Source organism: Paenarthrobacter sp. AT5, from assembly GCF_032764245.1.
GTDB lineage: Bacteria > Actinomycetota > Actinomycetes > Actinomycetales > Micrococcaceae > Arthrobacter > Arthrobacter ureafaciens.
The window spans coordinates 858,864-915,595 of the sequence record NZ_CP136441.1; the positions used below are offsets into that span (position 1 = coordinate 858,864).

Below are 56,732 nucleotides of genomic sequence, written 5' to 3' on the forward strand. Positions count from 1 at the left end.
GTTGTAGCAGGGGCGTGCTACAAATTCGAGATTCTGACCCGGTCCGGGCACTGGGTGGAGAAGGCAGACCCCCTTGCTTTCGGAACCGAGGTCCCGCCGCTGACTGCGTCCCGCGTGGTCGATTCCAGCTACCGCTTCAAAGATTCGGAGTGGATGGCTGCGCGTGCCGCCAAGGATCCGCATAACTCCCCGATGAGCGTCTACGAGGTACACCTTGGGTCGTGGCGTTTGGGCCTTGGCTACAAGGAACTGGCCAAGGAGCTGGTGGACTACGTCAAGTGGCTCGGGTTCACCCACGTGGAGTTCATGCCGGTAGCCGAACACCCCTTCGGTGGTTCATGGGGCTACCAGGTCACGTCCTACTTTGCCCCCACCTCGCGGTTCGGCCATCCCGATGAATTCCGCTTCCTGGTGGACTCCCTCCACCAAGCCGGGATCGGCGTGCTGCTGGACTGGGTTCCCGCGCACTTCCCGAAGGACTCGTGGGCACTTGCCCAGTTCGACGGCCAACCGCTCTACGAACATTCGGATCCTGCGCTGGGGGAGCACCCGGACTGGGGAACGCTGATCTTCGACTTCGGCCGGCGCGAGGTCCGCAACTTCCTGGTGGCCAACGCCCTCTACTGGCTGGACGAATTCCACATTGACGGTCTCCGCGTCGATGCGGTCGCCTCCATGATCTACCTGGACTACTCACGGGAAGAGGGGCAGTGGCGGCCCAACAAGTTTGGCGGCCGCGAGAACCTCGAAGCGATTTCCTTCATGCAGGAAGTCAACGCCACGGTGTACAAGACCCATCCGGGAGCCGTGACAATCGCCGAAGAATCCACTGCCTTCCCCGGCGTGACGGCACCGACCAACCACGGCGGCCTCGGCTTCGGGCTCAAATGGAACATGGGCTGGATGCACGACTCGCTCAAGTACATCGCCGAGGATCCGATCAACCGCCAATGGCATCACGGCACCATCACGTTCTCCTTGGTGTACGCCTTCTCGGAGAACTTCCTGTTGCCCATCAGCCATGACGAGGTAGTGCACGGGAAGGGTTCCATGCTGCGCAAGATGCCGGGCGACCGGTGGCAGCAGCTGGCCAACCTGCGTGCCTTCTTTGCGTACCAGTGGGCACACCCGGGCAAGCAGCTCATCTTCATGGGCACGGAATTCGGCCAGGAAGCCGAGTGGTCGGAACAGTACGGCCTGGATTGGTTCCTTGCCGACATCCCCGCGCACCGTGGGCTGCAGTTGCTGATCAAGGACCTCAACGAGCTGTACGCGGCTACCCCGGCACTGCATGTGCAGGACAATGACCCTGCCGGATTCCAGTGGATCAACGGCGGGGATGCCCAACACAACGTCCTCTCCTTCATCCGGTACGACCGTGAAGGCAAAGCCGTCGTCTGTGCAGTCAACTTCTCCGGCGCCCCGCACCAGGACTACGTTCTTGGGGTGCCGTCCGCCGGTGAGTGGACCGAAGTGGTGAACACCGATGCCGAAAGCTACGGCGGTTCGGGAGTCGTGAACAACGGCGTCCTGGAAGCGACCACTCCGGGTGCGGATGGTCAACCAGCTGCACTGAAGGTTACGCTCCCGCCGCTGGGCGCTTCGTGGTTCATGGTGGCTGAGTAGGACAGTCGCGCTTGTCCCGTTCATCGCGACCCAGGTCCGCGGTGACTGGACGTACTGCGTGATGGAGAAGGACCCTCATCCGATGGATGCGGGTCCTTTTCCTTGAGTTTGCAGGGATTTCCGCCGGAGCGGGACCGGTGCCCGCGGACGCTTTGCGTTCTGGGTGAAGCGGGGGTATAGTTAATTCCCGCGCTGGTCCCCGAGCGGAGATCGCGATCTGACAAGTTACCGCAAGGAAAACATCAAGTAGCCGCAAGGTGAAAAATGACGTCAGGATCGCCGATTTGACTCGGAGGAGTTCAGCGGGTAAGTTTGAAAAGTTGCTCCGGAGCGATCTGCTGGCCGTTGTGGTTGGTGGTGGTACTGCTTTGGATTAGTGACCTGTTGTTTGAGAACTCAATAGTGTGCCAAGTTTGTTGATACCGATTGTTTTTTGATTGGTTGAATTTTTGCCGGGCCATTGCGCACCCCCGTGTGTGGTGGTTTGGTTTTCAGCTGGTTTCAGATTTGCAGCTGCTTCTTGCCGTGATTTCCGGTGGGGGTGGTTGTGTTTCGTTTTTTGTTTTTGAACGGAGAGTTTGATCCTGGCTCAGGATGAACGCTGGCGGCGTGCTTAACACATGCAAGTCGAACGATGATCCGGTGCTTGCGCCGGGGATTAGTGGCGAACGGGTGAGTAACACGTGAGTAACCTGCCCTTGACTCTGGGATAAGCCTGGGAAACTGGGTCTAATACCGGATATGACTCCTCATCGCATGGTGGGGGGTGGAAAGCTTTTTGTGGTTTTGGATGGACTCGCGGCCTATCAGCTTGTTGGTGGGGTAATGGCCTACCAAGGCGACGACGGGTAGCCGGCCTGAGAGGGTGACCGGCCACACTGGGACTGAGACACGGCCCAGACTCCTACGGGAGGCAGCAGTGGGGAATATTGCACAATGGGCGAAAGCCTGATGCAGCGACGCCGCGTGAGGGATGACGGCCTTCGGGTTGTAAACCTCTTTCAGTAGGGAAGAAGCCCTCTTTGGGGGTGACGGTACTTGCAGAAGAAGCGCCGGCTAACTACGTGCCAGCAGCCGCGGTAATACGTAGGGCGCAAGCGTTATCCGGAATTATTGGGCGTAAAGAGCTCGTAGGCGGTTTGTCGCGTCTGCTGTGAAAGACCGGGGCTCAACTCCGGTTCTGCAGTGGGTACGGGCAGACTAGAGTGCAGTAGGGGAGACTGGAATTCCTGGTGTAGCGGTGAAATGCGCAGATATCAGGAGGAACACCGATGGCGAAGGCAGGTCTCTGGGCTGTAACTGACGCTGAGGAGCGAAAGCATGGGGAGCGAACAGGATTAGATACCCTGGTAGTCCATGCCGTAAACGTTGGGCACTAGGTGTGGGGGACATTCCACGTTTTCCGCGCCGTAGCTAACGCATTAAGTGCCCCGCCTGGGGAGTACGGCCGCAAGGCTAAAACTCAAAGGAATTGACGGGGGCCCGCACAAGCGGCGGAGCATGCGGATTAATTCGATGCAACGCGAAGAACCTTACCAAGGCTTGACATGGACCGGAAAGACCTGGAAACAGGTGCCCCGCTTGCGGCCGGTTTACAGGTGGTGCATGGTTGTCGTCAGCTCGTGTCGTGAGATGTTGGGTTAAGTCCCGCAACGAGCGCAACCCTCGTTCTATGTTGCCAGCGGTTCGGCCGGGGACTCATAGGAGACTGCCGGGGTCAACTCGGAGGAAGGTGGGGACGACGTCAAATCATCATGCCCCTTATGTCTTGGGCTTCACGCATGCTACAATGGCCGGTACAAAGGGTTGCGATACTGTGAGGTGGAGCTAATCCCAAAAAGCCGGTCTCAGTTCGGATTGGGGTCTGCAACTCGACCCCATGAAGTCGGAGTCGCTAGTAATCGCAGATCAGCAACGCTGCGGTGAATACGTTCCCGGGCCTTGTACACACCGCCCGTCAAGTCACGAAAGTTGGTAACACCCGAAGCCGGTGGCCTAACCCTTGTGGGGGGAGCCGTCGAAGGTGGGACCGGCGATTGGGACTAAGTCGTAACAAGGTAGCCGTACCGGAAGGTGCGGCTGGATCACCTCCTTTCTAAGGAGCTGCTAACGGCGTCCGGGTCTGCCTGCATGGGCGGGTTCCGGGGTTGTCAGTGTTGCCCATTGCGCAGGCGTCTGTTCTGCGGTGGGTGCTCATGGGTGGAATATCAGCAAATCAAGTTTTTTGGCATGGCCTGTTGGTGGTGGTGTCCTGGCGTGAGTACGGCGGCCCTCTTTTCGCACTTTTGTGTGTGGGGGGTTGTTGGGAAAGCGGTCCGGGGTGTTGGTTGCCGGGTTGTGTTTGGCGCACTGTTGGGTCCTGAGGCAACAGGGCCTTTTTGCAGCAATGCAGGGAATCCTTGGTGTTTCTTGTTGTTCCTGCGGCCGGCACCCCCTCGTGTTTGTGTGGGGTGGGTGTGGTTGACGGGGTTGTTGTTTGAGAACTACATAGTGGACGCGAGCATCTGGACACATGGTCCTGCACTCTTTTGGGGGTGTGGGTTGTGTGTTCTAGCAATTTCTTTGATGAATGAACCTGGCCCTTTTGTGGTCGTGGTTCTCTCGAATTGATTGAGTGCATCAGCCGCAGCCTGTTTGGGTTGTGGTTTTGTGTGGTCAAGTTTTTAAGGGCGCACGGTGGATGCCTTGGCATTAGGAGCCGAAGAAGGACGTAGGAATCTGCGATAAGCCTGGGGGAGTTGATAACCGAGCGGTGATCCCAGGATGTCCGAATGGGGAAACCCCGCACAACGCTGCAAGGTGATTGTGTGACCCGTGCCTGAATTCATAGGGTGCGTGGGGGGAACGCGGGGAAGTGAAACATCTCAGTACCCGCAGGAAGAGAAAACAAGAGTGATTCCGTTAGTAGTGGCGAGCGAACGCGGATGAGGCTAAACCGTTCCATGTGTGATAGCCGGCGGGCGTTGCGTGGGCGGGGTTGTGGGACTTTCCGTGCTGGTTCTGCCGGACCGGTGGGGTGTGGGTGTGCGTATAGGTGAACGGTCTTGAAAGGCCGGCCAGAGAGGGTGTGAGTCCCGTAACCGTAATGTGTGGCACCGCCTTTGGAGAGGATCCCAAGTAGCACGGGGCCCGAGAAATCCCGTGTGAATCTGTCAGGACCACCTGATAAGCCTAAATACTTCCTAATGACCGATAGCGGACCAGTACCGTGAGGGAAAGGTGAAAAGTACCCCGGGAGGGGAGTGAAACAGTACCTGAAACCGTGTGCTTACAATCCGTCAGAGCATCTGCAGCCCTTCGGGGTTGTATGGGTGTGATGGCGTGCCTTTTGAAGAATGAGCCTGCGAGTTAGTGTTACGTCGCGAGGTTAACCCGTGTGGGGAAGCCGTAGCGAAAGCGAGTCTGAACAGGGCGTGTTCAGTGGCGTGATCTAGACCCGAAGCGGAGTGATCTACCCATGGCCAGGTTGAAGCGACGGTAAGACGTCGTGGAGGACCGAACCCACTTCAGTTGAAAATGGAGGGGATGAGCTGTGGGTAGGGGTGAAAGGCCAATCAAACTCCGTGATAGCTGGTTCTCCCCGAAATGCATTTAGGTGCAGCGTTGCGTGTTTCTTGCCGGAGGTAGAGCTACTGGATGGCCGATGGGCCCTACAAGGTTACTGACGTCAGCCAAACTCCGAATGCCGGTAAGTCAGAGCGCAGCAGTGAGACTGTGGGGGATAAGCTTCATAGTCGAGAGGGAAACAGCCCAGACCACCAACTAAGGCCCCTAAGCGTGTGCTAAGTGGGAAAGGATGTGGAGTTGCTTAGACAACCAGGAGGTTGGCTTAGAAGCAGCCATCCTTGAAAGAGTGCGTAATAGCTCACTGGTCAAGTGATTCCGCGCCGACAATGTAGCGGGGCTCAAGTACACCGCCGAAGTTGTGGCATTCACGCATTACCCTAGCCTTCGTGGTTCAGGGGTGTGGATGGGTAGGGGAGCGTCGTGTGGGCGGTGAAGTCGCGGTGTAAACCAGCGGTGGAGCCTACACGAGTGAGAATGCAGGCATGAGTAGCGAAAGACGGGTGAGAAACCCGTCCGCCGAATGATCAAGGGTTCCAGGGTCAAGCTAATCTGCCCTGGGTAAGTCGGGACCTAAGGCGAGGCCGACAGGCGTAGTCGATGGACAACGGGTTGATATTCCCGTACCGGCGAAAAACCGCCCATGTTGAACGGGGGATACTAACCACCGCCGGTCTTTCTTGTTGCGCCACTTGTGGTGTGATGGTTGGGCTGGTGCTGGGACCTGATCCCGGGAGGCAAGCGTATTAACAGGTGTGACGCAGGAAGGTAGCCGGGCCGGGCGATGGTAGCCCCGGTCCAAGGATGTAGGGTCAGGGATAGGCAAATCCGTTCCTGTGTGTTTCGAGCACGATCCTGAGATCTGATGGGACCCCCGCATGGGGGGATCCGGTGATCCTATGCTGCCTAGAAAAGCATCGACGCGAGGTTTTAGCCGCCCGTACCCCAAACCGACACAGGTGATCAGGTAGAGAATACCAAGGCGATCGAGAGAATTATGGTTAAGGAACTCGGCAAAATGCCCCCGTAACTTCGGGAGAAGGGGGGCCTGCCCCGTGATACAGACTTGCTTTGTGGAGCGGGTGTGGGCCGCAGAGACCAGGGGGAAGCGACTGTTTACTAAAAACACAGGTCCGTGCGAAGTCGCAAGACGATGTATACGGACTGACTCCTGCCCGGTGCTGGAAGGTTAAGAGGACCGGTTAGCCCCTTGCGGGCGAAGCTGGGAATTTAAGCCCCAGTAAACGGCGGTGGTAACTATAACCATCCTAAGGTAGCGAAATTCCTTGTCGGGTAAGTTCCGACCTGCACGAATGGAGTAACGACTTCCCCGCTGTCTCAACCATAAACTCGGCGAAATTGCAGTACGAGTAAAGATGCTCGTTACGCGCAGCAGGACGGAAAGACCCCGAGACCTTTACTATAGTTTGGTATTGGTGTTCGGAGTGGCTTGTGTAGGATAGGTGGGAGACGTTGAAACCCGGACGCCAGTTCGGGTGGAGTCATCGTTGAAATACCACTCTGGTCACTTTGGACATCTAACTTCGGCCCGTGATCCGGGTCAGGGACAGTGCCTGATGGGTAGTTTAACTGGGGCGGTTGCCTCCTAAAAAGTAACGGAGGCGCCCAAAGGTTCCCTCAGCCTGGTTGGCAATCAGGTGTCGAGTGTAAGTGCACAAGGGAGCTTGACTGTGAGAGAGACATCTCAAGCAGGGACGAAAGTCGGGACTAGTGATCCGGCGGTACATTGTGGAATGGCCGTCGCTCAACGGATAAAAGGTACCTCGGGGATAACAGGCTGATCTTGCCCAAGAGTCCATATCGACGGCATGGTTTGGCACCTCGATGTCGGCTCGTCGCATCCTGGGGCTGGAGTAGGTCCCAAGGGTTGGGCTGTTCGCCCATTAAAGCGGTACGCGAGCTGGGTTTAGAACGTCGTGAGACAGTTCGGTCCCTATCCGCTGCGCGCGCAGGAAATTTGAGAAGGGCTGTCCTTAGTACGAGAGGACCGGGACGGACGAACCTCTGGTGTGTCAGTTGTACTGCCAAGTGCACCGCTGATTAGCTACGTTCGGATGGGATAACCGCTGAAAGCATCTAAGCGGGAAGCTCGCTTCAAGATGAGATTTCCAAACACATTATGTGTGAGAGGCCCCCAGCCAGACCACTGGGTTGATAGGCCGGATGTGGAAGCGAGGACTAAAGACTCGTGAAGCTGACCGGTACTAATAGGCCAACAACTTACACCACACACAACACACTGCACGCGTCCACTATGTGGTTCCCAACCAACAACCCGGGAACAACAACACAACAACACAACTAAACAAGCACCACAGTTGTAACCACACACACTTCCCACCCCCACACAGGGGGACGGGTAACAAGGTTACGGCGGTCATAGCGTGGGGGAAACGCCCGGTCCCATTCCGAACCCGGAAGCTAAGACCCACAGCGCCGATGGTACTGCACCCGGGAGGGTGTGGGAGAGTAGGACACCGCCGGACATAAATTACACAGTGAGCCCCGACCACGACGGTCGGGGCTCACTGCATTTAAAACCCACCCCCGAAAACCACGGGTAGAGTTGGTGGTCATGGAAAGTCTTTTCAGCCACCCCACCCCTGACTCCACACCGGCCAACGCAGGTGGGGAGGACCTGGAGCCGTTGGTATTCACTACCGTGGTGCCCACCACCATTCAGCACGCATTCATGGGATTCACGGACCACCCGCACCTGTGGTGGCCCATGGCCGAACACAGCGTCTACGGGGCCGGCTCGCATGTGGAATTTGAGGAGAACATGATCCTCGAGACAGCCGAGGACGGCCGCACGTCGGTCTGGGGCACCATCGACGACTGGCAGCCCCCAATGTCCTTCCACACCAGTTGGTACCCTGCCAGCACCCCGCTCTGGTCTACTGAGATTCTGGTAGCCTTCAGGGCCGTTGACGGGGGAACCGAAGTGCGCCTTGTGCACGATGGTTGGGAGGGCGCTGAAGACCCCAAAGCTACGCGCGAATCCTACGCTGAAGGATGGCCGGGCGTCCTGGCGAACTACTCACGGTTCATGGGCGGAGCCGTTGCCTAGCGCGGGTGCATCCACGGCCGGGATCAGACGGCTCACTGCCGGCGACTGGCAGCAATTGAAAGCCGTGCGGTTGGAAATGCTGGCCGATACTCCCATGGCGTATATCGAGAGCCTGGATGCGGCGCGGCGGCAAACCGATGCGCAGTGGCAGGAACGGGCCAAGGCGATGTCGGGAGACGGAAGCGTCACCTTGATCGCGGAGGAAAACAACCCCGCCCGCCGGATCAGCGGCCTCATGCGCGTAGCCCTGACGCATCCGCAAAAGGTGGGGAATTCACTGCACGCAGTGTTGATCAGCGTCTACGTGGCACCGGAATACCGGGGGCTGGGCTTGGCTGACGAGCTGCTGGTGGCGTGCTGCGATGCAGCTGCCCATGACTTGGGGGCCCACGTGCTGGAGCTCGGCGTCCACGAGGACAATGCCCGCGCGCTGTCTTTCTATCAACGCCATGGTTTCTCACTGACGGGGGAGTCCAAGCCCTTCCCCCAGGACAAGACCAAACGTGAGCTGATCATGGAGCGTCGGCTGACCATGAGCGAAAGGAACACCGACCTTGGCGGATGAAACGGCTATTTCCGGAACCACGGAGGAAAGCATTAGAGGCCGCGCAGCCGTGGACAAAGCTTCGGCGGTACGGGCGCCGGAGGATCGGGATTTCGTGGAACAGCTGGGATCCGGCCTGGCACCATCCCAGCTGGCCGAGGACGAGGCAACACTGACGGTCTACTCCGCAGACCAAGGCCCGCTGCTCGAACGTCACTTGCCACTCGCCGTCGTATGGGCTGAATCGGTGCAGGACGTCCAGCACATTGTCCGTACGTGCTCCGCGCACAGGGTTCCAATCGTTGCACGCGGTGCCGGTACCGGCGTATCGGGCGGAGCCCACGCCACGCGGGGTTGCATCGTCCTCAGCTTGGAACGGATGAAGCGGATCCTTGACCTGAACCCGGATGACGAGACCGCCGTCGTCGAACCCGGCGTCATTAACGCGGAGCTGAACGCTGCTGCCGCTGCGCACGGGCTCATGTATGCGCCGGACCCGGCGAGTTACAAGATGTCCACGATTGGCGGCAACGTGGCGACGAACGCCGGCGGCCTGAGGTGTGCAAAGTATGGCGTGACGCGTGATTCTGTTCTTGCCCTGGACGTCGTCATGGCAGACGGCTCCCTCCTGCATACCGGGCACCAGACGTTCAAAGGCGTGGCAGGCTATGACCTCACGGCGCTGATGGTGGGCTCTGAAGGCACATTGGGGATAGTGGTGGGCGTGACGGTCCGCCTCAAGTACTTGCCCCACGAGGTCCACACCATTGCGGCTTTCTACCAGGATTTCCGCAGCGCAGCTGCCGGGGTGCTGGCGGTCGGCAAAGCGCGGGTGCAGCCGGCCATCATGGAGTTGCTGGATAACGGAACCTTGGAGCAACTGGACGCACTGCACGGCTCGGACCTGCAGAAGCGCGGGAAGTCGTTGTTGCTGATTCAGACCGACGGCTTTGGGGCGGCCGCTGAGGCGGCTGTGGTCCGGCAGGTCCTTGCCGATGGCGGCGCTACAGTCACCATGGAAGCCAGCGCGGAAGCGGAAATGTTGGTAGAGCTGCGCCGCAACAGCCGCGGCGTGGAGGTCGACGACGAGTTCCGCGTGGGCGAGGACATTGCCGTTCCGCGCTCGAAGCTGGTGGAGTTCGTCGCATCGCTCGAGGCCATGGCCGTCCGCCACCGGGTCCGGCTCAAGGTGGTAGCCCACGCCGGCGACGGCAACCTGCATCCGACGTTCTGGATGGACCGCGTGGACGACGCTACAGACGCCGACGCCTTGGTGCGGCTCAACGCGGCCCTGGATGAGTCCATCCGGGTAGGCCTGGAGATGGGTGGGACCATCACCGGGGAACACGGAGTAGGCCAATACAAGCTCCGTTGGCTGGGGCTGGAGCAGCCTGAACCTGTGCGTGAACTGCAGCGCAGGATCAAGGAGCTGTTCGACCCCGCAGGGATCCTGAACCCCGGAAAGGCCATTTAGCCATCTAGGCTTTTGGTATTCCAATAATCTCGATCTGCGTTTTCGGTCATGTTTCGCCGCGCTTTATCAGCGGTTTACTTTGACGTCTTGGCGTCCTATTCTATTTTGGTATACCAAAATACCGAAGAGGGGATGGATGTGGGAGAAAAGCGCCGAGCCGTACAGGGAAGAAGTCCAAGACTGAAGACGGTCATGGTGCTGCTGGCCCTGGTGCTGGTGTCCATCAACCTCCGGCCAGCTATCACCACAATCGCCGGAGTGATGAACCAGCTCGAGGATGCCTTCCAGCTGGGTCCGCAATGGCTGCCCCTCCTGGGCACGCTCCCGGTCCTTGCCTTCGGCGTATCAGGGCCCATCGGGCCTTGGCTGGCCCGGCGTCTCGGCGCTGGGCGCGCCGTGGCAGTCGCCCTGCTGGTACTGGCTGCGGCGCTCATTGTGCGGGCCACTGTCCCGGCGCTCCTTTTGCCCGGAACCTTCCTGTGCGGCATGGCGATTATGACGGCCAGCGTGTTGGTTCCCCAGATCGTCAAGACCAACCGCGGCACGGGCTGGTGGACGGGCCTCTGCGCCCTGGGGTTTGGACTCGGTGCAGCCTTGGGCGCCGGACTCGTCCGGCCCTTGGAACATGCCTTGGGCGGCAGCCTCGGTGGGGCACTCGCCGTATGGGCCGTGCCCGCTCTGTTGGGCGCCTTCCTGATACAGCGCTCGGGAGGAGGCCCGACGTCGGCACCGGCCGCAGCGGGCAATGTCACCTCGGCGGGGAATGCCGCCTCGGCTGGCAATGCCACCTCAGCGGGCAATGCCACCTCAGCGGCCGGGGAAGCTGCGGCGCTGACGCCGGATTCGCCGTCGTCGGCTGTCGCGCCCAGTGCTGTGGTGCCCAATGCTGTTGTTCCACTGCGTAAGCAGCGCACGGCCTGGGCCGTGACAGCGTTCTTCGGGTTGCAGGCAATGCTCTACTTCGCCATCACGTCCTGGCTGGCCGTTTTCCTTGTCTCCGAGGGACTCTCCTCCGTGGATGCCGCAGCGTTGCTGGCGTGGTTCAGCCTGGCCGGCCTTCCGGCGAGCCTGCTGGCTCCTGTCCTGGCCGGAAAGCCCAAGGTCCTTCGGGTTCTGGGACCAGGTTTGGGCCTTTCCGTCGCAGTGGCGCTCATTGGTGTCCTGGTAGCTCCGTCCGGGGCCCAGTTCTTCATGGTCGGCGTGCTGGGCGTGGTCCAGAGTGCCGGCTTCGGGCTGGCCATGGCCTTGGTGGTCATACGTTCAGCGGGACCGTTGACAGCCGGCCGGCTTTCCGCGATGAGCCAGGGCTTCGGCTTTGCCCTGGCCTCCCTGGGCCCTCTTGCTGCGGGGCTGCTGCACACCTGGTCGGGCGGTTGGGAGGCTCCCTTCCTGGCCATGGCGGGTGAAGCGCTGGTCTTGGCGGCAGCCGGATACCTGGCGATTCGCGGGCCGCTGGTGAGCATTGAAACCCCCAAAGCAACCGCGAAGGACAACCCGGGCCAAAGCTCCACACCTGAGCTTGTTCCGTAAAGCTGCTGGTCGCGGCCGGGTGCCCAGCGTATTCTCGGCGTATGAACACACCTGGGACCAACAAACCGAACTCCGCGACCGAAATCCTTGAAGTGAACGAATGCTGGGAACTCCTGCGGGGAGTTTCCGTTGGCCGGTTGGCCGTGTGGGTGGACGACCACCCGGACATCTTCCCCGTCAACTACAAAGTTGACCACGGAAGCCTGGTGTTCCGTACAGGGGAAGGCACCAAGCTCCACGCCGCACTCAGCGATACTCCGGTGGCCATTGAGGCGGACGGAGTCAACCCTGACACCGGCGTCGCCTGGAGCGTGGTGGCCAAAGGAAGGGCGTCCGCAGTGAAATTGACGCAGGACGTCCTGGATACCATCGGACTCCTGCTGTTCCCATGGGAAGCAGGCCAGAAGGACCAGTTCATCAGGATTACGCCCAACAGCGTGACCGGGCGGCGTTTCAAAGTGACCCCTCCTGCGACGTGGTGGACTCCCTTGGACGATGCTCCCACCGCCAGCGCCGAGTAGCTGTTTCCACCCGTGTATGCTCGGTTGGAGCGCTGACCGGTGCCGTCCGGCGAACTCGGTTGGGCGCCGGCATGAAGGGGAGTTCCACAGTGGCAGAGGCTGGTCCGGAAAACGGCAACGTCCGCGATGACGAGGCCCGCGCGGAGTACGTATACCAACTGGTGCTCGAAGGCATCGTGTCAGGGTCCTTCGCCCAGGGTTCCCGGCTGCGGGAACGTGAACTCTCGGACATGTACAGCGTCTCGCGCATCCCCGTCCGGGAAGCCATCCAGCGGCTGGAACAGGACGGGTTCGTGGCCACCTTCCCGCGACGCGGCGCGGTGGTACGCCAACTCACCCTGACGGACGTCAATGAGCTCTTCGACGTCCGCCTGTGCCTGGAAACCTTCGCCGCCAGGGAAGCGGCCGCCCGCGTTGCCGAGGGTGGCGACGGCGGCCGCCTCGGGGAACTCATGGAAGCATCCAAAGCTGCCATCGACGAGGACCGTACCGACGACGTCGTCCTCATCAGCGCGGAACTGCACGCGGAGATCGTCCGCCTTTCAGGCAACCGCCTCCTGATGGAGTCCGTGAAGCCCTTGTTTGGACGCATGCGCTGGATCTTCGGCCTGGCGCACAACCGCAGCAACGAACTCCAACGGGAAGAACACACCCAGCTGTGCAACGCGATCCTCAACGGCCGTCCCGAGCTCGCTTACTCGCTGGCCTACTCCCACATAGAGCTGGGCCGCGAGCCCGTGTTGGCCGGGCTCGCGGAAACCCTGGAACCATAAGGTGCCGGAGGGCGCCGTGCGTTCCCTCCAGGACCTCAGTCGTCGGCGTCGGGGTATTCTTCCACCTCGTCGTACCGGCCGGACTCTTCAACTTCCACTTCGAGGATCTTCAACATCTCGGTGTCCGGGTTCAGCATGATGGCGGCCTCGTCACGGCGGTGCCGCAGGACGGTGTCGATGTAGGACTGCACCGTCTCCGCGAGGGGGATGTGGCGGTCCTGCTTCTGGCTCATGTACCAACGGTGTTCGAGGACCTCGTGGACCACCTCGGCGGGTTCGAGTTTTCCTGCCAGGTGCCGGGGGATGGACCGCACGATCGGTTCGAAGATCTGGCTGACCCAGGCATGGGCGCTGATTTCCTCGTCCAGTTCGGGGTTGTTGTCGGCACGGAACTGGTCCATGTCATTCAGCAACCTGCGGGCCTGGTTCTCCTGGGCGTCCAGGCCGGTCAAGCGCAGCAACCGGCGCTGGTGGTGCCCGGCGTCCACCACCTTGGGCTGCAGCTGGATCGTGGAACCGTCCGCCGTGGTCTTGATGGCATATTCCTCGACGTCGAAGCCGAGCTCGTTGAGCCTGCGGATACGCGCCGCCACCCGCCAGCGTTCGCCGAGTTCGAAGGACTCCTTCTCCGTCAGCTCGGCCCAGAGGCGCCGGTAGCTGTCCATGATCAGTTCACTGGTAGCTACGGGGTCCACTTTCTCCTCGATGAGGCCGCCGTCCAGGAGATCCATGAGCTCGCCCGCAATATTCACCCGGGCAATCTCCAGATCGTACTCGCGTTGGCCCATGGAGAGGTCCGGGTACAGCTCACCGGTTTCAGCGTCCACGAGGTAGGCGGCAAATGCACCGGCGTCGCGGCGGAAGAGGGTGTTGGAGAGCGACACGTCGCCCCAGTAGAAACCGATGAGGTGAAGGCGGACCAGAAGCAGCGCCTGTGCATCGATGAGGCGGGTCAGCGTGTCCTTGCGGAGCATCTGGGAGAACAGTGCGCGGTACGGCATGGAGAACTTCAGATGCCGGGTGACCAGCACGGGGTTCAGCGGTTTGCCGTCCGCCGTCGTCCGGCCGGTGATGACCGCCACCGGCTCAACGCAGGGGACGTCCAGCCGGGCCAGCTTCCGGAGCATGTGGTATTCGTGCCGGGCCACGTGCTCAGAGGTTTCCTTGATGGCTATGACGGAGCCGCCAAGGTGCGCGAACCGGACAATGTGGCGGGAAATACCGCGGGGGAGTGCTGCCAGGAATTCAGCCGGCCAGTCCTCCAAGGCGATGTGCCAGGGAAGGTCCAGCAGTTCAGGATCGGCCGCTGCTGCGGTGATGTTGAGCGAACCTATAACGCTCGCCGGCGGGGTTGAGTCCTGCGCGCTCGCAGCTTCCTTCCGTGGGAGCTTGCCGATCTGCCCGTAGTCGGTAGGTTCGTCGTGCCACTGGGCTCCGTTTTGCTCGCTCATGCCTCAATTGTTCCGTATTCGGTGGTGTTGTTCGGTTCAGTGAAGGGATCGGCCGGTGTGGCGGACCATTCGACGTCGGCAGCCGGCTGGAAGGTGACCCCCTGGTTGGCGAGCCGCTCGCCGAAGCCGCCCAGCCGACGTCGGAAGTCACCAAGGCTTCGGGCCTCCTGTGGCGACCACGCCACTTCCGCGAGGGAAACCGCACGCGGGTACAGCAGCCAGTAGGCCTGGCGGTTGCCGCGGACGGTTTCGGTCCATAGGGGACCTTCGACGCCGAGGATGTGCTGGTCTTCAAGGCCGCCTTGGGCGGGGTTCCACTGGTAGTACTCGGACCAGGTGAAGGGGCCGCCGTCAACCCAGGACAGTCCGATGGGGCTGGTGGAATCGTACTTTTGGTCCAGGTACGTCCGGTCGGCAGGAGACATGATGACCTTGGCAGTACCTTGTTCGGCCTTGTTCAGTACTTGCCCGAAGTCTCCGAACCAGTACTGCACCACGCTTCCATCCGGCAGATCCGCTTCGGCCGCCTCGTTCCAGCCCACCACGGTCTTGCCGGTGGCGGCGCCGATCCTTGCGAACTCCCGGACCATGGCGAGGTAGTTTTCGTGGCCGGTCACGTGGGCCTCGTCCCCGCCGATGTGCAGATATGGGCCGTCCGTGATGGCGGCAACCTGCCCCAATACCTCGCTGACGAACTCGTAGGTGGCGGGAATGTCTGCGTCCAGCGTGGAGTACCCCACCTCACCCGTGGCGTTCATGGGTTTGGCCATGCCATCAGGGTTGAGCCGGGGCACGGCTGCCAATGCTGCATTGACGTGGCCCGGGAGGTCGATCTCGGGAACCACCGTGATGTTGCGGGCGGCTGCGTAGGCCTGGATGTCCCGGTAGTCCTGTTGGGTGTAGAAACCCGTCCGACCGGGCGTGAGGCCAACGCCAGGGTGGTTCACGGCCCCGCCCACTGCCGTGAGGTTGGCGTACTCCAGCCCGGAGGGGTTGTTCTCCGGTTCATGGATCTCGATGCGCCATGCTTGGTCGTCCGTCAGGTGCAGGTGCAAGGCGTTGAACTTGAGCTGCGCCATGACGTCGATTTGTTCCTTAACCTCGGCAACGGTGAAGAAACTGCGCGCAACGTCAAGCATCAAACCGCGGTACCGGAAGCGGGGAGCATCTTTGATTTCGACGGCGGGGACCGTCCAGTCGCGTTGCCTGTCCGTGTTTCCCGCGGGCCCGTCCGGCGGGGCTTCGATGGCGGGGTCGAACAACTGGCGGAGGGTCTGGATGCCGTTGAACAGCCCGGCCGGTGTGTCAGCCCGGACCCGTGCGCCTGCGTCGGTGACAGTCAGGGCGTAAGCCTCAGCGCCGCCGTCGAACGTTCTGGTCAGCTCCAGTGCCACGTCACCGGGCCGGAAATCGCTGACCAGCGGAAGTTCGTGGCCGATAGCGCGACGCAGGAATGACGCGAGGTGCCCGGCAACGGGCACGGCGGCGCCGGTTGCGGAGATCCGGGTGGCGCCGCCCAAGGTGAAAGCCCGGCCATCCAGGACGGCGACGTGCACAGGCTTGGGGATGAGGAGTTCCGTGACGTTCATGCCGTTCTCCTTCTGGTCCGATGCCGCTACGGGGCGGGTTAAAGCGGTAACGGCCCGACGCGGGGGTCGGGCCGTTATCGCTACTTCAGGGGGTCGGTTGGTGGGCCCACGCCGACAGGGTTCCCTGGCCGAAGCGAAGCGAGGCTAGGGGGTCGGTGGGTGGGCCCACGCCGACAGGGTTCCCTGGCCGAAGCGAAGCGAGGCTAGGGGGTCGGTGGGGATTAGTCGCCCAGGCGGAGGCCGGTCTTGGTGTCGAACAGGTGCACGTGGCCGGACTGCGGACGGACGAAGATGGACTCGCCCTTCATCGGAGGACGGCGGCCGTCAACACGGGCCACGATGTCGTGGCTCTTGCCGTCGAGGGTGGTGTGGCCGTAGACGTAAGCGTCGGCTCCGAGCTCTTCCACGACGTCCACCTCAACCTGGAGGCCTTCGCCCTGAGGAGCGGTCTCGAGGTCCTCCGGACGGGTACCGACGGTGACCGTCTTGCCCGAAGCGTCATCGAGGACATCGTGCGGAACGGGGTAGACCGTGCCGCCGAACTGGACGCCGCCGTCAACAACCGGCAGTTCCAGCAGGTTCATGGCGGGGGAGCCGATGAAGCCTGCAACGAAGACGTTCTGCGGGCGGTCGTACAGGTTGCGCGGGGTGTCGACCTGCTGGAGGAGGCCGTCCTTCAGCACTGCGACGCGGTCGCCCATGGTCATTGCCTCGACCTGGTCGTGCGTCACGTAGACGGTGGTGACACCGAGGCGGCGGGTCAGGGACGCGATCTGGGTACGGGTCTGGACACGGAGCTTGGCGTCCAGGTTGGACAGCGGTTCATCCATGAGGAAGACCTGCGGGTTACGGACGATTGCGCGGCCCATGGCGACACGCTGGCGCTGACCACCGGAGAGGGCCTTCGGCTTGCGGTCCAAGTACTGCTCAAGGTCAAGAAGCTTTGCGGCTTCACGGACACGCTCTGCGCGCTCTTCCTTGGAGACGCCGGCGATCTTCAGGGCGAAGCCCATGTTGTCGGCAACAGTCATGTGCGGGTACAACGCGTAGTTCTGGAAAACCATCGCGATGTCGCGGTCCTTCGGCGGAACGTCGGTGACGTCGCGGTCGCCGATCAGGATGCGGCCTGCGTTGACGTCCTCCAGGCCTGCGAGCATGCGCAGGGAAGTGGACTTACCGCAACCGGAGGGTCCAACGAGGACCAGGAATTCGCCATCAGCGATGTCGATGTTCAGCTTATCGACGGCGGGCTTATCAGTGCCCGGGTACAGACGCGTAGCGTTGTCAAAAGTAACTGTTGCCACAGTTATCAATCCCTTCACCGGCAGGTACGTGCCGGACGATCCGTAGTGAATGGTTCTTGTTTTTCAGTTGAAACTCCCCGGCCGGAGCCGAGGAGTCGCCCGTGGCGCCGCACGATGCTGTGCGTCACGTCACATACGAGAGTATGTCAGACTTTTTGACGAACTGTCGAACTGTTACGAAGGTCACATGAAATTCTGTTCGCGATTCATGCGGAGCCAACGGCGCGGCGTCGTTCCCGGAGCAGCGCTTCCAGGAGTTCGGCCACATGTACCGGAGCTTCCACCCGGTACGCTGCCTGCGTGAAATCCAAGCCCACCTTGATGCCGACGTCCCCGGGCAGGAGCCTGCCCAGCGCGTCCTCGTCCGTGACGTCGTCACCGGCAAACAGGACCGCGGTGGCTCCGGTGGCCTGGCGGAGGAACTCCACGGCCTCGCCCTTGGACGCTTGGATCACCGAGGTTTCCAGCACCCGTTTGCCGGATTTCAAGTACACCCCCGGACGGTCCTGCAATTCCAGGCGGGCGGCCTGGACGGCGTCCTCGGCCACGTCGTCGTCCGCCAGCCGGGTGTGGAGCACCACGCCTGCCGGCTTGTCTTCCAGCAACGTGCCGGGAGCGACGTTGACGATGCCGGCGAGCACCTCGCGCACCGAAGCCAGGCGTTGCCGCTGCTCGTCATCCAGTTCCAGTCCGAGGGATCCTTCTCCCATCCAGACTTCCGCCCCGTGGCTTCCGATCAGAAGCGTCGTTTCCGGCGGGGAGGCGACCGCGCGCAGGCTGTCCAGGGCGCGTCCCGAGATGAGTGCCGTCGTCGTGCGCGGAAGCCCAGAGAGTTGCTCCAAAGCCGCAGCCGACCGGGGAAGCGGGCGGGCGTCCGACGCATGATCGACGATCGGGGCAAGCGTGCCGTCGAAGTCGAGGGCAACCAGCAGGTGTTCCGTATCGGCGATGCGGCGGACCGCGTCGAGCAGCTCCGGCGCCAGGGAGAGGGGGGTCTGCTCAGCTGTCATCGCGCACCACCTTTTCCTTGAGCGCAGCCAGGAAGTCCGCGGACCAGTGGTCGACGTCGTGGTCAAGGATCTGCTTGCGCATCAGCTTCATGCGGCGGCGGGCTTCCTTGGGGTCCAGTTTGATGGCCCGCAGGATCGATGACTTCAGCCCGTCGATGTCGTGCGGATTGACCAGCAAGGCCTGCTTCAGCTGGTCGGCAGCGCCGGCGAACTCGCTGAGGACCAAGGCTCCGTCATCCTCGGAGCGGGCCGTGACGTACTCCTTGGCCACCAGGTTCATGCCATCCCTCAAGGCCGTGACCAGCATGACGTCGGCCGCCAGGTAGAGGGCCACCATCTCTTCCACGGGGTAGCTGTGGTGCAGGTAGCGGACGGCCGTGTTCTGGATGGTGTCGTAGGTGCCGTTGATCCGGCCCACCGTGCCTTCGATTTCTTCCCGCAGGAGGCGGTACTGCTCCACGCGTTCCCGGCTGGGGCTTGCCACCTGGATCAGGGTGGCGTCTTCAACCTTGATGTGCCCGTCGGCCAGGAGTTCCTCGAAGGCCTTCAGCCTGTGCCCGATGCCCTTGGTGTAGTCGAGCCTGTCCACGCCCAGCAGGATGGTCTTGGGATCGCCGAGGTCCTTGCGGATCTGCCGGGCCCGTTCGATGATATCCGGCCGCGTGGCGAGCTGGCGGATCTGGTCCACGTCGATCGAGATGGGGAACGCCTGGGCGCGGGCAATGTGCGTGACCTGTCCGTCCTGTCCCTTGACGTGGACCTGCTGCTGCTTGACGCTTGCGCCCAGGAAGCGGCGGGCTGACCGCATGAAGTTGCCGGCGTCGCTGGGGCGCTGGAAGCCGAGGAGGTCGGCGCCGAGCAGGCCGTCAATGATCTCGCGCCGCCACGGCAACTGCGCGAAGATTTCCGGCGGCGGGAAAGGAATGTGGTTGAAGAAGCCGATCTTTAAGTCCGGGCGGGCTTCCCGGAGCAGCCTGGGGACAAGCTGCAGCTGGTAATCCTGCACCCACACCGTGGCCCCGTCCGCGGCATGGCGGATGACGGCGTCGGCAAACTTCTTGTTCACCTGGCGGTAGGAGTCCCACCATGTCCGGTGGAATTCCGGCGGCGCGATGACGTCGTGGTAAAGCGGCCAGATGGTGGCATTGGAGAATCCCTCGTAGTAGAGCTCCACTTCGTGGCTGCTCAACTGGACCGGGACGAGGTCCATGCCTTCGTGGCTGAAAGGACGCACTGTCTCGTCCGGGGCGCCGTGCCACCCGACCCATGCGCCGTCGGACTTCGTCATCATGGGCGCCAGTGCGGTCACGAGGCCGCCGGGGGACCGGCGCCAGCCGTCACCGCCGTTAGTATCGCCGTCGTTGCTGTAACGGTCCACGGGCAGGCGGTTGGACACCACCATGAAATCGAACGTGCTCGCCGTGGGCTTCTGCGTGGGTGAGGCCCTAACGCCCTGTTCCGTCGTGAGTTTTTCGCTTGCCAAATCCTGCATTACTGCCCCCTGGGGTTGCTGTGACTCGCTTCCCAGCCTACCGGCGGAATCTTCAGGGGCGGTTGATCGTTCAACCACCGGGCGGTTGCGTGTGCGGCAAACCTTCAGGTTTGCTCCCGTAAACTGGCCCCGTTGCCACTTCGACATCGAGTAACCACGAGGAATTGATGAGTCCCGCAAACGAACCACGCCTGTCCAAGGCCGAGCGCACAGCCCAGGCCCGCGAACAAGCGCGCAAGATCCGCGAAGAACAGCTTAAGAAGGAGAAGCGCAACAAGCTCCTGATTGGCTGGGGCATCGTGGTTGCCGTCGTGGCGATCCTCGTGATCATCGCACTCGTGGTGGTCCAGAACATCCAGAACAGCGCCCCCATCGCGGACAGCGGCCCCACCCCGGCCAACGGCAACGTCCACGGCGGCGTGACGCTGCTGGCCAACAACGAAGTAGTCAAGTCGGAGCCCGCAACGGTGAACGTGGCCGATGTCCCGGCTCCGCTGACCACCAAGCCGGCTACCGTGGCCGCTCCAGGCGCCGAGGCCGAAGCCGGCAAGCCGGTCAAGGTTGTTGCCTACATCGACTTCATCTGCCCGGTCTGCAAGCGCTTCGAAACCACTTACGGTGAATCGCTGACCAACCTGCGCAACGAAGGCAAGATCTCCCTCGAGTACCGGCCGCTTGGTTTCCTGGACCAGCAGTCCACCACCAACTACTCCTCACGCGCCGCGAACGCTGCCGCCTGCGTCGTGAACACCTCGCCGGAGAAGTACGCCGACTTCTTCAACCTCCTGTTCGAGCGCCAGCCGTCCGAAGGCGGTGCAGGCATTTCCGACAAGGACCTCAAGGCCATGGCCACTGAAGTCGGAGCCGCCAATATCGACTCCTGCGTGGATAACAAGGAGTTCCGCCCGTACGTGAAGGTCGCCACGCAGGAAGCTGCCGCGATCGGTATCACCGGCACGCCTACTGTCTTTGTCGACGGCAAGCAGTGGGACGGGTCCACCGACCTTAACGCAGAGATCCAGGCGGCCATCAGCGCCAAGGGCTGATTCTCAGCCACGTACGACGGCGGCCGGTTGCCTCTTCCGGGAGGCGACCGGCCGTTGTTGTCTCCGGGCGGGGCTGTCCTGCGCTGAATTTCCTTGTGGGGGACGGTCTGGGCTAACCTTGTCTAGCGTTCTTTAGCGAGTGTCCAGCACAGGCTGGCATCGTTCATCGCGCCTCCTTAGCTCAGTTGGCCAGAGCACCTGTCTTGTAAACAGGGGGTCGCCGGTTCGAATCCGGCAGGGGGCTCCACTAACCCCTCTTTCCGGCGGACCACCACCGGAATGAGGGGTTTTCCGTATTCGCGGGCCGGCGTCATCACGGCGTGCCGGGCCGTTGCCGCGGCATGCATACTGGCTCTATGCAGACCACTGTGCTGGTGGAAGGTGAAAGCGACAAGGTGGCCGTGGAGACGCTGGCCGCCAAGCTTGGCCATGACCTGGCGGCAGAGGGCGTCACGGTGGTACCCATGGGCGGCGCCACCAGCATCATCCACTTTCTGGACCGTTATGGGCCCAGCGGCGCAGACCATAGGCTCCTGGGCTTGTGCGATGCTGGCGAATCGCCCGGAATTGCCCGGGCGCTGAGCCGTGCGGGCATCGGTCCCGGAACGTTGGCCGAACTTGGGTTCCACGTCTGCCACGAGGACCTGGAAGACGAACTCATCCGTGCCCTTGGAACGGAGAACGTCCTGAATGTCATTGAAGAACAGGGCGAACTGGCATCGTTCCGGCTCCTGCAGCGTCAACCGTCGCTCCGGGACCGCCCGGTGACGGACCAACTGCGGAGATTCTTCGGCGGCCGCAGTGGCAACAAGGTCCGGTATGCAAGGTTGTTGGTTGAGGCACTGCCCGACGGCGAGGCGCCACTGCCGCTGGGACTCCTCGTTGCCTCGTTCGCAGCCGGGAACTGAACAGCACACGTCCGCGTGTCCGGGGCTTCGTCGCAACCGCTAACGCCGTTCGCCCCAGTGCTTTTGGGAGCGCGGGGCGGAAACTGGTGCGCCAGGTGTGCGTTGCCGCAACGCGAGCATCGGGAAGAGCAGCACTGAGAGCATCCCGGCGCCGACCAGCGCGGAAGCGATCCCGTTGGAGATCAGGTGGGTGTCCTGCCCGATCCCCGTCACCGCAACGATGATCGGCAGGCCTGTTGCGCCGAACAGGGCAACGGCGCGTTTACCGGCAAAAGTGGAATGCCGTGGTGCGGCAAGCATCGAGGGCAGGCCCCGGACCACCAGCAACAGGATGAGGAACACCGGCACCAGCGCCAGGGTCATGGGGTCTGCGGTCAGTGCGCCGAGATCGAAGTCAATTCCGGTGTCGATGAAGAAAATCGGGACCAAGAAGCCAAACGCAATGGCGTCCACTTTGGCCTCGATGACGCTGCGATCCTGTTCGGGTGCCCGCGCGATGACCACCTTCCACAGGATCCCGGCAGCAAAGGCACCCAGCAGCATGTCCAGGCCCAGGGTCATGCTCAGCACCACCAGGACGGTGAGGATGAACATGATGGAGCGCACCGCGAATTGGCTGCTGGTGTGAAGGGTCCTGGTGACCTGCGCGTGCAGGAATTTGTGGCGGGAACGGGAGGCGAGGAAGACTGCAAGGCCGGTCAGGACAATAAAGCCCAGGAGTACTGCCGTGGCCGGACCCAACTGCTTGCCGCTGAAGAACAAGGAGATGGCCACGAGGGGACCGAATTCCCCCACGGCACCAAGGGCAGTCACCGCGATGCCCAGGGGAGTCCGGGACTCGCCCGCGTCGCGGAGGATGGGCAGCAGCGTGCCCAGCGCCGTGGAGCAGAGCGCGACGCCGATGATGACTGCCGCCTCCAAACCGGGTCCGAGGATGAGGCCCGCGCCGATTCCGGCCGTCAGGGAGATGACCCAGCCGATGCCTGCCCGTGCGGCAGGCCGGCCGCGGATGAGGCTGAAGTCGATCTCCGTGCCGGCCACGAAAAACAGCATGGCCAGTCCGAAATCCGCCAAGGTGTCAGTGAATTCCACCGATTGGACCCATCCCAGGACGGCCGGGCCCAGCAGCATGCCCAACAGAATCTCGAAGACCACCAGGGGGACTTTGATGACACGGTCCAACGCTCGGACCAACAAGGGCGCCAGGACTGCAAGGGAAGCGATCACCAGCAGTGACATGCTCAGGCCTTGCATCGGCAGCACCTCCGCCGCGACGAGTCGGGGAACAAACCCAAAGCTACCCGTCGGGTTCCTCCCGGCGCCATAACTGCGTCAACAAAAACCGACGGCGACGTCCCCGCCGTGGGAGCGTCGCCGTCGTCGTGGTCCGCTGTGGCCCACGCAGCGGGGCAGGTTATGGCGTGGGGCTGCCGCCGTTGACATTCAGGGTCTCGCCGACGACGTAGCTGGATTCGGGCGAGGCGAGGAAGACGTAGGCCGGTGCGAGTTCAGCCGGCTGGCCGGCACGGCCCAGGGGAGTGTCCTTCCCGAACTCGGGCAGGGCTTCCTTGGGCTGGCCGCTGCTGACCTGCAGCGGAGTCCAGATGGGTCCCGGCGCCACGGCGTTGACGCGGATGCCTTGGGGAGCCAGCTGCTGGGCGAGGCCCTTGGTGAAGTTGTTGATGCTGGCCTTCGTCGTGGCGTAGTCCACCAGGGTGGGTGATGGGTTGTAGGCCTGAATGGACGTGGTGTTGATGATCGTGGATCCCGCGGGCAGGTGGGGGAGGGCTGCCTTGGTCAGCCAGAACATTGCGTAGACGTTGGTCTTGATGGTGTGGTCGAACTGCTCATCACTGATTTGCCCGAGTTCTTCCTGCGCCACTTGCTTGCCCGCGTTGTTGACCAGGATGTCGATCCCGCCCAAGGCGGACACTGCTGCGTCCACCACGTCGCGGCAGGTTGCCGAATCCTTGAGGTCGCCCGGCACCTTCACAGCCTTGCGGCCGGCTGCCTCGATGATGCCGGCGATGCGCGAGGCATCTTCCTCTTCTTCCGGCAGGTAGGAAAGAACGACGTCGGCACCCTCCCGGGCGAAGGCGATGGCCGTTGCCGCCCCGATGCCGGAATCGGCTCCCGTGACAATTGCCTTGCGGCCCTCCAAGCGTCCGGTACCGCGGTAGGTGTCTTCGCCGAGATCGGCCTTGGGGGTGAGTTCCGCATCCAGTCCCGGTTCCGGCTGGTGCTGCTTGGGCGGTGAAATGTGCTCGTATGCTGTGACCGGGTTTCGGAACGTGTACTGATCAGTCATGGTCGGTCCTCCTGGTATTGCGTGGAACACGGACAAGCCTGCAACGAATTACTAAGTAGGCTTATGATTTTCAGCCTATGCAAGGTCGGGTGTGGTCGCAAGTGCGGGATACGGACGCTCGCCCCGGGGCGGTCAGGCGTGCCGGCGGCTTCTTGCCCTGCGCTGTTCCGTGCGCCGCCTTTCCGCCCACCTGCGATGTTCCATCCACTGGCTGACGATTGCCGTCACCATCAGCGTGAAGCCGAGCAGTCCGAGCGGCGATGGGTGGATGGGGATCCCCAGTAGGATGAGCGCCAAGCCGAGTGCTGCCGCGATGACGTTCAGGGCCTTGGGGGCAGGTGCGGGCTCGGACGGGATGCCCGTTTCAAGTTGTTTGGCCAGCGCGGGATCCTGGATGAAGAGCTCGCGCTCCAGCTCCTGCAAGACCTTGCGCTCCTGATCTGATAGCGGCATGACGATCCTCCCCGTTCGCAACCCCGTAGCCATGGTGCCAATGTGCGCGTTAACGGCGGCGTCGCGCGCAACAGGATAAGCTAAGCATGCTTATTATTCGGTCCGCAAGCACTGATTGAGTGTTGTGGACATGGTCGCGCTAGGCTGGATTCCCCCCGGCTCAAGCAACGCGGCCGCAGGTACTAGGGTGCGGAGCTTTACACCATGTCGGACGAATCAGCCCTGGCCGCGCTCGCGGCCGCATCCTTCTCGCTGGATGCACTCAGGGATGGGCAACTGGCCGCCATGAGCGCGCTCGCCGAAGGACGCGACGTCCTTGCCGTGATGCCCACCGGATATGGCAAGTCCGCCACATACCAGGTCGCCGCCTTGTACCTGCACCAGCAGCAACAGAAACTGCACGGCCGAACCGGGGGACCCGCCGTCGTGGTTTCCCCGTTGATCGCCTTGCAGGAAGACCAGTTGGAGGGCCTCAACAGGCACCTGGGCGAGGGCGCCGCCGTCGCGGTCAACTCGGCCCACAGCGACACGGACGTGGAAGCTGCATGGGACGCGGTGGAGTCCGGGAAGGCGGTCTATCTTTTCCTGGCTCCTGAGCAGTTGGCCAAGCAGGAGACGGTGGAGCGGATCGCGCGGCTGGACCCCACCCTGCTGGTAGTGGACGAGGCCCATTGCGTTTCATCCTGGGGACACGACTTCCGGCCCGACTACCTCAACCTCGGCAACGTCCGTGAAAGCCTGGGGAACCCGCCCGTCGCGGCCCTGACCGCAACGGCTTCCCCGCCCGTGCGGGACGAAATTGTTGAGCGCCTGGGCATGCAGGATCCACTGATCCTGGTCCGGGGCTTCGACCGTCTCAACATCAGCCTGGAAGTAGTCCGCCACCACGAGGACAAGGCCAAGCGGAAGGCCGTGCTGTCCCAGGTTGCGTCGTTGACGACGTCGGGACAGAAGGGCTTGGTGTACGCGGCCACCCGCAAGGACACGGAGAAGTACGCAGCCAAGCTGGTGGCGCAGGGAATCCGTGCCGAGGCCTACCACGCAGGCCGTTCCGCATCCGAGCGCGAACTCATCCACGAACAGTTCCTGGCCGATGACCTCGATGTAGTGGTTGCCACGACGGCGTTTGGCATGGGCATCGACAAGCCCAACGTCAGGTTTGTGGTGCACGCCGATATCCCCGAGTCCCTCGATGCCTACTACCAGGAGATTGGCCGGGGCGGCAGGGACGGGGACAATGCGAGGGCAGTGCTGCACTACCGGTCCGAGGACCTCGGCCTGCGCAAGTTCTTCGGCACCCATGCTCCGGACCAGGAGTCCCTCCTCGCCGTGCTGAAGGTCCTGAAGAACGCGGGGGCGCCGGCAACCAAGAAGGTCCTGGCCGAGCTGACCGGGTTCCCGCCGAGGCGCGTTACTGCCTTGGTGAACCAGCTGGAGGAAGCCGACGCGGTGAAGGTGGGCAAGCGCGGCGTCCGGCTTGCCTCCAAAGCGAAGCTGCGGTCCCTGGTGGCCCACGCCGTCGAGCTGGCCGAAGCACGCCAGCGCGTGGACCATTCCCGCCTCACCATGATGCGCGCGTACGCGGAGACCGACAGCTGCCGCCGGCAGTTCCTGCTGGGCTACTTCGGGGAAGAACTGGCAAAGGCCTGCGGAAACTGCGACGCCTGTACAGAAGCCGCCAACCATCCCGACGTTCGGCCCACCGGCAAGGAAACGCCCGACGCCGGCGCCTCGCCTGATCCGTTCCCGTTGCAGTCCGCGGTGATCCACAAGGAATGGGGGCCAGGACTTGTCATGCGGCACGAAGACGACGTCATCACCGTGCTGTTCGAGCACGAAGGATACAAAACCCTGTCCCGCTCGACCGTCATGGAGCACGAACTCCTCAGGCCTGCCTAGGTTTTCAGCTCAAGCATCAAGGCCGGGAGCTGGTCGGCAAGTTCCCGGGCAAGGAATCCCAGCGGGCCCATGGTGCTGGCCAGCCTGTCCGCGGCAGCTGCGTGCAAATGGGTCCCCCAGCAGGCAGCCTGGGTGCTGCTGGTACCCCGGGCACGCAGCCCGGCAATGGCGCCGGCAAGGACATCGCCGCTGCCGGATGTTCCCAGCCCGCCGTAACCCGTGGTGATTTTCCACAGTGCGGATTCCGTTTCCGACGTGCCGGGTGCGCCTGCGATGTAGCCCTGGCAACTCACGACGGCGTCGAACTTTCGCGCCACCGCCGCCACATCGGCCTCGAGATCCTCCACGTCCCGGCCCAGCAGGATTCCGGCTTCCGTGGGATTGGGGGTGAGGATCATGCGGCCCCGCCATGGGTCCAGCCGGTCCTCCAGCTCCGGCAGCGCCCCCAAAGCGAAGGCGTCGAGCACGACGGCGGGACCTTGCGTCGGGGCTTGTCCTCCACGGTCTTCCTCGCGTTCAAGAAGGGCGAACAGCAAGTCACGGCTCAACTCCTGGTCATCAAGGCCGGGTCCGATCAGTACGGCATCCGCCCGGTCCAGGTACGAGGAAATACGGTCCAGGCCTTTTCCGGTGATGGAGCCCTTGGAGTCTTCGGGCAGGCCCACGGCACCACATTCGGGTAACGCCACGCCGAGCTGCACGGACACCGATTCGGCCACTGCCAACGTCAGTTTCCCGGCACCTGCCCGCAGCGCGGATGCGCCGGCGAGCAGGGCGGCGCCCGGTGTCGAACGGCCACCCCCAACCACCAGCACGGCACCCCGCGAGTATTTGTCTTCACCGGGCGCGGGCAGGGACCAGTCCCGCAGCAGCGACGGGGTGACCGGCGTCGGGGTGTTAGCGGGGGTGGACACTGGCGTCTCCTGCGTGCTCGGTAACGGAAACTCCCTGCTCGGTGAGGTGGTCCGCTACGTTGAAGCTGTCCAATGTCCAAGGCCCGGCGCCCGATGGTCGCAGGTACCGGGTGATGGAGGCGTTGAGGATCGAGGTTGTGGTGGCCAGGTCCAGGACTTCTTCCTCGGACATACCCTCAAGCACGTACCGGACCAGCATGATCACCGCGTCGTGGCACACCAGCATCACCCGTTTGCCGCTGTTAAGCGTATTCAGTTCATCCAGCACGGAGCGCAGCCGCAGTGCCACGTCCGCCCAGGATTCGCCGCCCGGCGGACGGTAATACAGTTTGCCCAGCCAGAGCCGCCGCTCGGCTTCCTCCGGGTACCGGGATTCGACGCCCAAGCGGGTCAGCCGGTCCAGGATGCCCAGTTCGCGGTCCCGCAAGCGTTCATCGGACAGGACTTTGACAGGCCAGCCGGCCGTCCGGACGGCGATTTCCGCCGTCTGCCTCGCCCGGGCGTAGGGGGACGAAACGACGGCGTCGGGACGGTCAGCCTCCGGAATCCTTGCCAGTGCCGTTCCCAGCGCCTTTGCCTGCTCCTGCCCGAGATCGGACAGGTTCACGTCCGCGTCCCGTGCCGGAACCTCAATGACTTCTGCCCCGGCGAGCCGCGCCTCCGTCGCTGCGACGTTGCCTTCACTCTCCCCGTGCCGGATCAACAGCAGCTCTACGGCACCGGCTTCCTGCACCGCATCTGTCAGCCCGTCGTCGTTCATCCGGAATCACCCCGTCAGTGTTGTTTTGCTGATTATCCAGCTGTCCTTTTCCAGTTGTCTGCAGAACACTACACACCGGGTACCCACGGTTTTGGAAGATAAACGCACGACGGCGGGGCTGCCGCGTGCTGCGCTGCTTTCGGAGTGGCCGTGTGCTTCGAGCCGCAGTCAAGCCCTGTTGCCTTCGGCCGGGGTGAAGTAAGTTGCTGGGATGGACGACTCATACCAGGTCATTGTGGTCGGCGGCGGATTCGCAGGTGTTGCGGCAGCCAAGGAACTCGGGCGAAAGGGCGTTCGCGTCCTGCTGATCGACTCAAACAACTACCACCAATTCCAGCCGTTGCTCTACCAGGTGGCCACCTCCCAGATCGGTGTCTCGGCCATAGCCCGCCCGCTCCGGTCCGTGTTCCGGCGCTACAAATCCGTCAAAGTCCTGACCGCGAAAGTCAGTTCAGTGGACACGGCACGGAAGACGGTTACCACCACGGACGGACGGACTCTCCGCGGGCAGATCTTGGTGCTTGCAGTGGGCGCGGTACCCAACTTCTTCAATACTCCAGGTGCCGAGGAACACGCCTATCCGCTGTACTCCGTCACGGATGCCACAAAGCTGGGCACCGGCCTCACGCGGCTCCTGGACCAGGCGGACCGCAACGACGGCATGGTGGACGTGGTGGTTGTGGGTGGTGGTCCTACCGGTGTTGAAACTGCCGGAGCGATGGCCGAAAACGTCAAGTACGTGGTCCGCAAATATTTCTCGCCCGAGCTGGCGTCACGGTGCCGCGTGCACTTGGTGGACATGGTCCCGAGCGTACTGAATGCCTTCTCGAAGAAATCCCAAGCCTACGCGGCCGAGCATCTTGGGAAGGTCGGCGTTCAACTCCGCATGGGGGTGGGAGTCACGGAAGTCCGGGCCGACGGGGTTTCCCTTGCTGACGGCACGTTCATTCCGGCGCAAATCGTGGTGTGGGCCGGTGGCCTGAAGGCCGGCGACCTCATCTCCGGATCCGGTCTGGCACAAGGCAGGGGAGGGCGGATCGATGTCCGGCCGGACCTCACCGCGCCGGACGTTGACGGGGTGTACGTCCTCGGCGATGCCGCCAACATCACCGACGACGCCGGAAACAAGCTTCCCCAACTGGGTTCAGTTGCGCAGCAGGCGGGAAAGTGGGCGGCCCACAACATCATTGCCGACCTGAACGGTGGTACCCGCAAGCCTTTCCATTACGTGGACAAGGGCTACATGGCGATGGTTGGCCGCGGCGCGGCGGTGGCCGAGCTGGGGCGGAAGCGTTATCAGTTGCAGGGCACCTTTGCCTTCCTTTCCTGGCTCCTGGTGCACTTGGCGCTGTTGTCCGGAATCCAGCAGAAGGTCAGGGCGCTGTTCTCCTGGCTCAACGGCTACATCCTGCACAGCCCTGCGCAGGTAGTGGTGAGTGGGCCGGTGGACAGGGCCATGGAGGACGAGGATCCCGCCCGCCCGGACACCCCGGAGAAGTTGCCGGTGGGAGAACAACCCGGCGCCGGGTTGCCGCCCGCCGGGCAATAAGCTGGAGGTTGAACCCGGAGCGAGGAGCAGCATGTCATTGAAAGACCGTCTCAAGGCAGACGTTGTGGAGCACATGAAAGCCGGCAACAAGACTGCCCTGACCACAGTGCGCAATGTCCTGGGCGAGATCACGACGCGCGAGAAATCCGGCAAGACGCCGGTGGACCTCGACGAAGCCCAGGTGACCTCATTGCTGCAGAAGGAAGCCGCCAAGCGCAGGGACACCGCCCGGATCTACACCGAAGCCGGCGAAAGTGAACGTGCAGCGGCCGAAGAGGCAGAAGCGGAAATCATCGAGGCCTACCTTCCGAAGCCGCTTACCCGTGAGGAAGTCGAGGCGATTGTTGACGAGGAGATTGCCGCTCTCAAGGCCAGCGGGCAGGAACTCTCCATGCGTTCCCTCGGGGCGGTTATGAAGCCCGTGACGGCCAAGGTGGCTGGGCGGTTCGACGGCAGGACCGTCAGCGAGATCGTCAGGGCACGCCTGGGCTGACGTGCTTGCGGGGTTGCTGCTCAGTTGACGCCCAGCAGCCCCCGCAACGTGTCAGCGTTCCGCACGGCGTTGCCGCCGCCGTCGTTGTTGAAGTACGCGAACACATCCTTGCCGTCACCGCTCCACTCTCGGATGCGGTCCGCCCACCACCGCATGTCCTCCTCCGTGTAGGAACCGCCGTAAAGGTGCTCCTGGTCCGGACCGTGGAGCCTGACATACACAAAAGGCGCGGTGGAGCGCAGGATGCAAGGCAAGTTGGCGCCGCTCATGACGCAGTAGGCTGCTTGGTGGCGCTCAAGGATGGCGTAGACGTCCGGGTGGTCCCAGCTGTCATGGCGGAACTCCACTGAAACCCGGATCCACTCGGGGACGGCGGCCAGGAAATAGTCCAGGCGGGCGTCGTCGCGGGCGAAATCGGGCGGTAACTGGGCCAGGAGGACTGCCCTTTTGTCGCCGAGCTCGTGCCAGCAGCGCGTGATGCGCTCAAGCCACACCTCCGGGCGTAGAGCTTCTTGCCATGCGTCAGCCCGCGGGGAGCTTTCACGGACATCGCGAACCCGGGCGGAAGCCTCTCACGCCACCCCGCGAAGGTAGCGTCCCGGGGCCAGCGGTAAAAGCTCGCGTTCAGCTCAACCGTGGAGAAGCGTGCAACGTAGGCGTCCAGCCGTTTCGCCGTGGGCAGGCCGGGAGGGTAGAGCACGTCCTTCCAATGGTCGTAGCTCCAGCCCGAAGTGCCAATGTGGATGCCCATGATTGGATGCTAGTGCTTCCGGCAGCACAGTGCCGGGACCCGCTGGCGGAACGTTGCAGGGAGTCAGTGCCTGGCGCCGGACCTGGCCATCAGTGCCTGGAGATCCTCCGCCACCTTGAGCTGGCGGGCGGTGCGCGTCGGTGCGGATCCGTGCTCCACGCGGCCCGGCTTCGCCGCCTTGCCGCGGGGCTGGTTGGTGCGGGCCTGGGCGTCCCTTCGGAAGGGAACGTCGCGTCGCGGATCATGTACAGGCGCGTCGACGGTGACGGTGCCCTGCAGGGGGTCGTGGAAGAGTGGCAGATTCATGGGTCCATTCCGGGAAGTCCAGGCCGCATGGGGCAGCCTCAAAGCGCTCGACAGGATATGAAACTTGATCCTTGCATAACCGCATCCGCCATGTTGTGGACAGATGTCTAGCAGCTTGTCCTTTGATTGTGCAGATGACCATGACGTGCAGGGCGTAATGCCCGCCTGCGTCGTCGATCAGCCCCAGAGTGCCTTCCGGAGAAGCTGCTTCAGGTGGACAACCTCGTCGTCGCACAGGCGTGCTAATTGCTGCTGCTCGCACACATCCAGTTCAGCGCGGATCTTGTTGTGGATGCGCCGTCCTTCCTGCGTGGAGACGATGGCCCGGGAACGCCTGTTCCGTTGGCCGGGGACCCGCTCAACAAGGCCCCTGTGTTCGAGGTCGTCCACCAGCCCGGCCACCTGGTTGAGGTCAAGGTCCAGGAACTCCGCAATTTCGCGCTGGGTGGCTTCGAGGCCGCTGCAAGCCAGCGTCAGTACGGAGAAGGACCGTTCCCGCAGCCTGAAGTCGCTGAGGATGCGCTTATTCAGGGCTGACCCGGCCGCGTGCAGCTTTCCAAGCAGCAAGCCCACGTCATTGCCGATTTCCGCGGCCGCCAGGCGCGGCGTGACAACATCGGCGATAAGCGGACCCATGACAACTCCAAAACTAGAAACAACCGCGACCGCTACATTTTTCAACCAGATGCGACGCCCCCATGACCAGGACAAGCATCTCATGACGCGGTGCGTCGCGATCACGACGGGTTGGTTTGGGTCCTCCCTTGACGCTCCCACAGGTATCAAATTGAGAGTGCCCTCATCCTGAAGCTGTTCAGCCCGGGCCGAAGGTCTCTGGCCCGGAAGGGTCCATGGTGGGAAGCTTTCCGAATCCTGCCCAGCCGGGGCGGGCCGACTTTTGATGCCGCGCAATGTGCCGTGGAGCCGCTCTGCGAGGAGAGGGAAGCAATGGTTGCTGACAGGAAGCTCGTACTTCGGTTGATGGCTATGCTTTCCGCGGCAGTGGCACTAGTCCTTGGGGGATGCATGCAAGGGGGCACGCTCTCCTCACCGACCCAGTCGCTGTCGACCACACCGGCCGGGTCGAGCAGTCCGGCCTGTGACCTGATCACACCCGACATCGCTGTGAAAGTCGATCCTGGTCTGGCTCAAATGGGGCAGGGTGGCAAACCTGCCGGGAGCCCGGCTTATCTATGCAGCTACATGAGTAAAGCGAACAAGGGCCGGACACTCAGCGTCTCGTTGACCTCGCCTGCGTCGGCGGCGGAGATCGTGGAAGCGAAACAGACACCTGACTGCTCAACTGTGGCGGGAATCGGTGACTTCGCCTGCATGCAGTGGACCGGCTGGTTTCGCGGTGAGCCTGGAGGGGCATCGGCAAACACGGTGCTCAAAGCAGTGCGGGGTAACGAGTCCCTGGACCTGCGCATTGTCGACATGCCACCCATCTCGCCGGAATTCCCGGTTCCGGACGGGGAGGCGACGGCTCGCGCACTTGCCCAGGCGCTTGTCGACGGCGGGTGGGGCAATGGCAGTGAACTTCGTGTTCCGCCTGCGCCAAGTGTTGGTCCGCAGACTTCCACGACCAGCGCCGTATGCGCCCTGGTCGGTGCCGATGCCTTGGGGAATGCGTTCGGTGCCACAACCCAGGCCGCGGTGTTCCCGGGTGAGGGCAACTGCCGGTACCTCTTTGGTGCGCTGAGCACACCTGGTCCGGATTCGCTGATATTCTCCATCGAACTTCATCAGGGAGGGGCGTCCCTGCTATCCCGTCAGGTTCCCGATGGCCAAAGCATCGAGGGCGTTGGTGACCAAGCGGTCCTCATCATCCGGTCAGAACCAGGCGGACCGAAATCCCTCAGGCCCGGGAGCGATGCGCCGGTCAGCGTGATGTCCCTCATGGTCGCCCGTGGTCAGAGCATGGCCATCTTCACCGCAGAGATCCTGATTTCCCCCAATGGGACCGCCGAAAAGGAGGTCAAGGAACAGTTCGTTACCTTGGTCAAGAGCATCGACTTCTGAATCAGCCCGTTACTTCTTCCCTTGGCGTGTACAGGAGGTCTTCGCCTGCGTGTGGCCTTATTCAAGAGACGTCGCGCCACAGCAAAGGGCTAACGCCTCTACGGGGCTCACATGCGCTGGTGCACTCTGGAGTCAGCAGCCGAGGAGGTACGGGTGACGAGCGGGAGAAGTGGACACGTCGGGCCGGGAGCTTCCCCGGGCAGCCCGGCGCCGAGCGAGGCTGCAAACAGGGCTTACCGGCGGGCATGGTGGTCGCTGGCTCTGTATCCGGTGACCTTCGCTGCCGCCTTCGTCATCGGCGAAGGCATCTTCACAGCTCTCGCCAACGACGCGGTTGCCACAGAACTCCAGCAAAGGCTGGCAGCCGTCATTCCGGCCCTCCTTGTTTTTTCAATCCCCGGAATCCTCTCGGTGATCCAAGGGCGGAAAGCCGTGAGGCTCGGGCGCAAAGAAGGAAGTGTGCCGGCCATGATCGGGGCCGGAATTGCTGTGGGATTCGTCCTGCTGAATGTTGCCGCGTATCTTTTCGGCCAGCCAGCCGCGTAGATCCCGGCGAGGGAGGCCCGCACATTTGGGTATTGCCCACAGCAGTACCCATGAAGACCTTGGCTCCGAATATGCGGGATTCTTGCCATGGTGCCAGGGACGCTTGCCTGTCGGGGTGCCGCCGCGCCATCTCGGGGCTCGGAGACCACCTCCACCAGGCCTGTCAGCGTATAACCCGAGTGCATAGCAATTTCCGGAAACACCCGGTAATCAGTCAAATCCCCGTTAACTTTTTTCAACCGGCAGTGCTTATTGGTCAAAAGGCAACTAGCATAAGCAACGTCTCATGCCACTGAGCGCAGTCGACTCAACTAATAAGCGGGGGATCTACCAATGAGTTACCAACCACAACCACAAACGCAGCCCTATGCCGCGCAAGCCGGAGAACCGCCGCTTTGGGCACCGTATTACGGGGCGCCCATCGGTGCGGCTGTTAAGCGCTTCTTCAAGAAATACACTGTCTTTACGGGCCGCGCGAGCCGCAGCGAATACTGGTGGTGGGCACTGATCGCTGCAGTGGTCAACTTCGTGCTGCAGCTGCTGACCACGATTCTGGGAGCGACCGGAGCCACCATGGCCGCCGACGGAACAGCTGTTCCTGGCCCGGGAGCGATCATCGGCTTCATCCTGTGGGGTATTTGGGGGCTTGCCACCATCATCCCGTCCATCGCCTTGGGGGTACGCCGCCTCCACGACGCCAACTTCAGCGGTTGGCTCCTGCTCCTGGTCCTGGTTCCCTTCCTCGGTGCCTTGGCCATCCTGGTATTCACGCTGCTGCCTTCCAACCCGGCGGGCCAGCGTTTCGACGTTCCCGGCAGCGTCTAGCTACAAAGTGCAGGGAGAGGGGCGGGCCATTACGGGCCGCCCCTCTTTCGCGTCTCGAGTCTTTCGCGTTTCAAGCCCCGGCCCGCAGCGCCTCGTGGCATGCTGTGCACAGATACCGGCAAGGCCCCACCAACGAGGAGTGTCATGGCCCATTTCCCGGCAAGCAACATCAAGCGTTGTGCCGTCATAGGCGGCGGCATCATCGGCGTCGCAGTGGCGCGGGAACTGGCCATGAAGCTTGACGCCCACATCACTGTTTATGAGAAGGAAGACCGGCTCGCAGCACACCAGACCGGGCATAACTCGGGGGTGGTCCACGCGGGCCTTTACTACGAGCCCGGTGGGCTGAAAGCCACCCTCTGCCGCAGGGGCGTGGAACTGCTCCGGGACTTCTGCGCCACCAAGAACCTGCCTTACGAAGCATGTGGGAAGCTCGTCATCGCCCAGACCGCGGAGGAATCGCAACGGCTCGGGGCCATCTTTGCCCGGGCTACCGCCAACAAGGTTCCGGGCGTACGGATGCTGACAGGTGAGCAGATCGCCGGGGTGGAGCCGAACGCCGTCGGGCTTTCTGCCGTGCACTCACCGGAAACGGCGATCGTGGACTACCGCGCAATCACGAACGCGCTCGCCGACGACGTACGGGCGGCGGGTGGTGATATCCGCCTTGGACAGGAAGTCACCTCGATCGAGCAGCGGGGGAGCGGTGCGGTGGTCCGGACCAAGTCAGGGGCGGACCATTACGACCTGGTGGTGGCCTGCGCCGGTCTCCAGTCGGACCGGCTGGCGGCGGCTACGGGCGAAGGCCGGTCGCCCAGGATCGTGCCGTTCTTCGGCCAGTACTTCCTGCTCGGCGAGGAAGCCCGGCACAAGGTCAAAGGCCTCATCTACCCGGTACCGGATCCGAAACACCCTTTCCTTGGCGTGCATCTGACCAAGCGCATTGACGGAGAAATGATGTTGGGCCCCAATGCTTTCATTTCCTTCGGCAGGGAATCGTATTCCTGGAAACACGTCGACGTGAGGGATGTGCTCAATTTCGCACTCTTCCCCGGCTTCTGGAATTTTGCCCGGCAGAACATTCCTTCCGCGGTCCGTGAATTCCAGACGGTGGTCAGCCGCAGGAAGTTCGTCAAGGAGGCAGTGCGCTTTGTGCCTTCCTTGGAAGGCGCGTCGGTGCGGACCGGAACCCGCGGTGTGCGGGCCCAAGCGATGAACAGCGATGGCTCGCTGGTGGACGACTTCGTGATTGCCCGGCGACGGGACATCGTCCTGGTGCGGAATGCCCCCTCGCCCGGGGCAACCTCGTCCATGGCCATTGCCGAGTACATCGTGCAGCAGGCGCTGCAGGGGCATTGATGCAGGCCGGATAAACACGGCAATGTCGTGTTCGGCACACTATTCGGATATTCCTTGGGCTTTGGCCTAAACTGCTGCACTGAGGTGCCGGAATGGCACTGTGCAGCAACGAAAGCGAACCCTCATGGCTACTGATTACGACGCCCCGCGCAAGACTGAAGAAGAGTCTCCCGGCGAATCGCTTGAGGCCCTTCAGGCGTCCCGTGGGACCAGCGCCCAGACTGCAGTGATCGACCTCGATGAGAACGACACTGCCGAAGGTATTGACCTTCCGGGCGCCGATCTTTCCAGTGAAGAGCTGACCGTTGTAGTAGTTCCGGAGCAATCCGACGAGTTTACGTGCGGCTCTTGTTTCCTGGTCCGTCACCGGTCCCAGATTGCCTTGGAAAAGAACGGCTTGAAGTACTGCAAGGATTGCGAAGGCTGACCCCGGGGACCAGCCAACGAGCCCCGTCACGCCCTTCCGGCGGACGGGGTTTTTTTGTTTGTGATCCACGGTTACGAATTTGCCGCCGGTGGCCTTCAATACGGTGCCAAAGGGACACGCGGCACGGTGCAGAATGACGTTTCCGTGACCGACCCGGGCTTCCTCTAACGGTTGAATGCCGATGCGGAAACAACCCGCTCAAAAGCCCGCCGCAACTTCTACGCTTGAGGTATCCAACCCGCCTTTAAGGAGGCAAAAAATGAGGAAAATCGGGGCCGGGTTTGCTGCCGCAATAATGGCGGCGGGGCTCGGCCTGGCAGGGCCGGGGGTGGCCTCGGCGGCATCACCGTACTGTGGAATTATGTGGGGTTCCCTGGCCAAGGCCGACCCCGACATGAGTTCCGCACATGTCACCAACGTGCGGACAGGGCAGCAGGCCTGCTACGACAGGTTGGTGATCGACCTGACCGGCAAGGTGGCCGGCTACTCAGTGCAGTACGTCCCCGTGGTGATCCAGGACGGTTCCGGGTTCCAGATCCCGACCCTTGGCGGTGCCGACCTCCAGATCACGGTAACCGCGCCTTCCTATGACCGGAACGGCCAGTCGACCTACTCGCCGGCGGCCAAGGCGGAACTGTCCAATGTGTCCGGTTACCAAACCTTCCGGCAGGTGGTCTATGCGGGCAGCTTCGAGGGCTACACGAGCATCGGACTGGGTGTCCGTGCCCGGCTTCCATTCAGGGTGTTTACTTTGGACGGGCCCGACGGCGGTTCGCGCCTGGTGGTGGACGTGGCGCACCACTGGTAACCTCGCCGAAAACCAACCCCCGTCCAAAACCAACCCCCCGCCCAAAACGCGGGAAAGCTGCGGGTTCGCAGGGAAGTTTCCCAACGAACCAGCAGCTTTCCGGCGAACGGAGCGAGCCGAACTTGGGGGACCTACCTACTCCGGGACCACCAGGGCGGGAGTGTCCTTGCGGATGGTCTCCCCGCGGAAGAACCCTGGACGTACGCGGGACATGATCAGCATGACCACCGCTCCCGAAGCCAGGATGCCGACGCCCAGAATGAACACGAGTCCTACACCGAAGATTTCCGAACCGCTGCCGAACTCCGGGGCCCAGCTGTCTACTGCGGTCTGGATGAACACCACGAACAGGCCCACGCCACCCAGCAGCGGGCATACGAGGCGCAGGAAGAAGTTCCGTGCGCTGCTGAAAACGCTGTGGCGGAAGTACCACACACACGCGATAGCGGTCAGTCCGTAGTAGAAGCAGATCATCAGGCCCAGCGCCAGGATGGTGTCGTTGAGTACGTTCTCGCTGATCACGTGCATTACCGCGTAGAAGCCCGCGGACAGGATGCCGGCAGCGATGGTGGCGTAGCCCGGCGTCGAGAACTTCCTGCTCAGGTGCGTGAAGCGCTCCGGCAGTGCGCCGTAGTGGCCCATGGCCAGGAGGCTGCGCGAAGGTGATGTGAAGGTGGACTGGAGTGACGCTGCAGAACTGGACAGGACTGCCAGGGACATCAGGATCGCGAACGGTCCCATCACCGGCGAGGCCAGGGCCGTGAAGACGTTGGCGTGGTTTTCCTCGTTGTTCAAGCCGATTCCGGTGTCCCCGACGCCGGCGAACATCATGGTGGCGATGGTCACCAGCAGGTAGATGCCCAGCACCACCACTGCTGTCAGGGTTCCTGCTGCGCCCGCGGTCTTCTTTCCGTTGGCGGTTTCCTCGTTGACGGTGAGGCACACATCCCAGCCCCAGTAAACAAAGATGGAGAGGGAGATGCCTGCTGCGATCTGGCCGAACGTCTCAATCTTGGTGACGTCGAACCAGTCCCAGCTGAACGGGATGGCGGTAGGGGAGGTTGACCAGTTCGCGAAGGCCATCCCAACGAAGAGGCCAAGGGCCAGCAACTGGAAGCCCACCAGTCCGTACTGGACGATCTTGGTGGTGTGCAGGCCACGGTAGCTGACCCACACGGCCAGCGCTACGAACACGAGGCACGTGCGCACATTGAGCAGCTTGTTCGACGCGAGGTCGGCAATCTCCGGGTTTCCCGCCAACTGGGACAAGAACAGGTAGAAGAAGTCCACGGCCACACCCGCGAGGTTGGACAGCACAATAATGTTGGCCGCGAGCAGCCCCCAGCCGCCCATCCAGCCCACCCATGGGCCGAATGCCTTGGTGACCCAGGTGAACGTGGTCCCGCTGTCCGGAGAGTCTGCGTTGAGCTCCCTGTAGGCGAGTGATACCAGGATCATCGGGATGAACCCGATGAGGAAGATGGCGGGAAGCTGCAGGCCGACTGTGCTGATGGTGGGGCCCAGGGCCCCGGTCAACGTGTAGGCGGGTGCAATGGTGGAGATGCCAAGAACGACGACGGCGAGGAGCCCCAACTGCCCCGTCTTCAGTCCCTTGCCGCTGATGCTGTGCGACGTTGCAGCGTCGGTTGCGCCGCTGTGGATTGTCTGGCTCATGAAAGGCCCTTTCTAGATGGCCGAAGGCTGTTGCTGCGTAATGCAGTGGATGCCGCCGCCCCGGGCGAAGAGCTCCCGCGCGTCAACACTGACCACGCGGCGGCCGGGGTAGGCATCAGAGAGGATGCGGAGTGCTTTCTCGTCCATGGGGTCATTGAAGCTGCAGGCGATGACCCCGCCGTTGACCACGAGGTGGTTGATGTAGCTGTAGTCCACGTAACCCTCGTCGTCGGTCAGTGTTTCCGGTGCCGGAACTTCAATGATGTTCCATTCCCGGCCGGCTGCGTCATGGGTGGTGCGCAGCAAATCGATGATCTGCCGGGAGACTTCATAGTCAGGGTGGGCCGGGTTCTGCTGTGAATGGACCAACAACGTTCCCGGGCTTGGGATGGCGGCAACGATGTCCACGTGGCCGCGGGTGCCGAACTTCTCCGAGTCGCGGGTGAGGCCGCGGGGAAGCCACACCACGTGGGTTGCGCCGATGGTACGCGCCAGCTCCGTTTCGATGTCCGCCTTGGTCAGGCCCGGGTTGCGGCCCTGATCCAATTGGACGGTCTCGGTCACCAGGACCGTTCCCTCGCCGTCGACCTGGATGCCGCCGCCCTCGTTCACGATGCCCGAGGGAACACGCTGTACGTTGGCACGGCTGGCTACGTAGTCGGCGATCAGGGAGTCCTTGTCCCACGCAGCCCAGTCCTGGCCGCCCCAACCGTTGAAGATCCAATCCACGGCACCCAACTGCCTGTTGGCGTCGAGCACGAAGGACGGGCCGATGTCCCGCATCCAGGCATCGTTCAGTTCCGCGGTCAGTACCTCGACGCGAGGGTCCAGGTAGCGCGCGGCTGTTTCGACGTCGTCGGGCGCTACCACCATGGTGACCGGTTCGAACTCGAGGATGGCGTTCGCCACCGCGGCCCATGTTGACCGGGCAGCGTGTGCTTCTTCCTCCGTCCCGCCCAACGTGTACCCGCCGGTGGGGAACGCCATCCAGACCCGGTCCTGCGGGGCGGTCTCGGAGGGCATGCGCCAGGTGCTCATGCGGGAACTGCCTGGGGTTGGGCGCCGAGCGGAGCGTCGTGGTTGACGGGTTCGGTCAAGCGGCCGTAGGTTTCCGGGCGTCGGGTGGCCAGGAACGGGAAGAGCGTGAGCCAGTCCTTGCGCTGGTCGAGGTCAAGATCGGCAACGAGCACGGCGGATTCATCCCGCGGCGCCTGCACCAGAATGCGCCCGTAGGGATCGGAGATGAAGGACGAACCGTAGAAGTTCAGGGTGCCTTCGCTGCCGTGACGGTTGGGGGCGACCATGAACAGGCCGTTGGCGATGCCGTTGCCCACGATGACCTGCTGCCACAGGGGCTGGGTGTCGAAGTCCGGGTGGTCCGGTTCTGAGCCGATGGCCGTGGGGTAGACCAGGATTTCGGCGCCGCCCAGCGAATACAGGCGTGCGAGTTCCGGGAACCATTCATCCCAGCACGTGGGCATGCCCAGGCGTGCTCCACCGAGTTCGGCCGGAGCATGGACGGCGTACGCGTCATCGCCGTCAGGGCCCTTCCGGAAGAACTTGTCCTCGTAGTAGCCGGCCGTCACCGGGATGTGCAGCTTGTGCGTGCGGGCCACGAGTTCCCCGGCGGGGGAGACCAGAATGGCGGTGTTCAAGCCCAGGCCGTCGTCGGTGCCGTCCGGGTTTTCGGCGCGCTGGTACAGGGAAGCATGAACGGAGACCCCGAGCTTACGGGCTGCCTCTGCTGCGAAGGTGAACGTGGGGCCGGTGAGCAGGTCCTCGGCGATGTCGGACGGGCGGACCCCTGCGGCCGGATTGTTGGCCGGGCGGGTATCTGCCGGGTAGCGGGACAGGGTCAGCTCCGGCAGGAAGACGACTGCGGCTCCCAGCTTGGCTGCGCGTTCGATGCCCTCGTTCAATTCGGCGCGCAGGACGGCTTCGTCCGCGTGCCAACGGTGCTGGACGACGCCCACCCGCAGGGGAGTGCGGGTGGAGGGCTCGGTGCGCGCCAAGGAAGTCGGGGCTTCGAGGCGGGTAATTTCAATCATGATGGCATGTTCTCCGGTGAGACGACTGTCACTAAATGAATAGCGTTCATTTAGTATGGCGGCAGACGTCCCGGAGCGCAAGGGTTTAAATGAACCCCGTTCTTTTATGACCGGCGCGGAGTCAGCGCTTCGGCTTGGCCCTCAAGTGGATGCGCTCGCCTTGCTGTCCGAACAGGGTCAGGAGTTCCACCGGCTGGCTGGTGGCGCTTGCGAACCAATGCGGCGTGCGGGTGTCGAATTCCGCGGCCTCGCCGGCTTTGAGGACGAAGTCGTTCTCTCCGAGGATCAATCGGAGTTTCCCGTTGAGGATGTACATCCAGTCGTATCCCTCGTGGGACTGCGGATTGGGCACCTCGTTTCCGCTGGCGCCGGGGAGGATCATCTTGAATGCCTGGATCCCGCCTGGCCGTCGAGTCAGCGGCAGGGCGGTACCCCATTCGTGAACATGCGGCTTGAGGTGTACGCGCGGATCGCCGGTCTCCGGGGCATCAATGAGTTCCTCAAGCGGGACTTGGTGGAGCCTGGCGAGGGGAAGGAGTAATTCCAGCGTGGGTTTCCGTTGGCCCGACTCGAGGCGGGAGAGCGTACTCACCGAAATGCCGGTTGCCTCCGAGGCCTCCGCTAGCGTGACGTTGCGCTGGGTGCGCAGGGCCCTGAGGCGGGGTCCCACTGAGCCGAGGAGCTTGCTGAAATCCGGGTCCATGAACAGTAGTTTGCCATTGCAGCAAAGTTTCTTGCCAGTCAGGGGGTGGTCTCGAAACCATTGGTAAAGAGTGTCTGAGCCCGAGGATCTCCACAACAAGTCGAAGACCGGGGCCTGCAGTGGAAGGGGCGGAAGCGTGGAAGAGCAATACGACGTCGTTGTGATCGGGGGCGGCGCGGCAGGGCTGAGCGCCGCTGTCACTCTGGGGCGGGCCCTTCGCTCGGTCCTCGTCATTGACGCCGGGGAGCCGCGAAATGCAACGGCGGCCGGAGTCCATGGATTCCTCTCGCGTGACGGCATGAATCCGAAGGAATTGTTGGCCGTTGGCCGTGATGAGGTACGAAAATACGGCGGTGATGTGGTTGGCGGGACGGCCGTGGCGGCGCGTTCGACGGCGGAGCCCGGCGCAGGAGCGGAACCCGCCTTCGCGGTGGAGCTGGCGGATGGGCGGCGTGTGGCAGCCAGGCGCTTGCTGGTGGCCACAGGGTTGAGCGATGTGCTCCCGGACATCGGGGCCATCCATGAACGCTGGGGCCGGGATGTCCTCCATTGCCCGTATTGCCATGGCTGGGAAGTCCGGAACACGAAGATAGGCATCCTGGGCACGGGGCCGATGTCCATTCACCAGGCCCTGCTGTTCCGGCAGTGGAGCCCAAACATCACACTGTTCCTCAACCACGTCCTGAAGCCGAGCGATGAAGAGTGGGAGCAGTTCGCCGCCCGCTCCATCTCGGTGGTCGAGGGAAAAGTGAAGTCCCTGGTGGTCCGGGATGATGTCCTGACCGGCGTGGTCCTCGAATCCGGCAAGGAATTTCCGGTGGATGCGGCTGTTGTTGCTCCGCGGTTGGAAGCCCGGAGCGCCGTCCTCGAATCGTTGGGCATCAGGTCAGTCCGGCATCCAAGCGGCATTGGTCACTATGTGGAGTCGAACGGACCCGCCGGAGCAGCAGAAGTCCCGGGGGTTTGGGTGGCCGGAAACATCACGGATCCCACCGGGCAGGTCATGGCATCGGCCGCCGCAGGAAACATGGCCGGCGCCGTGATCAACGCGGACCTCATGATGGCTGAAACCAGGGCAGCCACGGAATCCCGGCGACTCCAGGCGGCAGGGTCTCCCGCAGCCGGGCGCTGAGCGGATAGCGTGGGTCAAAACCCGTCCAAGGCCAAAGGGGTACTCCATGAAGATCGTCGTCATAGGCGGCAGCGGGCACATCGGCAGCTTCCTCGTTCCACGGCTGGTGCGCGCGGGCCATAAGGTCACCAACGTCAGCCGCGGACACCGAAAGCCCTATGTCGACGTGCCCGAGTGGAAGGATGTGCGCCATGTGGCCGCGGACCGCGAGCAGGAGGACCGGTCAGGCACCTTCGGTGACCTGGTGGCGGGACTGAACGCCGACGTCGTCATTGACCTGGTCTGTTTCACGCTGGAGTCCGCTGTTGGGCTGGTTGAAAAGCTGCGCGGTGCAACAGGTCATCTGCTGCACTGCGGTTCCATCTGGCGGTATGGTCCCAGTCGCAAAGTGCCCATTCCCGAGGATGCTGACTTGCCACCCGTTGGCGAATACGGGATCCGGAAGGACGCGATAGCACGGATGCTGAAGGCGGAGACGGCCGGCGGCGGCCTGGCAGCCACTTCCCTGCACCCGGGGCACATCGTGGGTCCGGGTTGGCAACCGATCGGGCCGTTGGGGAACCTGGATCCGGAGGTTTGGTACACACTCTCGGCCGGTCACGCCTTGAAGGTCCCCGACGGCGGCACGGCACTCATGCACCACGTTCACGCCGACGACCTTGCGCAGGCATTCCAGAAAGCCGTGGAACATCGCGAGGCAGCTGCGGGGGAGGACTTCAACATTGTTGCTCCCTCGGCCCTCAGTGCCCGGGGGTTCGCCGGGATTGCTGCGGGTTGGTTCGGCCGCGAGGCCAATCTCGAATCCATCACGTGGGACGAGTTCCGGGCATCGGACACGGAAGGGCATGCGGAAACAAGCTGGCAGCACCTGTACCGCAACCACTGTTTTTCCATCCGCAAGGCCGAGTCACTCATCGGTTATGCACCGATGTATGAACCGGAGGAGGCCATCTTCGAGTCCGTGCAGTGGCTGATCGACAACGAACAACTGCGGGTGGCGGGACCGTTGCAGGCGGGCAAATAGCAGCCCGCGTGGTGCCGTAGCGGGCTTACCGGGTGCGGACGGGGGACGTTGTCCCGCGCAGCACCAATGTTGGCTCAATCAGGGTCTGCTCCGGCTTGAGTTCGGGGCCCTCCAGACGGTCCAGGAGCCTTCGTGCAGCGCTGGTGCCCACCACATCGCTCCGGTTGTCGATGGATGTCAGATCGAGGAAGCGGGATTTGGCCAAAGGCGAGTTGTCATAACCGATCACGGAGACATCATGCGGCACCGATAAACCGCGGGCCTTCAAGGCGGCAAAGGCACCCAGGGCCATGGTGTCGTTGGCGGCAAAGATCGCCGTGGTGTCCGGGTGGCGGTCCAGCAGCCGGCACGTTGAGGCGTAGCCGTCTTCTTCCGAGGTTCCACTCGATTCCGCAATCAGGACCTCGACGCCGGTGGTCTCCATAGCGCGGCGGTAACCGGCCCGCCGGTGGTCGGAGGCGCCGTCGGACCCTGAGAGGTGGCCTATGCGCGTGTGGCCCAGCCCGAGCAGGTGTTCGGCGGCCATGGCGCCGCCGCCATCGTCGTCATTGGTGATGAGGTCTGCTCCGGAGGGAACGCCCTTGCGCCAACCCGCGACGACGGTGGGCACCCAGGTACGTGCCAGCATCGAATCGCTGGGCTCGGCCGCGATGACCAGCGCGTCCACGTGCATGGCCAGGAGGCCATCGGTCGCTTCCTTGATCCTGTTCTCGCCCGGCCGCGAATCGGCCACGGTGACTTGGTAGCCGAGGTCCGAAAGTACCGACTCCATGCCGCGGAGGAGATCCACGAACCAGAGATTGCGGTAGTCGTCGATGAGCAGTCCGACGCTCTTGGTCCGATTGCTCGCCAAGGTGGTGGCCGCGCGGCTGGGCCTGTAGCCGAGGTGGTTGATGGCGGCGTGGACGGCGTCGCGGCGCTTTGCACTGACCCTTTCAGGGTCCTTGAGGAAGAGTGAAACCAACGACGGCGAGACGCCGGCTTCGGTGGCGACGTCGTAGAGGGTGGGGCGTCGGGTCTGGGGACTGTTCACGGGTTCAGGCATGCCTTTCGGGTCTGCTATCGAGGATAGTCGGCACATCATTGACAGGACATATGGACATGGTTACGATCAATGCCAGTGCAAAAATTGTAGCGCTACAAAATGCCGTCACGTGCCCCACGAAGCGGCGAAATTTCGAAGGAGAAATCATGGCTGAAAGCCTCGGCGTCGCCGTCATCGGTGCAGGCATGGCCGGCAAAGCCCACGCCGCCGCGTACCGCACGGCATCCGCCCTCTACAGCCCGGTGCTGCCCCAAGTGCGGCTTGTATCGATCGGCGATGTCAACGCTGAGTTCGGTTCCCTGGCGGCCCGCCGGTTCGGGTACGAACGCAATGACACGTCCTGGCAGGCAATCGCCGAAGCCGACGACATTGATGTGGTCAGTGTGGTGATCGCCAACCCGCTGCACCGGGAAGTGGTGGAGGGATTGTTGGCGGCCGGCAAGCACGTGCTGTGCGAGAAGCCGCTCAGCGACACCCTCGAGGATGCCCGCGCCATGGCCGGGGCCGCCCGGGCTGCTGAAGCCCGAGGCAACCTGGCCCGCATCGGTTTCACCTTCCGCCGGACACCCGGGATTGCCTACATCCGCGAACTGATCAGGAACGGCGTCCTCGGAAACGTACTGCACTTCAGTGGCCGGTACTGGACCGACTATGGTTTCAGCCCCTCAGCTCCCATGAGCTGGCGATACAAAGGGGGTCCCGGCTCCGGTGCGCTGGCCGACGTCGGAAGCCACCTGACGTATGTTTCCGAGTTCCTGTGCGGCGATATTAAGTCCATCAGCGGCGGCCGCCTGGCAACGTCCATCGACAAGCGACCGCTGCCTTTGAGCGCAGTCATGGGCCATGACCACGTGGCCGTCAGCGACACATTCGAGGCCGTGGAGAACGACGACTACGCGGCCTTCAACGCTGAGTTCGCCAATGGAGCGGGCAGTTTCGAGGTTTCCCGTGTGGCTGCCGGGCACGCCAACAGCCTCCAGTTCGAAGTGTTCTGCGAGAACGGGGGTGCGAAGTTCGACCAGCGCAGGCCCAATGAAATCCAGTTGTTCCTCAACGACGGGTCCGGCCTGCACAACGGGTACCGCCAGGTCATCCTGGGCCCGGGCCACCCGTACATTGCCGGTGGCCTGGCCATGGACGCGCCGGAGGTCGGCTTCGGCCAGAACGACGCCTTCGGTTATCAGGCCCGCGCCTTCCTGGAAGAAGTTGCCGGACTTTCCGAGGCAGAGTCGCTGCCCCGCTGTGCCACGTTCGACGAGGGCGTCCGCAACATGGAACTCCTTGGAGCCGTTACCGAATCAGCCCTGAACAATGGAAAGAAGATCACGCTATGAAACTCGGCGTCTACAACGCGATCCTGCACGACCGGTCCCTTCCCGAAGCCCTGAAAGTGATCGCGGACCTCGGCCTGACCGGCATCGAGATCAACACTGGAGGATTCCTGCCCGCTGTCCACGTTCCCGGCATGGACCAGATTCTGGAGTCGGATGCCGCAAGGGACGATTTCCTGGGCATTTTCGAGGGCACGGGCGTCTCGATCGCGGGCTTGAACTGCAACGGCAACCCGCTGCACCCGCGCAGGGAAATCGGCGAAAAGCACGCCGAAGACATCCGCCGCTCCATCCGTTTGGCCCATAGGCTCGGACAGGACAGGGTGGTGACCATGTCCGGGTTGCCCGGCGGCGAACCCGGCGCGACCGTCACCAACTGGGTGGTCAATGCATGGAACTCCGCGGCGTTGGACGTCCTGGATTACCAGTGGGGCGTGGCCGCCGATTTCTGGAAGGAAACCGACCGCCTCGCCGCCGACCACGGGGTAAAGGTAGCCCTTGAGCTTCACCCGCAAAACATCGTGTTCAACACCGCTGACGTCTACAAGCTCATCGAACTCACCGGAGCCACCCATGTGGGTGTGGAACTGGATGCATCCCACCTGTTCTGGCAGCAGATGGATCCCGTCGCGGTGGTGCGTGAGCTCGGTCCGCTGGTGTTCCAGGCGGCAGCCAAGGACGTGCGCGTGAACAAGGACCATGCCGCGCTCTACGGTGTGCTGGACAACAGCTTCCGCCGTCTTTCACCCGAGGAAAACCGCACCAACCTGGGCGGAGATGAGTGGGCCAACGAATGGCCCAAGAACTCCGCCTGGGACTTCGTAGCCCTCGGCAGGGGCCACGACACCGCCTACTGGACCGAGTTCCTCCGCGCCCTGTACGAGGTGGATCCGGACATGCTGGTCAACATCGAACATGAGGACACGTCCTTGGGACGGATCGAGGGGCTCGAAGTAGCGGCCAAAGTCCTCCGTGACGCTGATGCAGCTCTTGAGGCCTCGCTGAACATCCCGGCCTGACGCCGAAACTGGCTGGCATTAGCGGTTGCTCTGACGCGTCAGAACAACCGCTGGTGCCAGTCACTTGGCGAGTTCGGCCCGCAGCGGGTACTTGCCGCCGTCGAGGATCACTTGAAGGCACACCCCGTTGGAGGGGTTTAGCAGGATCGGGGCCATGAGGTTCACGGTGGTCTTGTCCGCGGACGGGTTCACCACCACCAACACGTTGCCGTCAGCCGGCGAAGCGAGGCCAACAGCTTCAACCGCGAACGCCGGAAGTACCGGAGCGTAAGCAGGTACGTACACTGACGCGTCCGCCACGAACATCCGTACCTTCGGTTCGAGCGCCTCGAGGGCAAACAAACCTTCGGCGCCGGCGATCTCCCGGAGGGAGAAACCCTCAGCATCCTCGAGTCCGGGCAAAGGCGACGCAAAGCGCAGCGTCCGGAATGTCAACGCCGTGCTCATCGCAGGAAATCCATGAGCGTCGGTTGCAGCACCTTGGCGGTCACCGCGAGGGCAACCTGATAGTTGGTTTCCTGCACTTTCAAATCCATGACAGCCCTTCCCAAATCCAGGTCTTCCACCCGGGACCTTTGTGTTTCCAGAGTAGCTTTCATCCCTTCCAAGGAGTTTTGGGCCTGGCCCAGGCGTGTCTGGCGCATCCCGACGTCGGCCCTTCCGTCGATGACGGCCTGGATGCGGCCGCCGATGGCTGCCAGGCGGCCATTGGGATTGATGCCGGCACGGATGTCCGCGACGACGTCACCCACTACCGCGAAGGCCGAGCCGGCGCCCGTGCCGAAGATTGCACCGCCGTCGGAATCAACGCGCACGGTCCGCGAGGCGTCAACGCGGCGTTCCACCGAACTGCCGGATACCCCGTTGAACACCGGGGGAACAGTGTTGGTGAAGGCGCTGTCAGTGTCCGCGCTGCCTGCGAAGACGTTACGGCCAAGGTACTGCGTATTGGCCTGCGTCAGGAGGTCCTCGCCCAGGCCCTCGATTTCGACGGCGATCGCCTGCCTGGCGGAATCGCTGAGTGTGCCGTTGGCTGCTTGGACAACGAGGTCGCGCACCCTGTTGAGGATGTTCGTCGCCTGTCCCAGCGCAGTGTCCGCCGCAGCGAGCCAGCCGTTGCCGTCGCTGATGTTGGTGCCGTACTGGCTTGCTGCATTCAGCTGGCCCCGCAGGGCAATGGCTTGGGCTGCTCCAGCGGGATCATCCGAAGGGCGGTTGATGTTCTTCAGCGTGAGCGCCCTGTCCTGCACCTCAGCCAACTTCGCTTGCGCGGACTGCAGGCTTCGCTGCGAAGAGGCAGCCATCATCTGCGTAGTAACCCGATTGAGCATGGCTTACCTTCCTACAAGTCCGGTGCGGTTGATCAGGACATCCAAAGCTTCATCGATTGCCGTCATGACCCGCGCAGCGGCCTGGTACGCGTGCTGCCCTGCAAGGAGACTGATGTTCTCCTCGTCGAGGCTCACACCTGAACCGGAGTTCCGGTGTACGACGGCGGATGCGCCCGCTGCGTCGGCCAGTTGCGAATGCTGTTGGGCTGCCCGGGAAGCCATCCCGATCGCCGAGACGACCCCGCTCCAGAAAACGTCGGGTGACGATGCAGCGGAACCGATTTGGGAGAGTCTGTCCGCCACGGTCCCGTCCAGCGCGCCGGATCCGACGGCTCCCGTGGCGATGCCGGCGGCATTCGTAGGAACAACACGGATCGACATTGCGGCGGGGAGGCCCGGCGTGCTGGTGAAAAAGTCCAGGCCAGTTGCGCCGTTGCTGGACTGCCCGGTCCGGTGGATCGCGTTGACGTCGCTCATGAGCTGCGTGGCGAAAGCGTTGTAGGCGTCAGCGGTTTGTGCGATCACGCCGCCCGTCCCGCTCCCGTTGGCCGGAGCCAGCAGCGACACCGCCCCGGCGAGTTCGCCGCCGTCGAGGTTCACCGCAGTACCAGGCCTGTCGGCCCACTCAAGCTGCACCGGCGTAGCTGCGGTACTGAGGCTCGTTGGGCCGGCAAGGGTGAGCGGGCGGACGGAGGTTCCTGAGACCAGGGCGTTGCCGCCGATGAAAACGTCCGCGGTTCCATCGGCGTTCACGCGGACACTGCCGCCGGACAAGGAGGCGATGGATTCCGTGATCTGGTTCCGGGCATCAATGAGTTCGTTCGCGGAGCCGCCGGCGGCGAGTGTGGAACGGATCTGCGCGTTGAGGTTCGCCACGCGGCCGGCAGCGGCGTTGAGCTCGTTGACAGAAGCGGCTGCTTCGCCGCGCACCCGGCTCCACTGTGCATCCAACGCCCCGTAACCTGCCGATACTGTCTCCGACAGCGTGGCTGCGGCTTCCAGCAGGACCGACGCCGGAGCGGACTCGCCAGGGTGGTTGGCAACTCCCTGCCAGGAAGCCCAGAAGGTGTGCAACGCCGTCGGTATCCCGTGCTCACCGGGCTCGTGGAGTGAGTCCTCAAGGCGCTGCATTTCCGTAGATCGGACCGTGGCGTACCCGGAAGCAGCGGCCGTGTTCCGGACGCCGGCGTCGAGGAAGGTGTTGCCCAACCGCGCAATGCCATCCACGGAAACGCCTTGGCCCGCCTGGACGCCACCAGGGTTTACGCCGGTCCGGGCCGGCGCTCCGATGGCCGACTGCTCGATCCGCTGCCGCGTGTAGCCCGGCGTAGCGGAGTTGGCGATGTTTTGGCCTGCCAGGTTGATGGCCTGCTGGGCTGCGGTGAGGCCACGGTAGGCCGTGTTGAGTCCGCCGAATGTGCTCACAGGGTTGCCTTCTTAGAGTTTCCGGTCCACAAGATGGGCAGGCGAGGGGTCGCCCGTCCTGCCGTGGGAGTCATAGGTGCCGGCTGCCGGTTTCAGGTCCGCCAGGGTTTCCTGGGTGGAACGAACGGCTGCGCGCAGGAACTGTTCGTTGGCATCGCGAAGTTCCTTGATGGTTGCTGTTTGCTGCCGCATGGCCGTGAGGTGGGATTCGAGTACGTCTGCCCATGCGGGATCCGGCGCCCCGGCAGCGAGTTCGGCCAGCGAGCAATCCGCAGACAGGCCCCACTGCTCCGCGACGGCGGCAATCTCCACCGCCCGGGTGAGGCCTGCCTGGGAGACGCGTTCAAGAACCTGTTCCACCTCCCGGGTCCCGTGCGGCAGCCACCTGGACTTGCCGGCCGTCAGCAGCAACTGCTCCTCTTCGAGCTTGAAAGTCAGAAGATCCAGAAGCTCACGTTCGCGCCACAGCAGGGCTGACAGTTCATGGATGGCCACCGCGGTCGACTCCAGTTCTGGTTTGGGATGGGGGTGTGGGACGGAACCCTGTCCGCCAACTCGCCAATAACTATCGGCCGGCAGCGGCGCGGCGTTAGGCGGCCATCCAGTGAAAAACCACTTGCAACTTTTAACTAACGCCGTCCGCGCCGCCCGCCGATAGTGCGCTGTGACGGCCCACGGATGGGCTGCCACACAGTAAGTCCAGATCACGGAGGAAAAATCATGGGCATGCAGATCAACAACAACCTGATGGCAAACAACGCTTACCGCAGCTTGAACGCCACGCAGGACACCCTGTCCAAGTCGATGGAAAAGCTCTCCAGCGGCTTGCGCATCAACCGTGCCGCAGATGACGCTGCCGGCCTTGCCATCTCGGAAGGCCTCAAGTCCCAGGTGAGCGGTTCGGCAGTTGCCGCCCGGAACGCCCAGGACGGCATCAGCATCATCCAGACCACGGAAGGTGCCCTGACCGAAGTCCACTCCGTCCTGCAGCGCATGCGCGACCTCGCAGTACAGGGTGCATCGGACACCAACAACGGCGACGCGCGGGCGGCAATCAAGAAGGAAGCTGACTCGCTCGGCAAGGAACTGGACCGCATCACGCAGTCCACCAACTTCAACGGCATCGACCTCCTCAAGGGCGGTTCCAAGAACATCCAGGTGGGTACTGCGGGCTCGGCCAACGACGTCATCGCCGTCAACCTCGGCGATGTGGCAACCGCTGTGGGTGCGCTGGCCTCGGCAACCGGCTCCACGGACTTCGTAGTGACGGACAACGCCACCGCACAGACCACCATCACGGCAATCGACACCGCCATCAAGGCAGTATCCACCCAGCGTTCGGACCTCGGCGCAAGCCAGAACCGCTTGGACCACGCCATCAAGTCCCTGAACGTTGCCGGTGAAAACCTGCAGGCTGCCCAGTCCCGCATTGCGGACACGGACATGGCTGCGGAAATGGTCAAGTACACCAAGGCCAACATCCTGTCCCAGGCAGGTACCGCAATGCTGGCCCAGGCCAACCAGTCCGGCCAGGGCGTTCTTTCGCTCCTTCGCTAAGGACTCCCCGTTTTAGCGTTCCTGCGCTAAAACCGGCGTGAAACGGCGTCCGGCCAGGCCCCATCCTGGCCGGCCGCCGTCGGCATGTAACTGATCGGAACTGGGAGGAGACCTGTGACAACCGCCATCGACGGCCTCGCGAGTGGACTGAACACCACAGCGATCATCAATTCGCTGATGTCCGTTGAGGCGCTGCCACAGACCCAGCTCAAGACCAAGCTGGCCTCCAACCAGACGTTGATCTCCACCCTGCAGTCCCTCAACACCAAGCTCACGTCCTTGAAGGACCTGTCCCTTGCAGGTTCCGCCACGGGTGCGTTGAATCTGTTCACTGCCACCAGCAGTGCCGCTTCCGTCACGGCAAAAACCACGACGGCGGCCACTGCGGGATCGGTCGACCTGACCGTTACGCAGTTGGCGCAGACGCAGGTAAACGTCACCGCGGCCATGGCGTCATGGCCCACGGACGGCGGTGCGCCCGCCAAGCTGACGATCGTGGATTCCACGGGTAAGACGACCGAAATTGCGCCCGCGGGCACTTCTTTGGATGACGTGGTCTCAGCCATCAACGCAGCATCCGGTGGCGCACAAGCGGTGAAGGTTCCGGCCGGCAACGGCACCTACCGTCTGCAACTCACGGCTTCGCAGTCCGGTGCGGCCGGAGCCTTCACTGTCTACCAAGGCACAGCCGCCCACGTCGCGGGCGGCACTGCGATCGACCTCATGGCGGATCCGACAGCCGCCGTCGTACGTACCGCCCAGGATGCCAAAGCGACACTGTACGCCGGCACCGCAGCCGCCCAGGTCCTGACTTCCGGGAGCAACACGTTCGCCGACGTCCTGCCGGGTGTTTCCGTGACGGCAACGGCGGTTACCGCGGGTCCGGTGACAATTACTGTGGCCAGCGATGTTCCCGGGATCACCAAGAAAGCCGAAGATTTGGTGACCTCCGTTAACGACGTCCTCAGCTTCGTCTCCATGTACAGCGCGGTGTCCAAAGGCACCAACTCCAGCGGCGCGTCCGTACCCAAAGCCGGGATCCTGACCGGGAACAGCACCGTGCGGGCAGTCAACGACCAGGTCCTCGCAGCGCTCTCCCGGCCCATCGACGGAAAATCGCCGGCCGAGTACGGAATCAACATCACCAAGGATGGAAACTTCACCTTTGATTCCGCAAAGTTCTCCGCAGCTCTGACGGCGGATCCCGCAGCCGCGCAGTCCGCCGTCCAGGCCCTCGCCGCCCGGGTGGCTGACGCCGCCAACGCCGGAGCCGATCCCTACACCGGCTCCGTTTCCAGCCTTATCAAAGGCAGGGAATCCGAAACCCGGGATCTGGGGAACCGGATTGCCGATTGGGACCAGCGGCTCGCCACGCGCCGAGCTACCCTCCAAGCCGTCTACACCAACATGGAGGTCCTGCTCGGCGGCCTTCAATCGCAGTCAGCCTGGTTGTCCGGGCAGATTTCCAGCCTCCCCCAGCAGTCCACAGGAGAATAGCCATGACCTACAGTGCACTCCGCGCCCAGCAAGTCTCGCGTTACAACGACGACGCCGTTCTTTCCGCACCTCCGGCGCGCCTGCTCACCATGCTCTACGACCGGCTGCTCCTGGACCTGAAGCGGGCCCGGTTGGCACAGGAGAACACCAATTGGGATTCCGCCCGCGAGAACCTGCTCCACGCCCAGGCAATCGTGGCCGAACTTCAGTCCACGCTACGGGTGGACCTCTGGGACGGTGCGGCCTCCCTGGCGAGCATTTACGAGTACGCTATGCAAGCCTTGATCGGCGCAAACATCTACCGGGATGTGGAGCGCACCAAGGAATGCATTGAACTTTTGGAGCCCTTGCGGCAGGGCTGGCATGAGGCCTCGGCGCTGTTGACGACTGAGTCGCCTGCGGTTTCCGGTTCCGTCCCCGGGCGGGCGCTTGGCGTCGCTTGAGATCTGGACCGGCATCCTCGACAGGTTTGAGGCGGACATAGCCTTGGCTGTTTCCGGAGGGTTCCCGCCCGCGTGGGAACCGCCCTTGGATGCAGGACCGTTGCCGGCTGAGCTGGCGCCACAGGCGCGGCGGGTCCTGGAGGCGCAGGCAGACGCCATGGATCTCCTGGCCCGCATGAAGCACGACGCCGGGACGCAACTCGGTGCCTTGGCTGCTGTCCCTGCCGGCCCCGTTTTTGAGCGGCCGCTGCTGCTGGATGTCCGCGGCTGACCTCCGCTGCGCCCTCCCAACTGAGTCGCATTACTGCGCGTTTTGAGCGTTCAAAACGCGCGCTACTGCGACTTAATTGGGCGCTATGAGCGTCAGGCGAGGAACTCGCGGGCGGCGGTGACCAGTGCTTCCGTCCCGAGGGTGAGTGTGGGCTGGATGACCGGTGCAAAGTACGGGGAATGATTGGAAGGAACGTCCTCAGGAAGCCGCCCACTTTCCGCGAACTCCTTGGCGTAGTGCGGCTCGATGCCGCCCAGGAACCAGAACACCAGCGGCGCGCCGGCTGCCGTGGCGAGCATGCCCACGTCCTCGCTGCCGGAAACGGGGCCGGGGTCAATGACCTGCCCGGCGCCGAACTTTTCCCGGAAGGCCGCATCCACCCTTTGCGCGGCTGCATCATCATTCACGGTGAGGGGAAAACGTTCCTCGTAGTTGAAGTCTGGCTCCCGCGCGGCACCAGACGCGGCCGCTTCGCTCCGCACAATACGTTCGACGGCGGCCAGCACCTTTTCGCGCGTGGGCTCGCTGAAGGACCTGATGCTGAGGCCGAGGGTGGCCGTTTCCGGAATGATGTTGTTTTTAGTGCCTGCGTGCAGTTGCCCAACCGTCACCACGGCCGAATCACTGGCGGCGATTTCGCGGGCCACTACCCCTTGGAGCCGGATCGTGGCAGCCGCGGCCATGAGGACCGGGTCCACGGTGGTTTCGGGGCGTGAACCGTGCCCGCCGCGGCCATGCAGGGTGATGTTGAGCGAATCAGCAGATGCCATGGCAACACCGGAGCGAAGTCCGAACCAGCCTGCGGGGACAGGCGCCACGTGTTGACCAAGGACCACCTCGGGCTTGGGGATGCGGTCGTAGAGGCCGTCCTTGACCATGGTGTCCGCCCCGCCACCGAACTCTTCGGCCGGCTGGAAGATCGCGATCAGTGTGCCATGCCAATCCTGCTGTGTCCGGACGAGTTCCTCCACGGCGCCAATCAGGCAGGTGACGTGGACGTCGTGACCGCAGGCGTGCATGACAGGTACCTCAAGGCCCTGGTGGTCCACACCCATGGCAGTGCTTGCGTAGTCCAGCCCGGTGGCTTCCTTGACGGGCAGTGCATCCATGTCAGCACGCAGCATCACAACGGGGCCCTCCCCGTTCCGGAGAACGCCCGCTACGCCGGTCTTTCCGATGTTCCGGTGGACTTGGAAGCCCAGGCCGTCAAGGTGTCCCGCCACGATTCCAGCCGTTCGCACCTCCTGGAACGACAGCTCCGGGTGAGCTGCAGGTCTTTGTACAGTTCTTCAAGGTCAATGCCCACAGGGAAGCCCCTCACAGTTTCGACGCCGGGATGGCCAGTGTATCGGGGGGACAGTGGTGTTGGTCAGGTCCTGGAATGCGAGACTGGGCTGCATGGCTGATTCACAAGAGATCACTACCCAACACTCCACGGTCGAGGAATGGACCAAGGCTCTGGCAGAGTCCAGCGGTTCACCTGGCGGAGGGGCCGGGACCGGGGTGATGCTTGGCATCGCCGCATCGTTGACCTCAATGGTGGCCGGCTACTCGGAGAACGCGGGGGAGGACTTGCTGGGCCGGGCGCGCGCCTTGCGGGAGACGGCCCTTCGCCTGGCAGACGAGGACGCCGTAGCCTCCAAAGCTTTCGGGGCAGCGTTCCGGCTGGACCCCGGTCCGGAACGTGAGAAGGCCATCCGCGAAGCATCCGTGGAAGCGGCCAAAGCCTCCGCGGTGTTGGGGGATCACGCCATTGAGGCCATCGAAGACCTGGAATGGCTGGCTGCGAACGGAAATCCTGCCCTGATCGCCGACGTCGTGGTGGCCTTCGGGGCGCTCCGGGCTGCGATTGCCGGTGCACGGACCAACGTCAGCTTCGATCTCGCTGCGCTTGCCAAAGGCGGCACACCGTTGGAGGAGGTTCGCTCCCAACACCCCGAACTGTGGGAAACGGTTGGCCGGCTCAGTGGTGCCTTGGATCGGATAGATGCCCTGACCGCGGAAGTGGACAACAAGGCGGCTCCGACCGACGCCGTGTGAGGGCTTCATTGCCACTCATGTCGCCGGCATGGAACGCCGGCATGGAACGCCGGGCAGGCTCGGTGATGGAAGCACGCCCGGCATTTACAAAATTTGCTGGCGAATTCCGCTAACGGCGGACTGAACAGTGTCGATAACTGATGCTGAGCAGGGATCGCTCGATGCGTGGCCACGGATTGGCCTTAGGAACACCACCAGGTGAGGACTTGTGCTTGAATCCGTGACATCCGCCGCACTGGCCAGCGCCATGGATGCGCTCGCCTTGCGCCAGCGGACCATCGCCAACAACATCGCAAACATCAACACGCCCAACTACACCGCCAAAAGGGTTTCCTTCGAGGATCAGTTGGCGGCCTCGGTTCGTGCGGGCGATGGAGAGGTGAACGCCACGGTATCGCCGTCGGAAGAGCCAACACGTACCGACGGAAACAACGTCAACCTGGACACGGAGACGTTGTCCAATATCGACACTGTCCTGCGGTACCAGTTTGCGGCCCGCGCAGCTGCCGGAGAATTCACCTCCCTCCGCACTGCGTTGAGGAGCTCCTGATGACATTCGATGCGATCGGAATCGCAGGCTCCGCACTCACCGTCCACCGCAAATGGCTGGACGCGGTGTCAGACAACCTGGCCAATATGAACAACGCCTCCAGCACCGACGGAGAGGTCTTCCGGGCCCGGTACATCGAAGCAGCCGAGGGAAACGACGGGCAAGGTGTTTACGTCAAGAGCACTCCGCTGGGCGACGCGACCGGCAGGATCGTGTACCAGCCGGACCACCCCTTGGCCGACGCCGACGGCAACGTGAAGTACCCGGACATAGATCTTGCCGAACAAATGGGAACTTTG

General features: G+C 63.0%; 50 protein-coding genes, 1 tRNA gene, 3 rRNA genes and 2 pseudogenes (2 of these 56 cut by a window edge). 33 read left to right on the forward strand and 23 right to left on the reverse strand.

The genetic code is table 11. From position 1 onward, the window contains the following. The 10 genes from RI444_RS04055 to RI444_RS04100 all read left to right on the forward strand — a co-directional run. A protein-coding gene (locus tag RI444_RS04055) for a 1,4-alpha-glucan branching enzyme (protein WP_069695440.1) crosses the window boundary here: on the forward strand, nucleotides 1-1,626 show its end. The gene continues 2,022 nt to the left of window position 1, outside the view; the window shows 1,626 of its 3,648 coding nt (coding positions 2,023-3,648); its start codon lies beyond the left edge, outside the window; it ends in the stop codon at nucleotides 1,624-1,626. 566 nt (nucleotides 1,627-2,192) lie between these two features. Next, nucleotides 2,193-3,721: ribosomal RNA gene (locus tag RI444_RS04060) — 16S ribosomal RNA — on the forward strand. A 558-nt stretch (nucleotides 3,722-4,279) separates the two neighbouring features. Further along, nucleotides 4,280-7,440: ribosomal RNA gene (locus tag RI444_RS04065) — 23S ribosomal RNA — on the forward strand. A gap of 140 nt (nucleotides 7,441-7,580) precedes the next feature. Continuing rightward, nucleotides 7,581-7,697 (forward strand): 5S ribosomal RNA (gene rrf, locus RI444_RS04070). Together the 16S, 23S and 5S rRNA genes form the textbook arrangement of a ribosomal RNA operon. A gap of 89 nt (nucleotides 7,698-7,786) precedes the next feature. Next, nucleotides 7,787-8,281, forward strand: a complete 495-nt coding sequence (locus RI444_RS04075) for an SRPBCC domain-containing protein (protein ID WP_069696680.1) — start codon at nucleotides 7,787-7,789, stop codon at nucleotides 8,279-8,281. After that, a complete protein-coding gene (locus tag RI444_RS04080; RefSeq protein ID WP_242703145.1) occupies nucleotides 8,274-8,846 on the forward strand; it encodes a GNAT family N-acetyltransferase in 573 nt (190 codons plus the stop codon). The genes RI444_RS04075 and RI444_RS04080 overlap by 8 nt, the downstream gene beginning before the upstream one ends. Before the next feature lie 103 nt (nucleotides 8,847-8,949). Beyond that, a complete protein-coding gene (locus RI444_RS04085; protein ID WP_375338543.1) occupies nucleotides 8,950-10,299 on the forward strand; it encodes an FAD-binding oxidoreductase in 1,350 nt (449 codons plus the stop codon). Between the two features lie 192 nt (nucleotides 10,300-10,491). After that, nucleotides 10,492-11,829, forward strand: a complete 1,338-nt coding sequence (locus tag RI444_RS04090) for an MFS transporter (RefSeq protein ID WP_021473766.1) — start codon at nucleotides 10,492-10,494, stop codon at nucleotides 11,827-11,829. A 41-nt stretch (nucleotides 11,830-11,870) separates the two neighbouring features. Further along, nucleotides 11,871-12,350 carry a pyridoxamine 5'-phosphate oxidase family protein gene (locus RI444_RS04095; RefSeq protein ID WP_021473765.1) on the forward strand — a complete coding sequence of 160 codons (480 nt, stop codon included), beginning with the start codon at nucleotides 11,871-11,873 and terminating at the stop codon, nucleotides 12,348-12,350. An 89-nt stretch (nucleotides 12,351-12,439) separates the two neighbouring features. Continuing rightward, nucleotides 12,440-13,123: a GntR family transcriptional regulator gene (locus tag RI444_RS04100; protein WP_225740056.1), complete on the forward strand. Its 684-nt coding sequence runs from the start codon at nucleotides 12,440-12,442 to the stop codon at nucleotides 13,121-13,123. A gap of 35 nt (nucleotides 13,124-13,158) precedes the next feature. Here RI444_RS04100 and RI444_RS04105 read toward each other — a convergent pair whose 3' ends face one another. From RI444_RS04105 to RI444_RS04125, 5 genes are all read right to left on the reverse strand, one after another. Next, complete coding sequence (locus tag RI444_RS04105; RefSeq protein ID WP_021473763.1) at nucleotides 13,159-14,574, reverse strand: DUF4032 domain-containing protein; 1,416 nt, start codon at nucleotides 14,572-14,574, stop codon at nucleotides 13,159-13,161. After that, nucleotides 14,571-16,163 (reverse strand): beta-N-acetylhexosaminidase, encoded by a 1,593-nt coding sequence (locus RI444_RS04110; protein WP_207605087.1) that lies wholly within the window; start codon nucleotides 16,161-16,163, stop codon nucleotides 14,571-14,573. Before RI444_RS04110 ends, RI444_RS04105 begins: the two co-directional genes overlap by 4 nt. 221 nt (nucleotides 16,164-16,384) lie before the next feature. Beyond that, nucleotides 16,385-17,467, reverse strand: a complete 1,083-nt coding sequence (locus RI444_RS04115; protein ID WP_021473761.1) for an ABC transporter ATP-binding protein — start codon at nucleotides 17,465-17,467, stop codon at nucleotides 16,385-16,387. A 206-nt stretch (nucleotides 17,468-17,673) separates the two neighbouring features. After that, nucleotides 17,674-18,477 carry a trehalose-phosphatase gene (otsB, locus tag RI444_RS04120; protein ID WP_069696683.1) on the reverse strand — a complete coding sequence of 268 codons (804 nt, stop codon included), beginning with the start codon at nucleotides 18,475-18,477 and terminating at the stop codon, nucleotides 17,674-17,676. Beyond that, nucleotides 18,467-19,969, reverse strand: a complete 1,503-nt coding sequence (locus RI444_RS04125; RefSeq protein WP_021473759.1) for a trehalose-6-phosphate synthase — start codon at nucleotides 19,967-19,969, stop codon at nucleotides 18,467-18,469. The genes otsB and RI444_RS04125 overlap by 11 nt, the downstream gene beginning before the upstream one ends. A gap of 167 nt (nucleotides 19,970-20,136) precedes the next feature. Here RI444_RS04125 and RI444_RS04130 point away from each other — a divergent pair, with 167 nt between their 5' ends. From RI444_RS04130 to RI444_RS04140, 3 genes are all read left to right on the forward strand, one after another. Further along, complete coding sequence (locus RI444_RS04130) at nucleotides 20,137-21,015, forward strand: DsbA family protein (RefSeq protein ID WP_021473758.1); 879 nt, start codon at nucleotides 20,137-20,139, stop codon at nucleotides 21,013-21,015. A gap of 170 nt (nucleotides 21,016-21,185) precedes the next feature. Beyond that, nucleotides 21,186-21,262: transfer RNA gene (locus tag RI444_RS04135), tRNA-Thr, on the forward strand. 109 nt (nucleotides 21,263-21,371) lie between these two features. Then, nucleotides 21,372-21,923 carry a TOPRIM nucleotidyl transferase/hydrolase domain-containing protein gene (locus RI444_RS04140; protein ID WP_021473757.1) on the forward strand — a complete coding sequence of 184 codons (552 nt, stop codon included), beginning with the start codon at nucleotides 21,372-21,374 and terminating at the stop codon, nucleotides 21,921-21,923. Between the two features lie 39 nt (nucleotides 21,924-21,962). Here RI444_RS04140 and RI444_RS04145 read toward each other — a convergent pair whose 3' ends face one another. From RI444_RS04145 to RI444_RS04155, 3 genes are all read right to left on the reverse strand, one after another. After that, entirely contained in the window at nucleotides 21,963-23,162 is a 1,200-nt protein-coding gene (locus tag RI444_RS04145; protein WP_242703144.1) for a cation:proton antiporter, read from the reverse strand. Nucleotides 23,163-23,337: 175 nt separating this feature from the next. After that, complete coding sequence (locus RI444_RS04150) at nucleotides 23,338-24,231, reverse strand: glucose 1-dehydrogenase (RefSeq protein ID WP_021473755.1); 894 nt, start codon at nucleotides 24,229-24,231, stop codon at nucleotides 23,338-23,340. A gap of 132 nt (nucleotides 24,232-24,363) precedes the next feature. Continuing rightward, nucleotides 24,364-24,684, reverse strand: coding sequence for a DUF3040 domain-containing protein (locus RI444_RS04155; protein ID WP_207605086.1), 321 nt, complete (start codon nucleotides 24,682-24,684; stop codon nucleotides 24,364-24,366). Nucleotides 24,685-24,888: 204 nt separating this feature from the next. Here RI444_RS04155 and RI444_RS04160 point away from each other — a divergent pair, with 204 nt between their 5' ends. Next, the gene (locus tag RI444_RS04160) at nucleotides 24,889-26,583 is read left to right on the forward strand and encodes a RecQ family ATP-dependent DNA helicase (RefSeq protein ID WP_207605085.1); all 1,695 of its coding nucleotides are present in this window, start codon (nucleotides 24,889-24,891) and stop codon (nucleotides 26,581-26,583) included. Here RI444_RS04160 and RI444_RS04165 read toward each other — a convergent pair. Further along, nucleotides 26,580-27,497, reverse strand: coding sequence for an NAD(P)H-hydrate dehydratase (locus RI444_RS04165; RefSeq protein ID WP_207605084.1), 918 nt, complete (start codon nucleotides 27,495-27,497; stop codon nucleotides 26,580-26,582). The two genes, RI444_RS04160 and RI444_RS04165, sit on opposite strands and share 4 nt — an antisense overlap. Then, nucleotides 27,481-28,257, reverse strand: coding sequence for a histidine phosphatase family protein (locus RI444_RS04170; RefSeq protein WP_207605083.1), 777 nt, complete (start codon nucleotides 28,255-28,257; stop codon nucleotides 27,481-27,483). Before RI444_RS04170 ends, RI444_RS04165 begins: the two co-directional genes overlap by 17 nt. A gap of 211 nt (nucleotides 28,258-28,468) precedes the next feature. Here RI444_RS04170 and RI444_RS04175 point away from each other — a divergent pair, with 211 nt between their 5' ends. Both RI444_RS04175 and RI444_RS04180 read left to right on the forward strand, forming a co-directional pair. Then, complete coding sequence (locus tag RI444_RS04175; RefSeq protein WP_207605082.1) at nucleotides 28,469-29,806, forward strand: NAD(P)/FAD-dependent oxidoreductase; 1,338 nt, start codon at nucleotides 28,469-28,471, stop codon at nucleotides 29,804-29,806. A gap of 31 nt (nucleotides 29,807-29,837) precedes the next feature. After that, the gene (locus RI444_RS04180) at nucleotides 29,838-30,299 is read left to right on the forward strand and encodes a GatB/YqeY domain-containing protein (RefSeq protein WP_207605081.1); all 462 of its coding nucleotides are present in this window, start codon (nucleotides 29,838-29,840) and stop codon (nucleotides 30,297-30,299) included. Between the two features lie 20 nt (nucleotides 30,300-30,319). Here the strand turns inward: RI444_RS04180 and RI444_RS04185 are convergent. From RI444_RS04185 to RI444_RS04195, 3 genes and pseudogenes are all read right to left on the reverse strand, one after another. Continuing rightward, nucleotides 30,320-31,050 (reverse strand): annotated as a pseudogene (locus tag RI444_RS04185) (DUF72 domain-containing protein). A gap of 63 nt (nucleotides 31,051-31,113) precedes the next feature. After that, nucleotides 31,114-31,356, reverse strand: a complete 243-nt coding sequence (locus tag RI444_RS04190; protein WP_021473747.1) for a hypothetical protein — start codon at nucleotides 31,354-31,356, stop codon at nucleotides 31,114-31,116. A gap of 177 nt (nucleotides 31,357-31,533) precedes the next feature. Beyond that, the gene (locus RI444_RS04195) at nucleotides 31,534-31,992 is read right to left on the reverse strand and encodes a MarR family winged helix-turn-helix transcriptional regulator (protein ID WP_021473746.1); all 459 of its coding nucleotides are present in this window, start codon (nucleotides 31,990-31,992) and stop codon (nucleotides 31,534-31,536) included. Nucleotides 31,993-32,559: 567 nt separating this feature from the next. Here RI444_RS04195 and RI444_RS04200 point away from each other — a divergent pair. The 6 genes from RI444_RS04200 to RI444_RS04225 all read left to right on the forward strand — a co-directional run bounded on the left by RI444_RS04200 (nucleotide 32,560) and on the right by RI444_RS04225 (nucleotide 37,343). Further along, nucleotides 32,560-33,378: a hypothetical protein gene (locus RI444_RS04200; protein WP_242703143.1), complete on the forward strand. Its 819-nt coding sequence runs from the start codon at nucleotides 32,560-32,562 to the stop codon at nucleotides 33,376-33,378. A 153-nt stretch (nucleotides 33,379-33,531) separates the two neighbouring features. Continuing rightward, the gene (locus RI444_RS04205) at nucleotides 33,532-33,924 is read left to right on the forward strand and encodes a hypothetical protein (protein WP_207605079.1); all 393 of its coding nucleotides are present in this window, start codon (nucleotides 33,532-33,534) and stop codon (nucleotides 33,922-33,924) included. 333 nt (nucleotides 33,925-34,257) lie between these two features. Then, nucleotides 34,258-34,749 carry a DUF805 domain-containing protein gene (locus tag RI444_RS04210; protein ID WP_062095315.1) on the forward strand — a complete coding sequence of 164 codons (492 nt, stop codon included), beginning with the start codon at nucleotides 34,258-34,260 and terminating at the stop codon, nucleotides 34,747-34,749. A 144-nt stretch (nucleotides 34,750-34,893) separates the two neighbouring features. Next, entirely contained in the window at nucleotides 34,894-36,108 is a 1,215-nt protein-coding gene (lhgO, locus tag RI444_RS04215; RefSeq protein ID WP_207605078.1) for an L-2-hydroxyglutarate oxidase, read from the forward strand. A 124-nt stretch (nucleotides 36,109-36,232) separates the two neighbouring features. Continuing rightward, complete coding sequence (locus RI444_RS04220) at nucleotides 36,233-36,535, forward strand: DUF4193 domain-containing protein (RefSeq protein WP_021473741.1); 303 nt, start codon at nucleotides 36,233-36,235, stop codon at nucleotides 36,533-36,535. 259 nt (nucleotides 36,536-36,794) lie between these two features. Next, nucleotides 36,795-37,343: a hypothetical protein gene (locus RI444_RS04225; protein ID WP_062095320.1), complete on the forward strand. Its 549-nt coding sequence runs from the start codon at nucleotides 36,795-36,797 to the stop codon at nucleotides 37,341-37,343. A 135-nt stretch (nucleotides 37,344-37,478) separates the two neighbouring features. Here the strand turns inward: RI444_RS04225 and RI444_RS04230 are convergent, their stop codons facing one another. The 4 genes from RI444_RS04230 to RI444_RS04245 all read right to left on the reverse strand — a co-directional run bounded on the left by RI444_RS04230 (nucleotide 37,479) and on the right by RI444_RS04245 (nucleotide 41,768). Then, nucleotides 37,479-39,017, reverse strand: coding sequence for an APC family permease (locus RI444_RS04230; protein WP_207605077.1), 1,539 nt, complete (start codon nucleotides 39,015-39,017; stop codon nucleotides 37,479-37,481). 12 nt (nucleotides 39,018-39,029) lie between these two features. Next, nucleotides 39,030-40,055 carry an agmatine/peptidylarginine deiminase gene (locus RI444_RS04235; RefSeq protein ID WP_207605076.1) on the reverse strand — a complete coding sequence of 342 codons (1,026 nt, stop codon included), beginning with the start codon at nucleotides 40,053-40,055 and terminating at the stop codon, nucleotides 39,030-39,032. Further along, the gene (locus tag RI444_RS04240; protein ID WP_207605075.1) at nucleotides 40,052-41,065 is read right to left on the reverse strand and encodes a nitrilase-related carbon-nitrogen hydrolase; all 1,014 of its coding nucleotides are present in this window, start codon (nucleotides 41,063-41,065) and stop codon (nucleotides 40,052-40,054) included. The genes RI444_RS04235 and RI444_RS04240 overlap by 4 nt, the downstream gene beginning before the upstream one ends. A 121-nt stretch (nucleotides 41,066-41,186) precedes the next feature. After that, the gene (locus RI444_RS04245; protein WP_021473735.1) at nucleotides 41,187-41,768 is read right to left on the reverse strand and encodes a helix-turn-helix domain-containing protein; all 582 of its coding nucleotides are present in this window, start codon (nucleotides 41,766-41,768) and stop codon (nucleotides 41,187-41,189) included. Nucleotides 41,769-41,904: 136 nt separating this feature from the next. On the opposite strand from RI444_RS04245, the gene RI444_RS04250 reads away from it, so the two are divergent. After that, complete coding sequence (locus RI444_RS04250; RefSeq protein ID WP_207605074.1) at nucleotides 41,905-42,900, forward strand: NAD(P)/FAD-dependent oxidoreductase; 996 nt, start codon at nucleotides 41,905-41,907, stop codon at nucleotides 42,898-42,900. A 46-nt stretch (nucleotides 42,901-42,946) separates the two neighbouring features. Then, a complete protein-coding gene (locus tag RI444_RS04255) occupies nucleotides 42,947-43,924 on the forward strand; it encodes an NAD-dependent epimerase/dehydratase family protein (protein WP_207605073.1) in 978 nt (325 codons plus the stop codon). Between the two features lie 25 nt (nucleotides 43,925-43,949). Here the strand turns inward: RI444_RS04255 and RI444_RS04260 are convergent, their stop codons facing one another. Continuing rightward, nucleotides 43,950-44,969 (reverse strand): LacI family DNA-binding transcriptional regulator, encoded by a 1,020-nt coding sequence (locus tag RI444_RS04260; RefSeq protein WP_021473732.1) that lies wholly within the window; start codon nucleotides 44,967-44,969, stop codon nucleotides 43,950-43,952. 146 nt (nucleotides 44,970-45,115) lie between these two features. Between RI444_RS04260 and RI444_RS04265 the strand changes: the two genes are divergently transcribed. Continuing rightward, the gene (locus RI444_RS04265; protein ID WP_021473731.1) at nucleotides 45,116-46,303 is read left to right on the forward strand and encodes a Gfo/Idh/MocA family protein; all 1,188 of its coding nucleotides are present in this window, start codon (nucleotides 45,116-45,118) and stop codon (nucleotides 46,301-46,303) included. Continuing rightward, on the forward strand, nucleotides 46,300-47,319 hold the full coding sequence (locus RI444_RS04270; RefSeq protein ID WP_021473730.1) for a sugar phosphate isomerase/epimerase family protein: 1,020 nt from the start codon (nucleotides 46,300-46,302) through the stop codon (nucleotides 47,317-47,319). The genes RI444_RS04265 and RI444_RS04270 overlap by 4 nt, the downstream gene beginning before the upstream one ends. A gap of 60 nt (nucleotides 47,320-47,379) precedes the next feature. Here the strand turns inward: RI444_RS04270 and RI444_RS04275 are convergent, their stop codons facing one another. The 4 genes from RI444_RS04275 to RI444_RS04290 are packed head-to-tail and all read right to left on the reverse strand — an operon-like array spanning nucleotide 47,380 to nucleotide 50,570. Continuing rightward, on the reverse strand, nucleotides 47,380-47,766 hold the full coding sequence (locus RI444_RS04275; protein WP_021473729.1) for a flagellar assembly protein FliW: 387 nt from the start codon (nucleotides 47,764-47,766) through the stop codon (nucleotides 47,380-47,382). Then, nucleotides 47,763-48,650, reverse strand: a complete 888-nt coding sequence (flgL, locus tag RI444_RS04280; RefSeq protein ID WP_207605072.1) for a flagellar hook-associated protein FlgL — start codon at nucleotides 48,648-48,650, stop codon at nucleotides 47,763-47,765. The genes RI444_RS04275 and flgL overlap by 4 nt, the downstream gene beginning before the upstream one ends. 3 nt (nucleotides 48,651-48,653) lie before the next feature. Then, a complete protein-coding gene (flgK, locus tag RI444_RS04285; RefSeq protein ID WP_207605071.1) occupies nucleotides 48,654-50,075 on the reverse strand; it encodes a flagellar hook-associated protein FlgK in 1,422 nt (473 codons plus the stop codon). A gap of 12 nt (nucleotides 50,076-50,087) precedes the next feature. After that, entirely contained in the window at nucleotides 50,088-50,570 is a 483-nt protein-coding gene (locus tag RI444_RS04290; RefSeq protein WP_021473726.1) for a flagellar protein FlgN, read from the reverse strand. Nucleotides 50,571-50,795: 225 nt separating this feature from the next. Here RI444_RS04290 and RI444_RS04295 point away from each other — a divergent pair, with 225 nt between their 5' ends. The 4 genes from RI444_RS04295 (at nucleotide 50,796) to RI444_RS04310 (ending at nucleotide 53,843) form a co-directional block, all read left to right on the forward strand. Then, nucleotides 50,796-51,632 (forward strand): flagellin, encoded by an 837-nt coding sequence (locus RI444_RS04295; protein WP_021473725.1) that lies wholly within the window; start codon nucleotides 50,796-50,798, stop codon nucleotides 51,630-51,632. A gap of 114 nt (nucleotides 51,633-51,746) precedes the next feature. Then, nucleotides 51,747-53,129 (forward strand): flagellar filament capping protein FliD, encoded by a 1,383-nt coding sequence (fliD, locus tag RI444_RS04300; protein WP_069696702.1) that lies wholly within the window; start codon nucleotides 51,747-51,749, stop codon nucleotides 53,127-53,129. 2 nt (nucleotides 53,130-53,131) lie between these two features. After that, nucleotides 53,132-53,572, forward strand: a complete 441-nt coding sequence (gene fliS / locus RI444_RS04305) for a flagellar export chaperone FliS (protein ID WP_021473723.1) — start codon at nucleotides 53,132-53,134, stop codon at nucleotides 53,570-53,572. After that, nucleotides 53,559-53,843, forward strand: a complete 285-nt coding sequence (locus RI444_RS04310) for a hypothetical protein (RefSeq protein ID WP_069696703.1) — start codon at nucleotides 53,559-53,561, stop codon at nucleotides 53,841-53,843. The genes fliS and RI444_RS04310 overlap by 14 nt, the downstream gene beginning before the upstream one ends. A gap of 92 nt (nucleotides 53,844-53,935) precedes the next feature. Here the strand turns inward: RI444_RS04310 and RI444_RS04315 are convergent. Next, nucleotides 53,936-55,149 (reverse strand): annotated as a pseudogene (locus tag RI444_RS04315) (amidohydrolase). Between the two features lie 92 nt (nucleotides 55,150-55,241). On the opposite strand from RI444_RS04315, the gene RI444_RS04320 reads away from it, so the two are divergent. The 3 genes from RI444_RS04320 to RI444_RS04330 form a co-directional block, all read left to right on the forward strand. After that, complete coding sequence (locus RI444_RS04320; RefSeq protein ID WP_069696704.1) at nucleotides 55,242-55,883, forward strand: cyclodeaminase/cyclohydrolase family protein; 642 nt, start codon at nucleotides 55,242-55,244, stop codon at nucleotides 55,881-55,883. Between the two features lie 208 nt (nucleotides 55,884-56,091). Then, the gene (gene flgB / locus RI444_RS04325; protein WP_021473719.1) at nucleotides 56,092-56,433 is read left to right on the forward strand and encodes a flagellar basal body rod protein FlgB; all 342 of its coding nucleotides are present in this window, start codon (nucleotides 56,092-56,094) and stop codon (nucleotides 56,431-56,433) included. Beyond that, nucleotides 56,433-56,732: the 5' portion of a flagellar basal body rod protein FlgC gene (locus RI444_RS04330; protein WP_021473718.1), read on the forward strand. 93 nt of this gene lie beyond the right edge of the window; 300 of the gene's 393 nt are visible here — the first part of the coding sequence; its start codon is at nucleotides 56,433-56,435; the stop codon falls past the right edge of the window. Before flgB ends, RI444_RS04330 begins: the two co-directional genes overlap by 1 nt.

Coding starts and splice junctions, on each gene's coding strand:
- RI444_RS04320 (WP_069696704.1), top strand. CDS start 55,242: ATGGCTGATTCACAAGAGATCACTACCCAACACTCCACGGTCGAGGAA.
- RI444_RS04075 (WP_069696680.1), top strand. CDS start 7,787: ATGGAAAGTCTTTTCAGCCACCCCACCCCTGACTCCACACCGGCCAAC.
- RI444_RS04210 (WP_062095315.1), top strand. CDS start 34,258: ATGAGTTACCAACCACAACCACAAACGCAGCCCTATGCCGCGCAAGCC.
- RI444_RS04245 (WP_021473735.1), bottom strand. CDS start 41,768: ATGGACCCGGATTTCAGCAAGCTCCTCGGCTCAGTGGGACCCCGCCTC.
- RI444_RS04235 (WP_207605076.1), bottom strand. CDS start 40,055: ATGAGCACCTGGCGCATGCCCTCCGAGACCGCCCCGCAGGACCGGGTC.
- RI444_RS04295 (WP_021473725.1), top strand. CDS start 50,796: ATGGGCATGCAGATCAACAACAACCTGATGGCAAACAACGCTTACCGC.
- RI444_RS04240 (WP_207605075.1), bottom strand. CDS start 41,065: ATGATTGAAATTACCCGCCTCGAAGCCCCGACTTCCTTGGCGCGCACC.
- RI444_RS04200 (WP_242703143.1), top strand. CDS start 32,560: ATGAGTAAAGCGAACAAGGGCCGGACACTCAGCGTCTCGTTGACCTCG.
- RI444_RS04255 (WP_207605073.1), top strand. CDS start 42,947: ATGAAGATCGTCGTCATAGGCGGCAGCGGGCACATCGGCAGCTTCCTC.
- flgL (WP_207605072.1), bottom strand. CDS start 48,650: ATGCTCAATCGGGTTACTACGCAGATGATGGCTGCCTCTTCGCAGCGA.
- RI444_RS04170 (WP_207605083.1), bottom strand. CDS start 28,257: ATGAACGACGACGGGCTGACAGATGCGGTGCAGGAAGCCGGTGCCGTA.
- otsB (WP_069696683.1), bottom strand. CDS start 18,477: ATGACAGCTGAGCAGACCCCCCTCTCCCTGGCGCCGGAGCTGCTCGAC.
- RI444_RS04180 (WP_207605081.1), top strand. CDS start 29,838: ATGTCATTGAAAGACCGTCTCAAGGCAGACGTTGTGGAGCACATGAAA.
- lhgO (WP_207605078.1), top strand. CDS start 34,894: ATGGCCCATTTCCCGGCAAGCAACATCAAGCGTTGTGCCGTCATAGGC.
- RI444_RS04195 (WP_021473746.1), bottom strand. CDS start 31,992: ATGGGTCCGCTTATCGCCGATGTTGTCACGCCGCGCCTGGCGGCCGCG.
- RI444_RS04125 (WP_021473759.1), bottom strand. CDS start 19,969: ATGCAGGATTTGGCAAGCGAAAAACTCACGACGGAACAGGGCGTTAGG.
- RI444_RS04140 (WP_021473757.1), top strand. CDS start 21,372: ATGCAGACCACTGTGCTGGTGGAAGGTGAAAGCGACAAGGTGGCCGTG.
- RI444_RS04105 (WP_021473763.1), bottom strand. CDS start 14,574: ATGAGCGAGCAAAACGGAGCCCAGTGGCACGACGAACCTACCGACTAC.
- RI444_RS04095 (WP_021473765.1), top strand. CDS start 11,871: ATGAACACACCTGGGACCAACAAACCGAACTCCGCGACCGAAATCCTT.
- RI444_RS04220 (WP_021473741.1), top strand. CDS start 36,233: ATGGCTACTGATTACGACGCCCCGCGCAAGACTGAAGAAGAGTCTCCC.
- RI444_RS04130 (WP_021473758.1), top strand. CDS start 20,137: ATGAGTCCCGCAAACGAACCACGCCTGTCCAAGGCCGAGCGCACAGCC.
- RI444_RS04190 (WP_021473747.1), bottom strand. CDS start 31,356: ATGAATCTGCCACTCTTCCACGACCCCCTGCAGGGCACCGTCACCGTC.
- RI444_RS04145 (WP_242703144.1), bottom strand. CDS start 23,162: ATGTCACTGCTGGTGATCGCTTCCCTTGCAGTCCTGGCGCCCTTGTTG.
- RI444_RS04150 (WP_021473755.1), bottom strand. CDS start 24,231: ATGACTGATCAGTACACGTTCCGAAACCCGGTCACAGCATACGAGCAC.
- RI444_RS04175 (WP_207605082.1), top strand. CDS start 28,469: ATGGACGACTCATACCAGGTCATTGTGGTCGGCGGCGGATTCGCAGGT.
- RI444_RS04225 (WP_062095320.1), top strand. CDS start 36,795: ATGAGGAAAATCGGGGCCGGGTTTGCTGCCGCAATAATGGCGGCGGGG.
- RI444_RS04260 (WP_021473732.1), bottom strand. CDS start 44,969: ATGCCTGAACCCGTGAACAGTCCCCAGACCCGACGCCCCACCCTCTAC.
- RI444_RS04275 (WP_021473729.1), bottom strand. CDS start 47,766: ATGAGCACGGCGTTGACATTCCGGACGCTGCGCTTTGCGTCGCCTTTG.
- RI444_RS04155 (WP_207605086.1), bottom strand. CDS start 24,684: ATGCCGCTATCAGATCAGGAGCGCAAGGTCTTGCAGGAGCTGGAGCGC.
- RI444_RS04110 (WP_207605087.1), bottom strand. CDS start 16,163: ATGAACGTCACGGAACTCCTCATCCCCAAGCCTGTGCACGTCGCCGTC.
- RI444_RS04265 (WP_021473731.1), top strand. CDS start 45,116: ATGGCTGAAAGCCTCGGCGTCGCCGTCATCGGTGCAGGCATGGCCGGC.
- RI444_RS04090 (WP_021473766.1), top strand. CDS start 10,492: ATGGTGCTGCTGGCCCTGGTGCTGGTGTCCATCAACCTCCGGCCAGCT.
- fliS (WP_021473723.1), top strand. CDS start 53,132: ATGACCTACAGTGCACTCCGCGCCCAGCAAGTCTCGCGTTACAACGAC.
- RI444_RS04270 (WP_021473730.1), top strand. CDS start 46,300: ATGAAACTCGGCGTCTACAACGCGATCCTGCACGACCGGTCCCTTCCC.
- RI444_RS04160 (WP_207605085.1), top strand. CDS start 24,889: ATGTCGGACGAATCAGCCCTGGCCGCGCTCGCGGCCGCATCCTTCTCG.
- RI444_RS04230 (WP_207605077.1), bottom strand. CDS start 39,017: ATGAGCCAGACAATCCACAGCGGCGCAACCGACGCTGCAACGTCGCAC.